Consider the following 57,671-nt stretch of genomic DNA (forward strand, 5'->3'; position numbering starts at 1 on the left):
TGAGCAAAAACGCAAGCAACTGTTTATCAGCAAAGCCTTATTCCACGCGGTCGACAATCAACAACTCTATTTGCATTTTCAGCCTAAGTTTGATTTAAATCAGCGCAAAATTACCAGCTGTGAAGTGTTACTTCGCTGGGAACATCCACAATTAGGCAATATTTCCCCTGTGGTGTTTATTCCGATAGCAGAGCGAGAAGGGCAAATTATAGAGCTAGGTTATTGGGTCATTCATGCTGCGTGCATGGCAATATCAAATTGGACCCAAAAAGGTATCAAACTCGATAAAGTCGCAATAAATATATCGGGGAAACAGCTATCCCATGCCGATTTTATTCCCAGAGTGGAAGCATTATTAGCAGGATTTGATATTGATATGTCGACTCTGGAATTTGAACTTACCGAGTCATGGTTAGTTGATAATATTGAAGAAAGTGCAGAAAAATTAACTCGATTAAAAAATGCCGGTATCAGTATTGCCATTGATGATTTTGGTACTGGTTACTCATCCTTATCTTATCTTTCAAAACTGCCTATTGATGTGTTGAAAATTGATCGGTCGCTAATTATTGATATCTCAGACAATTTAAATACTCAAAGCATGGTCGGTAATATCACTCGAATGGCCCACGACTTAGGCATGAAAGTTGTTGTGGAGGGGGTAGAGCACATTGAGCAAATGTTGATCCTTGAAAAACTTAACTGTGATGTCATTCAAGGCTACTTTATTGCTCGTCCTCAAGATGAAGACAGTTTTACTCGGTTGATTGCCAATGCCGACGCATCAATTGCTGCGGTAATGGGGGGAATATGAAAAAATTATCTGTGCTGTTCATCGATGATGATATGTTTATGCTTAAAGCACTGCAACGCACCGCTCGACGAGCTAAGCCAAACTGGGACTTTTATATTTGTGAAGATGCCCTAAGTTGGCAAGATGCATTACCTCATGGCGTGTTGCCCGATGCAATATTTTGCGATTACCTTATGCCTGAAAAAAATGGCGATGAGCTTCTTGAAGAAATAGCTGCGATTATTCCCTCATCAGTAAGGGTATTACTCACTGGCGATACCGCCGAAGATGTGGTCTCAAAAGTTAGTGAAGTGTCGCATTTTGTACTAAAAAAACCCTTTGCAGCAGCTGATTTAGAAGATGTGTTCTTTTGTTTGGAACGCCTCGATTCGCTTAATTTTAGTTTAGAAATGCGTAACAAATTAGGTCGAATTGGCTATTTTTTTCCGTTACCCGAAATCGCTGCGCAGTTAAGAACATTATTTGCCATTGATGATGTTGATATTGGACAAACTGCAGATCTTATTAAGCAAGAAGCGTTTATTGCGGCAAAAATTATTCAAATCGCAAATTCGGCTTTTTTAGGCTACCACAGTAAAACAGTTTCGTTAGAAGAGGCCATCAAAAGATTAGGTCTTAAAATGACAGAAACCATTGTAATATCTATGCTTGTCAATAATTGTATTGCGCCAAAATTACCCATAGAAATTCACAAAAAGGTTAATGAGTGGGCTTTTAATTATTCAAAACTTAGCCGCCAGTTAAGCCAGTCATTGGGCTTTAAAGCCGTTCAACTTGATAATGTGTTTATTGCTTCGTTACTCAGTGGCATTGGTCGTTTAGTGTTTATTGCTGAAGCAAATGAATTTATTAATATCGATGCCGATGATAATAAAATGATACTCGATGAAGCAACCTCGTTAACTGTGTATATATTGACGCTATGGGGCTACCCGCTGGAATTATGTCAAATCATTTTAATGCAAGACAAGCCTGACTTTGCCGCAAAAGGCTTAACAGACCAAAAGTTGGGGCTCATTATGTATGTAGTGAAAGTATTTTTGTCTGGTCAACTTGATGAATTTGCAAAAAGCAATCTAAAAACCCTGATAGAAGATGTCGATATTATTGAATGGATTGATAATTGTTAATAGTAAAATGTAATCAAGGATGATTACATTAATCTCACTCTTCGCTGGCTAATTTGTATCATAATTATTGTGCTGTTATTTATTAATACTTAACGATCCCACGTCTAGATAACATAGCCTAATTGTCTTTAGCTAAAGCCACTGATACTTCGCATTTACATAACCAGCTTTCGGATGCTCAGAAGCACCTTACACCGATAAAAGTGATGGCCTAAGCGCGTAAAATTCGACTCATTATTCTCATAATGTTTGATGTTAGTGGCCCAAGGGGCATGCCTGTGTAGCGATTAAGCTGCTCGACATAGTGGATAATATTATCGGTTTACTATGTTGAGCAGGATATGTCAGTCGGCTTATAGTTGCAGCTGTTTTTTTACCCATTATGGATTTCGATTAAGGTGTGATTCTTGTATTTGTTGCCGCAATAATCATTTTGTTTCTGAGCCATTTATTCGCTGGCTCTTTGTCGACATTAATATGCCAGTATAAATGCACCCCAATATCGGGTAATTCAACTGGCATGGGGTAAATGGCGATATCAAGCATTTGACCGTACATGGCTGCGGCCGTTTTCGGTAATGTCAGTAACATGTCGTTATTTAAGATCACTCTACACGCCGATAACGCATGCTGACACCGTAGGGATATTTTACGATGTAAACCGATACGTGACAGTTCAAAATCTTCCAAACTAGGCCCGGTTGAGCGAGATGACACCAATACATGCTCTAGGCGCAAATAAGTCTCTAAATCGAGTGCGTCTGTAATAGCAGGGTGATTTTTACGTGCAATAACAACCAGTTGATCTAACTCTAATTGCGTATGCATAATATTGTTGCTGACAGGGATTAAGGTATCAATGGCCAAATCGATGTCGCCACTGGCCAGTTTGTTTTCAAGTTCTGTGCGTCTTACTCGTTTATTACTGCTTAAATTGATTGCTGGCGACTCTAGCGATAAGTTTTGTTGCAATATTGGCAAATAGTAAGGTTCTAAAGAACCGTGTAAGGATAATGAAAAGCTTTTGCGTGAGGTTAATGGCTCAAACTGTCTAGATTGCACTAAACATACTTGTAATTGGTGCAAGGCTTCGCGCACATCATCTATTACATTCTTTGCCACCGGAGTCGGGCGCATTTCATTACCTTGCCTGATAAATAAAGCATCATCAAAATGAGTGCGTAATTTACCCAGCGAGTGACTCACCGCTGGCTGGGATAGATTCAATACCGATGCCGCTTTAGTGATATTACCTTCGCAATAGATTGCATCAAACACCACAAACAAATTCAAATCAATTTTCATATTTACTCCAGTGATCCCTTACTGTGCATTAACACCACCTAAGATGGGCTTACTATTTAAATTATAAATAGTAGGGTATTAGAACTATTCATTTGTTCAATTTAGATGTTGGCATTAGCATAGTCAAGTAGATTCGATATAGCGTTAAACGCATGCAAAATGAGCGTTATGACAATCAAATAAACGATGTGATACAGCAGATTAAACGGCTGCAATTACATTTAAGTTAGCAACGATTCATTGTTTACCTATTGAGTCATCATTCTTTTACTCAGTCAGAGACACGACATGGCAGCAATTTATTTGATTCGACACGGGCAAGCCTCATTTGGCAGCACTGATTACGATCAATTATCAAACAAAGGTAGCCAGCAGGCGAGGTTGTTGGGCGAGTATTGGCGTTCAAGAGGGGCCCCGAGTCAGTTTTATTGCGGCGACTTGCTGCGTCACGGCCAAACATTAACTCACTTTGTCAATGGATACCAAGGTGAGACCACGCCTATGGTTATCCACTCGGGTTTTAATGAGTTTGATCATGTCGAGATTTTGCAGCAATACAATCCCCAGTGGAATAACTTTGCCAAAATGAATGACGCGCTAAACCAACTGGATGAGCCCAATAAGGCACTGCAGCAAGAATTTTATCAAGCACTTAAACGCTGGATTTCAGGCGATAACCATCATGAGTATAAAGAGAGTTGGCCGCAGTTTCAGGCGCGCTGTATTCGTGCATTGCAAGATATTATTCAACAGCAATTGAGTCATAAACGCCAGTTACGTGCGGTGAACCATGAACCCAAACCGTCTAAAGATATTTTAGTGTTCACCTCAGGCGGTACCATTTCAGTGATCATCCAGCACATATTAAAATTAAACGATCAACAAACATTAGCAATTAATCAACAAACCAGAAATACCAGCGTGACCAAATTATTGTTTTCGGAAAATATGCTGAGCGTGGATTATTTTAATAACTATAGCCATCTAGAGCAGGCTGGTGATGAGTGGATCACCTATAAGTAAACTTAAGTGCCGTTACACGTTTAAAAATAAGCTTCAAATGGAGTAACGTAAACATTGACTGACGCTATCAACAACCGTTGTTTACTCGCTGAGTTCAGCGAGCAAAACCAATATAACAATTTAACCCGAATACAATTCATTCGAAGCTATTAACTCGAAAACGATTAACCCAAAATAATAAGGAAATAACATGAACAAGGGCGATTTATTTGATTTAACAGGGAAAGTTGCTTTAGTCACCGGAGCCAGTCGTGGTATTGGCGAAAGTGTTGCTAAAGTATTAGCCCAGTATGGTGCTCATGTGATTGTATCAAGCCGAAAACTGGAAGCCTGCCAAACCGTGGTAGATGAAATTGTTGCCGCAGGCGGCAGTGCACAAGCCATTGCTTGTCATATTGGCGAATTAGATCAAATTGACTCAATCTTTGCTGCAATCAAACAGCAACATGGCAAGCTGGATATTTTAGTCAATAATGCGGCGGCAAATCCTTATTTTGGTCACATTATCGATACCGATTTAATTGCCTTTCAAAAGACGGTTGATGTGAATATTCGGGGGTATTTCTTTATGTCGACTAAGGGCGCGCAATTAATGAAAGACAGTGGCGGTGGCGCTATTGTCAATGTCGCGTCAGTTAATGGCGTGATCCCGGGCGATTACCAAGGTATCTACTCTATTACCAAAGCGGCAGTGATCTCAATGACGCAAGCTTTTGCTAAAGAGTGCGCCCAATTTAATATTCGCGTAAACGCATTATTACCCGGTGGTACCGACACTAAATTCGCTTCTGCTTTAGTTGATAACCCAGCCATTCTTAAACAAATGATGCATCACGTACCGATGAAGCGCGTGGCACAACCTGATGAAATGGCCGGCACTGTATTATATTTAGTCTCAAATGCATCAAGCTACACCACAGGTACAGCGATTAATGTTGATGGCGGTTATTTGATTGGTTAACGGCTTAACACTCAAGCTGACTCCAATGCCAAACGCTTAAGCCAACTGAACAAGACAAACAACATAAAAATAAAGCATCAATTAACGCTAGGAAGCAAATATGAATAGCGACAAAAACACCAGTGTAAATAGATTATTTGAACCCTTTGTCACAGCATCATTATCACTCAAAAATAAGACCGTGATGGCGCCAATGACTCGAGCATTTTCGCCTAATTATATCCCTAATGATGAAGTAGCAGCCTATTACCGTAGACGCGCCGAAGGCGATGTAGGCCTGATTATCACTGAAGGGACATTTATCTCCCATGAAGGGGCGAATGGATACGAGAATGTGCCAGCTATTTATGGTGACCAAGCCTTAGCAGGTTGGAAGCATGTTGTTGATGAAGTGCATGCTGTTGGCGGCAAAATTGCGCCCCAACTTTGGCATGTGGGTTCGGTAAGAAAGTCAGGTATAGGTCCATACAAAGAGGCACCAGCCTATAGTCCTTCTGGTTTGTATAAGCCTGGTGCTGCAAATGGCGTTGCCATGACCCAAGACGATATCGACGCCGTGGTTGCATCATTTGCTCAAGCCGCGCTTGATGCTAAAAACATCGGTTTTGATGCCATAGAGGTGCATGGCGCTCATGGCTACTTAGTCGATCAGTTTTTCTGGGAAGGGACCAATCAACGCACCGACAAATATGGTGGCTCATTAGAAAATCGCACCCGTTTTGGTGTTGAAATCGTGAATGCCATCCGCGCCGCTGTGGGTAATGACTTTACCATTATCTTCCGTTTTTCGCAGTGGAAACAACAAGATTACAACGCCAAGTTGTGCCAAACACCTGAAGAACTTGATACATTTTTAGGTTTATTAAGTGATGCTGGCGTTGATATTTTCCATGCCAGTACTCGTCGTTTTTGGGTTGCAGAATTTGCGGGTTCAGATCTTGGGCTTGCTGGTTGGACTAAAAAATTAACTAACAAGCCGGTGATCACAGTGGGTAATGTCGGCCTAGATGCTGATTTTATCGGTGAGGGCAATGCTGATTTGTCGGGTACTTCAAATCCAACCGGTATTGATGAGTTATTAGTGCGCTTAAACAATGATGAATTTGATTTAGTTGCCATTGGGCGGGCGCTATTAGTTGATCCTCAGTGGGTTAAAAAAATCAAGCACAACGCCATTGATGAAATTAAACCGTTTAATAAGAAGTCATTAATGTCGTTGAGTTAATCGCTTAAGTCAGTGGGCGAGGCTCATTAACACAGCGATTAACGCCGTTATTACCGGGTAAAAGGATACAGTAATGAATTTTGAATACAGCGAAAAAGTTCAAGGATTAATCAAGCGAGTCAACGACTTTATGGATTTACATGTATTTCCTGTCGAAGAAGAAATGCATAAGCAAGTTGAGCTCGAACCATGGTCAACGCCGCCGTTAATGGAACAACTTAAAGCCAAAGCCAAAGCTGAAGGTTTATGGAATTTGTTTCTACCGGTTGCCTACGGTAAATACAGTGCTGGATTAACTAATTTAGAATATGCCCCGTTAGCTGAAATTATGGGCAAGGTTATGTGGGCGCCAGAAGTGTTTAACTGCGCGGCACCAGACACCGGCAACATGGAAGTACTGGCCAAATACGGTAATGAAGCACAAAAGAAACAATGGTTAGAGCCTTTACTGGACGGAAAAATACGCTCTGCTTTTGCAATGACAGAACCTGAAGTCGCCTCAAGCGATGCCACCAATATTGAACTGAGCATAGTGCGTGATGGCAATGAATACGTGATTAATGGCCGCAAATTTTACATTAGCGGCGCATGTCGCAAACAGTGTGAAATCATGATTGTGATGGGTAAAACCGATGCTGAAAATAGCAACCGTTATATTCAGCAATCTCAAGTGCTTGTACCGATGAATACCCCTGGTGTCACCATGGTAAGACCGATGAAAGTGTTCGGCTATGATGATTCACCTGAAGGCCATGCTGAGGTAACGTTTACTAATGTGCGTGTGCCGCTGGATAACATTATTGCTGGCGAAGGCAAAGGTTTTGAAATTGCCCAAGGACGTCTTGGCCCTGGGCGTATTCATCACTGCATGCGTTCAATCGGTATTGCTCAGCGCGCGCTCGATTTAATGTGTAAACGCGTTGGCGAGCGTATTGTATTTGGTCAACCTATGATCAAACAGCAGTCGGTTCGCGAAGATATAGCCAAATCAGCCTGCCAAATTGAACAAGCACGTTTGATGACCTTAAAAGCAGCCCAGAAAATGGACACAGAAGGCAATAAAGCGGCTAAAGAATTGATCGCTATGATTAAAATTGTTGCCCCAAGTATGTCTCTTGATGTGATCGACCGCGCGATTCAATGCCATGGCGCTGTGGGTGTCAGTCAAGATACTTTCTTAGCGCATGCCTGGGCTGGCCAGAGAACTTTGCGTTTAGCTGATGGCCCAGATCAAGTGCATATGATGCAGTTGGGTCGTGATTTAGTAAAAAAGATAGTTGGGTAAGTAAATGCTTAGGGTGAAACGCAACAAGCATTTCACCCCGTAATCGTACTTTTTCTCAGCCAAGCTAAATCCATCAAACAACGAGAGTATTGCTAAATGTCACAAGTATTCCCCATTGATAATGAACAACTTAGCGCTTATTTAGAGCAGCATGTCGCCGACTTTACAGGGCCGATCACCTTAGAAAAGTTCTCAGGTGGTCAATCCAATCCCACTTACAAAGTGACCTCGCCAACGGGTGTGTATGTGTTGCGTCGTCAACCGCCGGGCAAATTATTGAAATCAGCCCATGCAGTCGATCGTGAATATCGGGTATTAGATGCACTAAAAGACAGTGATGTACCAGTGGCAAAAGTATTTCACCTGTGTGAAGACTGCAGCGTTATTGGTTCAATGTTTTATCTGATGGAGTTTTGCGATGGCACTGTGTATTGGAGTGCATCATTAGCCGAAATAGACAGTAATGATCGACGCTCAGCTATGTATGACGCGATGAATAAAGTCTTGGTCGCGCTGCACAGTGTCGATGTTGATACCGTCGGTTTAGCTGATTATGGTAAAGCGGGCAATTACTTTGCACGTCAACTCGGTCGCTGGACATCACAATATCGCGCCACAGAATTACACAAAATTGCTGCCATGGATGCCTTAATTAACTGGCTTGAAGATAATCTACCCAGTGATGATGGTCGTGTTTGCTTAGTACATGGTGACTTTCGCTTAGACAACATGATGTTTGCCAAAGATTCACCAGAGGTTATTGCTTTACTGGATTGGGAATTATCGACCTTAGGCCATCCCTTTGCTGATTTAGCATACCAATGTATGCAACTGCGGATGCCAGCAGGCATGGGCAGCATTGATGGTTTAAAAGATATCGACCGCGCCAGCTTAGGGATTCCGTCTGAAGAAGAATATGTCGCTCGATATTGCCAACGCATGGGTATTGAGCAGATTGAGCACTGGGGCTTTTATTTGGCATTCAGTTTCTTCCGCTTAGCAGCGATTGCACAAGGTGTCGCCAAACGAGCAACAGAAGGTAATGCCTCCAATGAACACGCTAATAAAGTGGGATCATTTGTTGAGCCTCTGGCCAAAATGGCCTTAGACGTCATTGCTTGCGAAACTAAAAAATAACATCAGATCAGCCGTATGATAAAACAACATCAAAAAGACCATCAATTACAGGAGTAACTCGCATGGATCCATTATTAGACTTTACCGGTAAGGTTGCTGTTATCACTGGCGCGGCTCAAGGCTTTGGTCAGTTACTGGCACAAGAATTAGCCAAACGCGGTGCTAAGTTAGTAATTAGTGACATTAATGAAGCTGGTGTTCGTAAGGTGGCGGATGATATTGCCTCTCGTGGCGCTGAGGTTATCGCGATGAAATGTGATGTGTCAAAAGATGCCTCGTGTAAAGCTATGGTTGATACTGCGATTGAGCATTTTGGTCGAGTGGATATTGGGGTAAACAATGCCGGTGTCGCCCATGAATTTATGCCGCTTCATCTTATAGATGAAGCGATTATGGACAGTCAATTTGCGATCAATGTTAAAGGCGTGCAGTTTGGTATGCGTTATCAAATACAGCAAATGCTCAAACAAGGTGAGGGCGCGATCCTCAACGTGAGTTCTATGGCTGGGTTAGTCGGCGCCGCCAGAGGCAGTGCTTATTCTATGGCGAAACATGCAGTAATTGGCTTAACCAAAACCGGCGCGGTTGAGTACGGCCGTAATAATATTCGCATCAATGCGATATGCCCATTTTTTACCCTGACACCTATGGTGACCAATTTTGCTGATGCAGAAAAGCAACAGAAAATGGCCGTTGGCGCGCCAATGAATCGTTTAGGTGAGCCTAAAGAAATTGTCGCGGTGATGCTGATGATGTTATCTCCTGCCAATACCTATATGACAGGCCAATGTATTGCGGTCGACGGTGGCGTATCAGCCTATTAAGTTGCGCTTTGCAGTCAGTGTTATTGACACGCCAGCTCGTGCCGTTAGCGTAAACACTTGCTGAGTCGTTCGCTACGTCATTTCCACGTTATAGAAGAAAACACAATAAGAAGAGAATATTATGCCTGCGACGTTAATGAATCAACGTGACCTAGAATTTATGCTGTATGAACTGTTTGATAGTGAAGCATTAACCAGCAGAGATCGCTATCAAGATCACGATCGCCAAACGTTTAATGAGGTGGTCAATACTGCCAAAATAATTGCAGAAAAATATTTTCTTCCTATTCGTCAAAAGCTCGATACCCATCAGCCAACTTTTGACGGCAAAAAAGTACACATTATCCCAGAACTTAAAACCGCTATCGACGCAGTAAACGAGTCGGGTATTGGCGCTGCAACAGCAGATTATGAGTTAGGTGGCATGCAACTGCCACCAATCATTGCTAGTGCAGCAGGGGCGTATCTCAGTGTTGCCGGTGGTGTTGGCATGGGGTACAACATGTTGACCACGGCAAATGCCAATTTACTGCAAGCCCATGGCAATACTGAGTTGATTGAAACCTGGGTTAAACCTATGCGTGAAGGGCGATTTATGGGCACTATGGCCATGACAGAGCCCGGTAGCGGATCTGCTTTAGGTGATTTAATTACCAAAGCGGTAAAAGCCGATGATGGTACATATCGGATTACGGGCAATAAAATCTATATTTCCGGTGGCGATCACGATTTAAGCGACAACATCGTTCATTTAGTATTGGCTCGAATTCAAGGTGCACCTAAAGGTGTTAAAGGCATTTCGTTATTTGTGGTACCTAAGTTTTTACTTAATGATGATGGCAGCATTGGCGCAGACAATGACGTCGCTCTGGCTGGTTTGTTTCATAAAATGGGTGGTCGCGCGCAAACGTCAACGGCATTGAGTTTCGGTGAAAAACAGGGCTCCATTGGCTATTTAGTCGGTGAAGAACATTGTGGCTTGAAGTATATGTTTCACATGATGAACGAAGCCCGCATTATGGTCGGCACCAGTGGCGCAGTTTTGGCGGTAGCGGGATATCAATATTCAGTCGATTATGCCAAAAATCGCCCCCAAGGTCGATTACCCTCGTGTAAAGATCCACAATCACCTATGGTGAATATCATTGAGCATGCTGATGTAAAACGCATGTTGTTAGCCCAAAAAGCCTATGCGGAAGGGGCAATGGCGTTAGTGCTATATGGTACTCAATTAAGTGATGATGAACGTACTGCCGTCACAGTCGAGCTACGCCAACATGCCCATATACTGTTGGATTTCTTAACCCCCATTATTAAAACGTGGCCGTCAGAATATGGCCCCAAAGCCAATTCACTGGCGATTCAAGTGATGGGCGGTCACGGTTATATTAACGAGCATCCGGTAGAAATGTTCTATCGTGATAATCGCTTAAACCCGATCCATGAAGGTACTACTGGGATTCAATCATTAGATTTGCTCACCCGCAAAGTACCGATGAATAACTTACAAGGCTATAAAGCGACCTTAGCTGAAATGGTCATCACCATTGATGAGGCAAAACACTATCCGAGTTTACATGAGTTTTCTAGTCAATTAACCCAAGCAGTTGCGACCTTAAGTACCACAACCGAGGCCGTGTTAGCGGCAATGTCGACTAAGAATATTGATCTCGCTTTGGCCAATTCGGTTAAATATTTAGAGTTGTTTGGTCATGTGATTATTGCCTGGTTGTGGCTCAAGCAAAGTATTGTCGCCACTAAAGCGATAGCTGAACAACCGCATCAAGCTGATATGGATTTTTATCAAGGTAAATTGCTGGCGTGTCAGTATTTTTATCGCTTTGAATTACCTGAAATTAACGTCTGGTCAAACCTACTCGTTACCACTGACAGCACCAGCTTTGATATGCAGCCTGATTGGTTCTAATGTGAATTAACCCGACTTAAGGCGCTGTTAGGCTGATTGGTTTTGCCTAGCTTTAGGTGAGCGTTATAAAATCCAATCTAATGAAAACATTACCGCCCAGTGCAGTAATGTTTTTTGTTGTTAAAGCTCTCAAGATATTTGTTTCTGTTAGCTGCCTTCCAAACGCCAAGCTATTCATATTGTGAATAACTTAGTATCAAAACTATTCATTTGTTTAATTTACCTAGCGCAACTAGCATGAGATATCGCTTAAATTTCATTCATGGATAGTACCGCGAAAGTATCAGAGGAAAGGGAATAATGCCGACAAAAATTAATCGCAATGATATTGCTAACTATATTGGCTACCAAGCAGCCGCTACAGACTGGTTCCAAATCACCCAAGATCAAATTAATCAATTTGCCGATTGCACTCTCGACCATCAATTTATTCACGTCGATGAAGAAAAAGCGAAAGCCACTCCTTTTGGTTCCACCATTGCCCACGGTTTTTTATCGTTATCTATGTTGTCTCATTTTGCTGAAGAATTTAGCCTGCTTATTGATGGCTTCTATATGGGGCTCAATGCCGGTTTCGATAAAATCAGATTTTTGCAACCCGTTAGCGTCAATAGCCGCATTAGGGCACATGCGAAAATCCTTTCTATTGAAGAAAAAAAGCCGGGGCAATTTCGCTTATCGACCGAAGTGACCATTGAAATTGAAAGCGTTGATACACCGGCATTAGTTGCTGAGTGGATATCAGTACAAATGGTTAACTAATATTGGTTAAGTGATGATCGTTAATTCATCATGCTGGCACAGAAAAAGATAATAACAAATAAAAATAAACAGTTAAGGTAATAACATGACTATCAGTTTTGCAGGAAAAGTGGCTATTGTTACTGGGGCAGGTAACGGATTAGGCCGTTCACACGCGTTGGAATTAGCCAGACGTGGCGCCAAAGTCGTTGTTAATGATTTAGGCGGCGCACGTGATGGCAGCGGTGCATCTTCTGCAGCGTCACAAGAGGTGGTGCAGTTGATTGAAGCAATGGGCGGTGAAGCGATTAGCCATGGCGCTAACGTTGCCCATTTTGATCAAGTACAAGACATGGTGCAACAAACCATGGATAAATGGGGACGTGTAGATATTTTAATCAATAACGCCGGTATTTTACGTGATAAGTCGTTTTCAAAGATGACCTTAGATGACTTTAAACTGGTCATGGACGTGCATGTGATGGGCTCGGTTAACTGCACTAAAGCTGTATGGGACATCATGAAGCAGCAAAATTACGGTCGAATCGTGATGACGACGTCATCGAGTGGTATGTACGGTAACTTTGGTCAAGCCAATTATGGCGCGGCTAAAATGGCGCTGATTGGCCTAATGAATACCTTAGTGCTGGAAGGTGCGAAAAATAATATCCATATTAATGCGCTAGCACCAACGGCTGGCACACGTATGACCGAAGATTTAATGCCTGAAGAAATCGTTAAAGCCTTTGCACCAGAAGCGGTCACCGCAGGCATGCTGACTTTGTGTGACGATGACGCGCCCAATCGATTCATTTTATGTGCTGGCGCAGGCGGTTATTCAAGCGCGAGTATCTTTGAAACCGATGGCTGCTTTATTCCTAGCGCGAAACAAAGCCCAGAAACTGTGCGTGAACACTGGGATCAACTCACCGATCAACACAATCAAAAAGCCTTAGTGTCGGGTTCGCAACAAGGCGAGAAGTTTGTGATGAAAGCCATGGCGTTTATGAAATCTCAGGCTCTAGGGTGAATTGATTAGCAGCACACATTATTAAAAAAAGGATTTGTCATGAGAGAAGCCGTCATTGTTTCAGCCGCAAGAACACCAATTGGTAAAGCCTATCGCGGCGCCTTTAACGATTTATCTGCCCCCACGTTAGCCGCTATTGCGGTTAATGCCGCAGTAGAAAGAGCCGGAATCGATCCAAATGAAATTGAAGACTGTATTTTTGGCGCCGCGTTAACTCAAGGTAACCAAGGCATGAATTTTGGTCGCCAAGTGGCCATGGCGGCGCAATTACCTGTGTCGGTGCCGGGCATGACGGTTGATCGCCAATGTTCATCAGGACTTATGTCTATTGCTATAGCTGCCAATCATATTGTTTGTGATGGTGCCCAAGTTGTGGTTGCCGGAGGTTGTGACTCTATCAGCTTGGTTCAAAACGATAAGATGAACATGCATCGCGCGGTAGATCCTAGCGTAAAAGCCTATCGTCCAGCGATTTATATGCCGATGCTCGATACGGCTGAAGTGGTGGCTAAGCGATATAATATTTCACGCGAGGCACAAGATGCCTATGCATTATCCTCTCAGCAACGCACCGCAATCGCACAGTCACAAGGCCGATTTGATGCTGAAATAGTCCCGGTCAGTTGCACTATGCTGATAATGGATAAAGTTAGCGGCGAAATCAGTAAACAGCAAGTGACCTTAACTCAAGATGAAGGCAATCGCCCATCGACAAATTTAGAAGGTCTAGCTGGCTTAAAAGCGGTTAAAGAAAATGGATCGATTACCGGTGGCAATGCATCACAACTATCAGACGGTGCAGCAGCGGTTGTGGTAATGGAACGTGAACTCGCCGAGCAACGAGGTTTAACACCATTAGGCGCGTATCGAGGCATGGTGGTGAGTGGATGTGAGCCAGATGAAATGGGCATAGGACCTATTTATGCAATTCCGAAACTGCTTGAGCGAAATGGCCTTAGCATTGACGACATAGGTTTATGGGAAATCAATGAAGCGTTTGCGGTTCAGGTAATTTATTGTGCTGAATATCTCGGCATTCCCGCCGATCGTTTAAATGTCGACGGCGGCGCAATCTCAATCGGTCACCCTTATGGTATGAGCGGCACACGTATGGTGATGCACGCCTTAATTGAAGGTAAACGCCGCAGCATTAAATATGTGGTTGTCAGTATGTGTATTGGCGGTGGTCAAGGCGCGGCTGGATTATTTGAAGTGTTATAAAATGACGCTTAAAAGATCAACAGTCATTGTTAATGGTTCGTTAAGTTTAAATTTAAGATTGGTGTGTAGATTTAAGGTTAGTGCTCAGTTTAATGACGCTGATGACATGATGCAAAATAATAATAAACAAAGATAGCGGCTCGGGTATTAGGTTCTGTTGCGTATTTGAGATGGACTTTGCAGCTGCTAATAACATTACATTTTGGGGACAATATTATGGAAAAAATTTGGCTTGAAAAGAGTTATCCGCCCGGGGTTGAGTTTGAAATCGATCCTGATAAATATAATTCTTTGGCAGATTTATTTTTAAAATATACCAAGTTATACGCCGATAATACTGCATTTATTAATATGGATGTCAGTATTACTTATCAGCAACTGGCTCAGCAAGCGACTGATTTTGCTGCCTACTTACAGCAAGATTTGCGGTTAGTCAAAGGCGACAAATTTGCCATCATGATCCCCAATACACTGCAATATCCTATCGCGCTATTTGGTGCGCTGATTGCCGGACTGACCATTGTAAACGTTAATCCATTGTATACCGCCCGCGAATTAGAACATCAATTAAAAGACTCTGGTGCCAAAGGGATCCTTATCCTCGAAAATTTTGCTCATGTATTGCAAGCCGTGATCAATAAAACTGATATTAAGCACGTGATCACCACAGGTGTCGGTGACCGATTAGGGCTCATAAAAGGTGCATTAGTTAACGGCGCCATTAAGCATGTTAAAAAACTGATCCCTGCGTTTGATTTGCCCAATGCGGTTAAATTTAATGATGCTATGTCTAAAGGCAGCAAACTGAATTTTGTCGCCGTTTCCGTTGTCGGTTCAGATTTGGCCTTTTTACAATATACAGGTGGTACTACAGGTCCATCAAAAGGGGCAATGCTGACTCATCGCAACATGGTTGCTAATCTTGAACAGTCTAATGCTGTGACTAAAAATATCTTTGAAGTGGGTAAAGAGATCATTGTCACCGCATTACCGCTTTATCATATTTATGCGCTGACCTCTAATTGCTTAGCCTTTTTGCCATTTGGTGGCATCAATCTATTAATTACCAATCCACGTGACATGGCAGGATTTGTTAAAGAGTTGGCTAAATATCGCTTTACCATTATTACTGGCGTCAACACGCTATTTAACGGATTGTTACATACTCCTGGCTTTGACAAGCTTGATTTCAGCGCTTTAAAAATGGGCTTTGGCGGCGGCATGTCAGTGCAACGTCCTGTGGCTGAACATTGGGAAAAAGTCACTAAAAGTCGTCTTTTAGAAGGCTACGGCTTAACTGAATGTGCGCCTTTAGTGACTATGAGTCCTTATAATCAAAAAAGTTACAATGGATCGATTGGTTTGCCTGCTTCATCAACTGATATTCGCCTGGTTGGGGCAGATGGTGAAGAAGTGGCATTAGGTGAGCCAGGGGAAATGTGGGTTAAAGGCCCTCAAGTGATGAAAGGTTACTACAATCGCCAAAAAGCAACGGATGAAGTGCTCATTGATGGCTGGTTAGCCACCGGTGATATTGCCACCATGGATGAAAATGGTTTCTTTAAAATTGTTGATCGTAAAAAAGACATGATCAATGTGTCTGGCTTCAATGTGTTTCCAAATGAGATTGAAGAAGTACTCGTGATGCATGAAGGAATACTTGAAGCCGCTGCGGTAGGGACCTCATGTGATATTACCGGCGAGCGAGTCAAAGTGTACATAGTGCGTAAAGATCCTAACCTTACCGAGCAAGATGTGTTTGATCATTGTAATAAAATGCTGACCAACTATAAGCGCCCTAAGGTGATTGAATTTATGAATGAATTACCGAAAAGTAACGTCGGTAAAGTGTTACGTAAAGACCTTCGTAACATGGCATAAGCTTGGTCGAAACGGATCACTCGTGGCTATAGCGTTATGCTTATAGCCTTGATCAAGCGTTAAATCTTTTTAATCCAGCATTAGTGCGAAGTGATATGCAGCAATAATTGGTCACAGTGTATTAGTCACTAAAATCACTGTCGGTATTGATTGCCGACAGGTTAACCATAAGAATGTTATGTTAGAAATTTATGCCGGTGAAACGGCTTTAACAACAATCCATCAAGATGGATTTTCTCCAGCGTTATTTAGCTCTTTTCTTGGTGCAAGTGGTGGGCCGAAATGGTTTACTTTACTGGGATTAGACAAGTATATCTTTGGTGAATTTTTTAATGGCAGACAACAGCCGTTAAATGTCATTGGCTCAAGTGCAGGAGCATTTCGCGCCGCATGTTTTGCGCAAAGAGATCCCGTCGCAGCAATAGAGCGATTAGCTAAACATTACAGTGAAACTGTGTATTCAGATGACACTAAGCCACAAGCTGACGAAATAACCGCTAAAGCGATAACGTTACTTGATGAGTTATTTGGCGATACGGGGGCAACTGAAATCATTAATAATAGTGTTTTTAAAGCCCATTTTATTGTGGCTAAATGTCATGGATTGGTGGCGTCTGAAAACAAACTAAAACAAGGTGCCGGGTTACTCAATAGCTTTCTGAGAAACGCGTTAAGTCGGCCATTACTCAAAAGCCAGTATGAGCGGTACATTTTTCAGCATCATCAAAGTGATTTAACCATTTTTGACCCTGACCATATCCCCACCACGTCAGTGCCACTAAGCCTACACAATATCAAAACGGCATTGTTGGCATCTGGCTCAATTCCGCTGGTGATGCAAGGGATAAACAACATTGCAGATTGTCCTCCTGGCATGTATCGTGATGGCGGCATCATTGATTATCATTTTGATTTTCAAATTAAAAATGAGGGGCTAATTCTTTATCCTCATTTCAGTTCCAGCTTAAAGGCGGGCTGGTTTGACAAAAACTTATCTCGAAAAGTCAGGCTAGAACATTACGACAACACAGTATTATTGTGTCCATCAGCTGAATTTATTGATTCATTGCCTTATCATAAAATCCCTGATCGCAAAGACTTTGTTGAAATGAAACCTGCTCAACGGATCCAATACTGGCGACAGGTTTTTGTTGAAAGTGAAAAACTTGCCCAGCACTTTAAACACTTCTATCAAACGCAAAATATCAACAGTATAAAAAGCATCAAGCAACTCATCAGGTGACAAGGTTAATCCATCATTTGCCATCATTTTTAGAGATCGATTATTGATATTCACTCACATATAAAGGGAATCAAATATGAGTACCTATACCGCCATTAACTTAGTCGCCCGTCCTCAAGGTGGCCCAATTGGCCCAGAATTATTTGAAATTGTCGAAAAGCCAATGCCGGCAGTGGCACAAGGGCAGTTTTTAGTTAAGCAACATCATATGTCACTTGATCCGGCCATGTTTGGTTGGATGAGCCCAGATAACGAAAGTTATATTCCTCCTGTCACCTTGGGCGAGGTTATGCGCAGCTCTGGCATAGGTGAAGTTGTCGAAAGTCACCACCCTGACTTTACGGTTGGCGACCGAGTGATGGGGATGATGGGTTGGCAAGAATATTTTCTAAGTAATGGTGCGGGTTTGCATAAAGTGACGGCGCCATTACCCGATGAAGCTATTTTATCGGTATTTGCTTTGCCTGGGTTAACGGCGACACAAGGACTGTTCAACGTAGGAAAGCCACAAAAAGGTGAAACCATTGTAGTCTCTGGTGCCGCGGGTTCTGTAGGATCGATTGTGGGTCAACTGGCTAAAGCTGATGGCTTAAGAGTCATTGGCGTAGTCGGCAGTGATGAAAAAGCGGATTGGATAATTAACGAGCTAGGTTTCGATGGTGCGATTAATTACAAGACCGATGATTTAGCAGCAAAACTGGCTGAATTAACCCCTGATGGTGTTGATGTGTATTTTGAAAACACTGGTGGGCCTATCCAGCATCATGTGTTTGCCAAAATGAATCCACATGGGCGTATTGTGGTGTGTGGCATGATTGCTGATTATCCCAAAGCGGTACCTGATTTAGGCCCAAGCTGGGTGCAGGTAATTAAAAAAAGGCTCATTATCCAAGGCTTTACTATGCCAGATCATTTTGGTGATGTACCGGCATTACTCGAAAAATTAACCCCTTATGTCATGAAAGGGCAGATTAAACATCGCGCCCATGTATTAATTGGACTTGAGTCGGCCATCACTGGCTTAAACTTGTTTTTCACTGGTCAAAACAAAGGCAAGCTCATCGTTAAATTATAAAATCATCCTTCAATTAATTCACCTTCACTCAACATGCATGGTGGCGGGTGCCATTACCACCATGCTGTCAAAGGGATTGACTATGAACAAGCGCAATAAACGTATTGTTATTAGCATTAGTTCGGTGCTGTTAACGGCTGCAGCGTTTTCGATTAACGCGGCAAACCAAGTCAGCAATATTGATGATAATAGCTTTAATTGCATCAGAGATATGACACCTGTTCGCCATTTTTATGTTGATAACCTGCTTGGTAATACTCAAGGTACTTTAGCTGTTGCTAATAATCCTGAAGGTGCAGTTTATCCTGAAGGTTCTGTGGTGCAGTTAGTGCCTACTGAAGTAATGGTTAAACGCGAAGCGGGCACTTTTCCTGCCACCGGTGACTGGGAGTTTTTTGAATTAGAAGTCGATGAACAAGGCTCAACTATCACTAAACGTGGATTCACTGATGTGAATAACCGTTTTGGCGGTAACTGTTTTACTTGCCATTTACCTGCAGCTGAAAAGTGGGATTTTGTTTGTGAATCAGGTCATGGTTGCGAGCCTATCCCGATAGATCGCAGTATGACAGGTGCATTGCAGCGTTCGGACCCGCGTTGCGGTGAACCAGAACTGCAAGATGGCGATACATTTGCCTTGTTTAAACTTAACGCTATGGTTGTGCTTGGCAGTGCCAAGAAATGGCTTGAAGATTTATTTTAATCTTTAAATAACCTTGTGTTCACCCATCCAAGTCAGGCGATATATATGAGCGAAATGAATACCCATTATAGAAATTGCAATATTTGTGAAGCCATGTGTGGCTTGGAAATTGTCCATCAAGATAAACAAATCATCTCGATTAAAGGTGACCAACTTGATCCCTTTAGCCAAGGTTATAATTGCCCTAAAGCACTTGCTTTAGAAGATTTCTATACTGATAAAGATCGCTTAAAAACGCCGATAAAACGAACCGCTTCTGGTTGGCAAGCTATTAGTTGGGATGACGCTTTTAGCGAGATAGTCGCTAGGTTTAAAAGCATTCAACAGCAACACGGGAAAAATTCGTTAGCCGTTTATCTCGGTAATCCCAATGCCCATAGTCTGGGGAATGCGCTATTCCTCAAGCCTTTTTTGAAGTCACTTGGCACAATAAATCGTTTTAGTTCAGCCTCTGCTGACCAATTGCCGCATCATGTCGCGGCTAACTTTATGTTCGGCGCTGGTATGTTAATCCCGGTCCCCGACATTGATAGAACTGACTTTATGTTGATCATAGGGGCTAATCCTGTGGTGTCCAATGGCAGTATGATGACAGCGCCCAATGTTATTGGCCGTATGAAGGCTATTCAACAGCGTGGCGGCAAAATTGTCGTGGTTGACCCTCGTAGAACCCGTACCGCTAAAATTGCCGACCAACATTTGTTTATTCGCCCAGAAAAAGATGCCTTATTACTGCTCGCTTTGATCCATTGTGTGTTTGAGCGTAACAAGGTTAATTTAGGCCATTTAGAACACTTAGTAGAGGGGCTTGATGATGTTGCTAAACTTGCCAAAACCTACTCACCCGATGTGGTTGCAAGCATAGTCGGCATTGATGCCAGTACCATTTGCACCTTAGCCGATGATATGTTGTTGGCAGATTCCGCTGTGTGTTACAGCCGCATGGGAGCATCTACGCAAACATTTGGTGGCTTATGTTTATGGCTTACCAATGTACTCAATATAATCACAGGCAATTTTGATCGCGCCGGTGGTGCCATGTTTCCACAACCGGCCTTTGATTTACTGCGTAACCATAAAGTCGGCCATCAAAGTTCGTTTGGTCAGCATCAAACCCGAGTGCGTAAGTTACCATTTTTTAATGGTGAGTTTCCGGTTGCTTCTTTGGCTGAAGAAATACAAACACCGGGAGAAGGGCAGATTAAAAGCTTGATAACCGTTGCTGGAAATCCGGTATTGTCTGCCCCCAGTGGTCATCAATTAGCCCAAGCCTTCGCAGGTTTAGATTATATGGTTTCGGTCGATATTTACCTCAATGAAACCACTAAATATGCCGACATTATTCTGCCGGGCACCACGGGCGTTGAGAATTCGCACTTTGATATTTTCTTTAACTCATTCTCGGTTAGAAACACAGTTAAATACTCAGCGCCATTGTTTGAAAAACAAGTCGATCAACGTAGCGACTGGCAAATACTCAAAGAAATTTCTGCGCGAATGCTTAATATTACAGCAGATGATCCAATGCAAAAAATCACTCCCGAAATCATTTTGGATATGGAACTCAAACAAGGCCCCTATGGCGAGCAAGGCATGAGTTTACAAAGGTTAATCGATAACCCTCACGGTATCGATATCGGCCCATTAATGCCGTGTTTAGCAGAACGAATTAAAACCGCTAACGGCAAAATCGATCTGTTTCCGCAAGTATTTAGTGATGATTTGCCCCGATTGCAAGCTGTGATGACAGCAGTTTCGCGCGATCTGGCTTATCCATTTGAATTAATTGGGCGTCGACTGGTTAAAAGCCATAACACCTGGACCCAAAATTCAGCACGGCTCATTAAAGGTAAAAATCCTTGTACTTTAGAAATGAATTCACAAGATGCGCACCAGATGGGTATTGAACAAGGCCAGCTAGTGACGGTCAGTTCTGCAGTGGGCCAAATTGATATTGAAGTGGTCCTCACCGATGATATTCAAGCGGGTGTGGTGACCATACCCCAAGGTTGGGGCCATAATCAGCAGGGCACAAACATGTCGGTTGCCGCCACTCAGCCAGGCGTGAGCATTAATGATTTAACAGATGCCAGTCGAGTTGATATGCTCACGGGGAATGCAGCATTTAATGGTACGCCAGTTGCTATCACTTTAGTGTTAAAAGAAGGGCGCTAAGTACAAAGTGTCCTAACTAAGCCAGCGGGCTTTTGTTACAATCGATAAAACTGATATCAATTAATATTTTGCTGCTGGTAAATGCTATTAGCGCCAAACGAAATCAATGAAAAGGTAGAGCATGTTTAAAAGTACACAGAATTATATTGCATCCAGCGACCTCACCATGGCGGTAAATGCGGCCATTTCATTAGAGAAACCATTATTAATCAAAGGCGAGCCTGGAACCGGTAAAACCCAGTTAGCCGAAGAGTTAGCTAAATCACTCAATTGCAAACTGTACCAATGGCACATTAAATCGACCACTAAAGCGCAACAAGGGCTTTACGAATACGATGCTGTATCGCGCTTACGCGACAGTCAGTTAGGTGATGTTCGCGTGCATGATATTGGCAACTATATCGTAAAAGGTAAGTTGTGGCAGGCGTTTGAGGAAGAGCAAAGACCGATATTGTTGATTGATGAAATCGATAAAGCCGATATTGAGTTTCCAAATGATTTACTGCAAGAACTCGATAAAATGGAGTTTTATGTCTATGAAACTCAACAAGTGATTAAGGCCAAACAAAGGCCCATCATTATCATCACCTCAAATAACGAAAAAGAGTTACCTGATGCTTTTTTAAGGCGCTGTTTTTTCCATTACATTAAGTTTCCTACTAAAGCTGAAATGGAAAAAATTATCGATGTGCATCATCCTGATGTTAAACAAGCTTTATTAACACAAGCACTAGAGGTGTTTTTTGATTTACGCGAAGTCAATGGCATTAAGAAAAAACCCTCAACATCAGAATTAATTGATTGGCTTAAGCTACTGATTTCCGACGACATCTCACAAGACATCTTACTGGATAATAAATCAGATATTATTCCCTTGTTTGGCGCGCTGTTAAAAAATGAGCAAGACGTTTCACTGATTGAAAAATTGGCCTTTATGAGTCGTAGAAACAGGTGATTTAACAGTGTTTATTGATTTTTTTCTTACCCTAAAAAAACACAAGGTGCCTTGTAGCTTACGCGAGCTATTAGATCTTATTGCCTTGCTCAAAAAAGGGCTGATTTTTGCCAACGTAAACGATTTTTATAACCTTGCCAAAATCGTCATGGTTAAAGATGAGATACACTACGACAGATATGACAAGGCTTTTGCTGAGTACTTTAACGGCATAGAGAGTATTGATATTTTCGATAAGATCTTGCCGGAAGACTGGCTCAGAAAAGAATTCGAAAAACACCTTAGCCAAGAAGAAAAGGATCAACTCAAATCACTTGGTGGCCTTGAAGCGTTAATGAAGGCGTTAAAAGAGCGTTTGGAAGAACAAAAAAAGCGTCATGCTGGCGGTAATAAATGGGTCGGAACAGGTGGTACATCACCCTTTGGGGCTTATGGTTATCATCCCGAAGGGATCAGAGTCGGCCAAGATAAAAATCGTAATAACAGTGCCGTGAAAGTATGGGACAAGCGCGAATTTAAAAATTTCGACCAAGATCGCGAATTAGGCACCCGTAATATCAAGTTAGCCCTTAAAAAGCTAAGAAAGTTTGCTCGTACCGGCGCCAGTGAAAAGCTCGACATCAATACTACGATTAGCTCAACCGCTAAAAATGGTGGCATGTTAGATGTGCATATGGAGCCAGAACGCCATAATGCCGTTAAAGTGCTGATGTTTTTCGATATTGGCGGCTCGATGGATGATTATATCCATACTTGCGAAGAGCTGTTCTCCGCGGCCCACAGCGAATTTAAACATTTAAAGTTTTTCTATTTTCATAACTGTGTTTACGATCAACTGTGGCAAGACAACAACCGCCGCTTTGATAAAACCATCGATCTTGAAGAAATTATCAGAACATTTTCATCTGACTATAAAGTGATTTTCGTCGGCGATGCCACCATGGGACCTTATGAGATTATTGCTAAAGGTGGCAGTGTTGAACACTGGAATGAAAAACCAGGTATTGAATACATGAATCGATTGCTAGGCCATTTCAATAAGGTCGCATGGTTAAACCCGCAACCTGAAAATCACTGGCAGATCCATCATTCTATTGCCATTATCCAGCAGCTTGTTGGCAATAAAATGTACCCACTCACTGTGGATGGTATTGGGCGGGCAATTAAAGACATTAGCTAACAATAAAAACAGCAGCCAATTAGGCTGCTGTTTTTATTAACGGATATGAATCACATGATGCTATGAGTCGATAGGCTCTATATACAGTTAAAGCACAGACTCGCTTAACTGTTCTTCATTGCTTTTATCATGTCTAAAGCGACGGCTTCGGCAATACTAATGCCATCGATACCCGCCGATAAAATCCCACCAGCGTAACCCGCACCTTCACCCGCTGGGTATAAGCCTTTGGTATTGATACTTTGGAAATCTGCGCCGCGTTTAATTTGCACTGGTGAAGAGGTGCGAGTTTCAACGCCCGTTAACATGGCATCTTTACTGTCAAAACCACGGATCTTTTTACCAAAGGCAGGAATGGCTTCACGGATAGCATCGATGGCAAATTTCGGTAATGCATCACTTAAATCAGTCATTTTGACATTAGGTTTGTAAGACGGCTCGACATTTTCGAACGGTAATCCTGATCCTGCTGCCAAAAAGTCGCCAACCATTTGTGCCGGAGCATCATAATTACTGCCGCCCATAACATATGCATGACGCTCTAGTTTACGTTGTAGTGCAATACCTTGTAGTGGATCGTTATCAAAATCACTAGGATCTATGCCCACTACAATGGCACTGTTGGCATTACGCTCACTGCGCGAGTATTGACTCATACCGTTGGTTACCACTGCGTGTTCTTCAGACGTTGCCGCCACAACAACACCACCTGGACACATACAGAAACTGTAAACACTGCGGCCGCTTTTACAATGATGGACTAATTTATAATCAGCCGCGCCCAAAATAGGGTTGCCGGCATTGATGCCAAAGCGATCTTTATCGATCATCTCTTGCTTGTGTTCAATACGAAACCCAATTGAAAATGACTGCGCCTGCATAAACACGCCTTGGTCATGTAACATTTGGAAGGTATCACGGGCGCTGTGGCCTACTGCCGCAATCACATGCTTAGAATGCAGTACTTCGCCATTATTAAGGGTGACACCAGTAACTTGGCGATCGCTAATATTGATTTTATCGACGCGGGTTTCAAAGCGAATTTCACCGCCTAAGCGAATGATCTCACGGCGCATTTTTTCTACCATGGTGACCAATTTAAAGGTACCAATGTGGGGTTTACTCACATAAATGATTTCAGCAGGTGCACCGGCGGCAACAAATTCTTGTTTTACTTTTAAGCCTTTAAAACCTGGGTCTTTCACTTGGCTGTACAACTTACCATCCGAAAACGTGCCAGCACCACCTTCACCAAATTGCACATTTGATTCGGTATTGAGCTCGCTGGTACGCCAAAAGCGGAAGGTATCTTTAGCGCGTTCATGCACTGATTTACCGCGTTCTAAAATAATAGGATTAAAGCCCATTTGCGCTAACATCAGCCCAACAAATAAACCACAAGGTCCCATGCCAATCACGATTGGACGTTCGGTTAACCCTTCAGGTGCACAAGCGACATATTTATAATCGGTATCAGGCGATACACGAATGTTATGATCATCAGCAACTGATGCTAATAACTGTGCTTCGTCTACATTGGTTAAGGTCACATCCAAGGTATAAATTAAGAAAATTAAGTTCTTTTTGCGTGCATCGTAGCCACGCTTAAATATATGGATGTCAACCAGCTGATCCGCTGAAATAGAGAGCCTTTGCAACACCACTTCTTGGAGTGCATCTTCATTATGGTCGAGAGGCAATTTTACTTGGTTTAAACGGATCATGATTTACCTAAAAAAGAGACTTAAAAAACAGCGCGTAGTTTACGTGATCTAACCTTAAAATGAAATTATCTATTGATGTCATATGCCATACAGGCAGGTTCTATTAATGATATAGAGTAAATCATGGCCTTAGCTGAGTTTGTTTGCCTTTGTAATGTTCCGTCTAGACCCTTTATTTAGTGTTAATCTATAAACCATTTGATGATTTTTACCATTTTGTCATTAAATCTTTAGGTGTTGGTCAGCTATCGAAAATTTAATCAAACTAGTTACGGTATTCCATTAGCAAAATGAATGGTTTAGTTTACTGCGGTATCTGTCGTTGGTTGAGTAAAAGGGAGACGTAATGTTACATCAAGGAATTTCTATCATGCTGGCCCCAGTATTAGTGTTTCAGGGACTTAAGGTTCGCCGTACTACGCCAAGGTTGCCTGAACCCGAGGGTGAACGAGTTGGGCAAACTGGATCGAATCCTGCGTTAAGCTTGCTTATTTTAGGTGACTCAGCTGCTGCAGGCGTTGGAGTGACTAATCAACAACACGCTTTATTGGGACAGATTATTGAGCAATTAAGCCCTCAACTCGAATTTAGTTATGCATTGTTTGCTAAGACAGGGTCGACGACAGCCACCACGTTACAAGCCTTACATGAACGCATTGATACAGCCCATCCAATCCTCGGCCAAAAGCACTATGATGTTATTGTTACATCACTGGGTGTCAATGACATTACTTCATCAATCAGTTGCGATAAGTGGCTGCAGCAACAAAAACAGTTGTTAGAGCTCATTACTCAGCGGTACAAACCCAAATTGATACTAGTGACGGCGTTACCGCCACTGGGGTTATTTCCTGTTTTGCCTAATCCACTTCGGTGGAGCTTAGGCCAGCGCGCCAATCAATTTAATCGTAAATTACAGCAATTATTAATTAAACTTGATCTGCAAGGCGCTATGCCTATAAATCAACATATCGATCCCACTACAGCCTTTAGATTAATTAAACTGCCGTTAGACAACCCACAACCCGATATCACCATGCTTGAATTTATGCGCCAAGTCATGGCCACAGATGGGTTTCATCCAGGAGCACCGATTTATAATGCATGGGCAAATTTAGTGGTGGAGCAGATAGTTGGTGGCATTAAATCTGCTGCTATTTAATGAAATAGATGTATGACATGCGTTTCTGCCTACTATGAGTCGGATATATGGCCGTAGGCCATAAGTATAAAATACAAAATATAAGACAAACACCTGGATCCCGGCTAAAAAACATTACCGGGACGACGTGAGAGTTGGGACGACGAGAAGGCTGTTAGCAATCATCTGTCCATAAATGAGTAGATTCCTTCGCTTATAAATATCCAAGAGGGAGTTTGATAGCGATCAAACTGTATTCCAGTCGTACAGCTAAAGCATAACGCATAGCTTTTACTACTTGGTATAACTAATTCGATACACGGCATTGGCAAAGTCATCTGATACCAAGATCGAGCCATCTGCCAGAGTCATCACATCTACTGGGCGTCCCCAGCTTTGTTCACCATTGAGCCAGCCTGTAGCAAAAGGTGAATAGTCGCTCACCGTATTACCATTTAGCACCACTTTCATGATGCGATAGCCGACTTTATTGCTGCGATTCCACGACCCGTGCTGCGCGATTAAGATGGTATTTTTATATTCAGCAGGAAATTGCTGGCCCTGATAAAACTCCATGCCTAATGCCGCGACATGAGCGCCAAGGGTTAATGCTGGCGGTGTATTCAGTTTGGCAATCTCTGGATTGGTAAATTCGGGATCCGCGATATTGTTATTGTGAACATAAGGGAAACCAAAGTGTTGGCCGGTTTGGCTGACGCGGTTTAGCTCATCATCGGGTAGGTCATCGCCCATCATGTCACGGCCATTATCGGTAAACCATAATTCGCCAGTGACAGGGTGAAAATCAAAGCCAACACTGTTACGTACACCTTGCGCGACTATGGTGGTTTGCATAGAGTCTTGTTGTGTAGAGCCTGCTTTCTGGGTCTGTGTTTGTTGACTACCTGTTAGTTGGTTATCTGTAAGTTGAGAGTCTGGGTCCAATTTTAGAATACTGGCAAAAGGCAATTCACTTTCGCACACATTACATGGCGCACCTACAGGAACGTACAATTTACCGTCGGGGCCAAAGGCGATAAATTTCCAACCATGGTGTGATTTATTCGGCAGTTTATCAAACACTAATTCTGCTTTAGGGATGGTGGGTAATGACTTTTCAATATCAGGGTAACGCCAGATTTTATCTACTTCTGCGACATATAAACTGCCTTGATGAAACGCTATCCCTGAGGGCATAAATAAATCGGTCGCAACTATGATTTTTTTGTCCGCTTTAAAATCATGATTAGTGTCAATAAGTGCGTAGACATTACCCGCTTTACGGCTGCCAACAAATACAGTGCCGTTATCGCCTAGTGCCATTTGACGAGCATTTTCAATATTTTCAGCGTAGATATCGATGCTAAAGCCTTGGGGTAATTGAATTCTATCTAAAGGTAATGCTTGTGATGGGCAAGAGAGACTCATCCCCAACGTTAAAGCAGTTAATAAGGTAATTGGCTTAATCATATTGAGGGTCCCTTTATGCAATAGCATTGTTAATCAACAAGGTAATCTTAGTACTTTTATCAATGTTTTTACGACAATCACTATGAAGTTCATTCACAAGTTTATCGACATTGATTTTTATCAACCATGTTATCGATAATCGACTATTATCAACATCTTAAAATTATCAATAGACTAACATTATCAATGGCCTACGCTTACCAATCCTTAATAATATTTTTGATCATCGCAGCAGTATTTTCTGGCTGCTCTAGCGGGAACATGTGGCCGCCGTTAGGTAGCGTCATTAATTCGATGTCGTTAAGTTTGGCAAATCGAACAAAATGTTTAATCGGGAAGATGGTCGTCTTTTCACCATAAATCAGTTTTGCGGGCACCTTTAGTTTGTTTTTATATGTCACTAAGTTAGTCGGTAAGTGCCTAAAGATATCTGCTTCGACAGCCGGTGAGAAGGTTAATTCTAAACGCTTGTTACGTGAAACTGCGCCAGAATGCACATAGTCTTGCAAGCAACGAGAGTCGAAGTTTTTGAATAATGACTTATGTGAAAAATAATCAACCAAGTTTGTTTTTTCTGGCCAGTGATTTTGGCGAGTTTTGGCTTTACCAGCAGGAGATAGCCTATCAATATACGGTGTACGTTTGATAAAACTCAGTAAATGTGACAATGCGCCAGTCACCACAGGTGGATCTAACATCACTAAACCGCGAAACAATTCCGGATGCTGGCAAGCTGCGATAAAAGAAATGACTCCGCCAAAAGAATGGCCGACACAAATGACTTTTTCATCCTGCTTTCTTATAAATTCAACGAGTTCTGTAACTAGATGTTGCCAGTTGCTGTGTATCGGATAGAGGATGTTATGCCCAAACTGATCATGGGCTACGGTGCGATAATCGCGAGTAAATTCTGCTAATAATGTTTTATAGCTTCCCGCTGGAAAGCCATTAGCATGAACTAGGTTTATCAGTGGTTTTGTCATAATGTCTCTGATAGATGTTTGGGCTATTTGCGGTGTGATTTGATTCAAATAAATTCACTCTACATTTTATTTAAGCGCAAATAGCACAGTATTCCCCAATATTTAGAATATTTTAATCGGATCAATGGGCGTTAGCTCGGCAAACTCTGGCGCACGATTTTGGGCTTTAGCTGTGAATATTTCCATCATATCGTTTTGTGGTTGGAACATGCCGCTTTGCCAGACCGACATATATTGTAAGCTGTCTTGAACACTATGATCGCGGGCATAATTAATCATCTCTTTACAGCCTGTTACCGCTAAAGGCGAGCGGGCGGCGATCTCGGCTGCTATGGCTAATACTGCGGTGATCATCGTTTGTTGGTCGTCATACACTTGATTGACCAAACCGGCTTGTTTAGCTTCTTCTGCTGGCATTCTGCGACCCGTATAAGCTAGCTCTTTCACTAGACCGATTGAAATCAACTTAGGCAAACGCTGTAACGTACCAACATCAGCAGTCATGCCGAGTTTGGTTTCTTCAATACTGAAAAACGCATCTTGTGTGCAGTAGCGGCAATCGGCGGCGGTAACCATATCAACCGCGCCGCCAATACAGCCGCCTTGAATCGCCACTAATACAGGCATGCGAGCCTTTTCTAACACACTAAAACAGTCTTGTAGCTTTAGCACTAATCGACGTAGTTGGTCGTGTTTTCGGCCTAACTCGATATTGTCGTTTGGGCCATTGGCACTGAATACGGCCAAATCCATACCAGCACTAAAGTGTTTACCTGTTGATGAAATAACAATCGCCCGAGCTGCTGATTTATTATTAATATCATCAATAACCCTTGGGAACTCATGCCAAAAATCGACGTTCATTGAATTCAACGAGTCAGGTCTGTTTAGGACGATATGGGCCACTTTATGGCTAATATTGACGGTTAGCGTGTTGTACTCTTGCTCTGAAGTCATGACTATATCCTTATAGATTCAATGTGATTTGCTTATCCAGCTCGATTGCATCACTGAGTGACGCGAGTATTGTTTGGCGCTCTTTTAGTTTAGTACCATGATGAGCTTTCATATTGAGCGTCTGCATGTGTTTAGCAACGCTCATTGCTGTGCTCATGAGAACGTCTGCTTGCACCACTTGGTCAAGAAATCCTGCAAGCACAGCAGATTCAGGAGCAAAAAGCTCAGCATTGATCACTGCACGGCTGAGGTAGTTTTGTGGAATGCGATTTCGGGCAATTTCAATTCCAGCTTGGTGCATTGTCATGCCAATAGCGACTTCGTTTAAGCCAATTTTAAAGTCACCGGTACAACCAATACGATAATCACAACTGAGTAATAAAAATGCCCCTTTGGCGATTGCATGACCAGTACACACGCCGATGATCGGAGTAGGGAACGCCAACATTCTGTATGCCAAGCCGGAGCCCGCAGTCACAAGGGCAATGGCAGAATCTGAACTTTGCTTCATTGTTTTTAAGTCATAGCCGCCTGAGAATATTCCTGCTTGGCCAGTTATCACCACCACAGCAGCTTGCTGTTCAGCATCGTCTAGGGCGGCATGAATCTGTGCTATCACCTCTGGTGAGATTGCATTTACCTTGCCATTGTTCAAACTGATGATATGGACATTGTCTTCAATTGTGACGTTAATTAATTGCATTTTTCACCTGGAATATGGTTGCTAATTGTTTATTAAACAATAATTTAGTTTAATGGGCTAGGCAAGGGTAATCGGTATATTTGCCCCTAAGGCCTTTAATTGTTGTTTGTTTATACCTAGCCTTGCTATCAATATGTTATGCCCAACATAGCAACTAAAAACCTGCCAGTAAATAGCATGGTCATTGCCTAAGGCGTTGGCATAAATGATATTTTCTACTTTGCCCGCAGCATTAGTGTCTAGATTACGGCATGTGACTCATTCGTTATCCATATTGAATAATAACGATGGCTTGATACTCGCTATTTTGAGTCTTCAGTCATGTAAGTGCTCATGCAAGTGACTCATAGGTAAACTTGGTTGATTGACGAATGCATGAATGGCGCGATTCACTTCAGCGGGTCTTTCATGTTGCAGCCAGTGACTGGTATTTGCAAAACGTTTAATTGTGCAATCTGCAACATAGCGCTCAATGTCATTGAGGGTTTCGTTAACGAACGCTAAATCTTGTTCACCCCAAAGCACTAACGTTGGCTGATTAATTCGAATATTGGGGATCCTTATGTCAGCCGTCTTTTTGATTTGCCTTGTGATGATTGACGTCTCATCAGCTAATGCTTTTTCAATGCCATCATCTGTGTCGTTGGGTGCTAATTGTGGCATAGCTCGATAGTATTGCAGCATGCCATTAATGGCTCCGTATTGGCCCCACACTTTTTTGTAACGTGCGAGAACCTGTTCAGTAAAAATTGCCTCTTGTGAGCTAACCATTATTTTTTCAGTTAAATAGCGATAATCATCCTCGATTAATAATGTTTCAGCTGATGGACTAATCAACTGATGAATATAAGCACTCTTTTGTCGTTGAATAGGGTTATTGATCATCTCTCGGGTAAAGGTACTCGGATGAGCGGCATTAAGAATAATCAGTTTGCTTATTAAGTGAGGATAAAAAGCGGCTAATGGCCAGGCTATAGCGCCGCCCCAATCATGAGCAACCAAAATGACAGGCTCTGTAGGGCTTATGGCTGCAATAAACTGAGCGATAAACGCGATTAAATTGGGGACAGTATAAAAGTCTAAATCACTGGGTTTATCACTTAGGTTATATCCGGGTAAGTCAGGCGCAATAACATGATAGTGAGCTGAAAAATAGTCTAACTGTTTTTGCCATGAGCCCCAATATTCAGGAAAACCATGTAAAAATACCATGGTCGATAAGGGTTTTGTTTCGGACATATGGCCAGTTTCAACATAATGTATATTGACCTTATCCACTGCAATATACTGATGCATTAGCTTCATATTCAATCTCAGCACAAATTAAGGCCTATTGAGGCCTAGTTAAACGGTACAGATGATGCTTTATTGGAAGAATGTAACTGAATTCTCAAGCAACTCACGGTCTGTTCTGGTGTTATTTACCGCAGCGCTGTCATCGGCATAACCAAAAGACATGCCAAACAAAATTCCGCGTTCATCTGGCAGGTTAAGTATTTCTCTAACAGGATCAGGAAATTGTCCTAGCGCGCCTTGCATGCAATTTGATATGCCATGTTCTGCCATGACAAGCGATAACGTTTGTGCATAAATACCTAAGTCGACAGCCCCCATAATGTCTAAGTATTTATCCATGGTAAAAAACACCGCATGTGGCGCATCAAAAAATTGCCAATTACGTAACATGGCCATTTGACGGGCTTTTTTGTCTTCGCGTGCGACCCCAATTGCACTGTATAACGCATTAGCTGAACCAAATTGACGCTCACGATGAATGCCTTGATATTGCGGTAACCAATTAAAATCAGGGTTTGGTGATGCGCCGCTCATCAAAGTTTCTATCAATCGTTGTTTCAGTTTATCTTTAGTTGCCCCAGATACCACACAAGCTTGCCATGGTTGCACATTACAATTGGACGGGGAAAGTTGCGCACTGGCGAAAATTTTCTGTAATGTGTCATCTGCCACAGGTTGGTCAACAAAGGCTCTTACTGAAGTTCGCTGTTGTAATATCGATTCTATAGACATGTTTGATACTCTCATTGGTTGGATTTTGAATTGTTTTAAAATGTATATTTTAATCCAGGCACAAGCTTGTTGATTCATTGAGGGAAAATGGTATTGCTCCACGATTAAGCATTGTTATTGATAATCTCAACGATCATTTTCGTAGAACAGTATGAGTCAATAACCACAGGGAAGAACATTAAGATTGATCCCAGTCTTGCCCACTCTTTACTCAAATAAAACCCTACGACTATGCTAATTTAGCTCCAAACGATGCTAGATGCTGTATTAAAATTAAACCAATCGATTATTTTAATAATGAACTATTCGCATAATGAATAGTGCACTGTTATAGGCTAATAAAGCTGCTATATATGTGCAAGTCGCGCCACAAAGGCACAGTAGACAAGTAAACTATCGGGCAAGTGATCAAGATTAATGCGCAATATTGTGCCATTGGCTTGTTAAGCTAGAGGTACTATTAGCAAGGTGAATGTGTAGCTATAATTAATATGCATTTGGATAATACATCTTGTTACTTTAGCATCAGTAATATGACGGGTTATTTATATGGAAAATCATTTAAATAATCACTTAATCGCAGAGGTTGTTGTTTTTTTTGAGATAAATTTTGCAGACGTTACCGGCAATGATAGTTAAGGCGGAGCTTGTTAGATGTCTTCATCTATCTACATAAGCGACTCTTCACACCGGTATCTGGGAGTGGCTAATCGAGAGGGTTTATTTTTATATAAATCAGGTTTTCATAAGGTATTACTTATTTAGAGACTTTCTGTCTAACATTTGTTCTATATGCTTAAATAAACCATTAGCCGTCTGTGTTAAATAAAATTTAGCCACAAAAGATTAACAGCCCCTAACACTTATAGATAATAGTTGGAGAGCAACAATGCCTGAATACAAAGCCCCCATTCGTGATGTTAAGTTTGTGATGCAAGAATTGCTCGGCTGTGAAGGCCACTATGAGCATTTAGGCTATCAAGATGCGACTATTGATATGGTTGATGCCATTATCAATGAAGCTGCAAAACTAACAGAAGAGGTTGTTGCGCCATTAAATCAAATTGGCGATCAGCAGGGTTGTACATGGAAAGACGGCGCGGTCACCACACCTGATGGCTTTAAAGAGGCGTATGCCCAGTATGTAGAAGGCGGTTGGCCAACATTATCTCAGTCTGAAGAATTTGGTGGTCAAGGTTTACCACATTCGCTAAATATTAGTATCGCTGAGCTATTTTCCAGTGCGAATCATAGTTTTGCCATGTACCCAGGACTCAGTCATGGTGCATTAGCCACCATTGAAGCCCACGGCACTGAATCACAAAAGCAACAGTTTATGCCCAAACTTGTTGAAGGTAAGTGGACTGGCACCATGTGCTTAACTGAGCCGCACTGTGGCACAGATTTAGGTATGTTGCGCACCAAGGCTGAACGTCAAGATGACGGCAGCTATTCGTTAACGGGCACTAAAATCTTTATTTCGGCGGGTGAACACGATCTGTCAGACAACATAGTGCATATTGTTATTGCTCGTATTCCTGGCGCCCCAGAAGGCAATAAAGGCATATCTTTATTCATTGTGCCTAAATTTAATGTCAATATTGACGGCACCATTTCAGATAGAAATGGCGTCAATTGTGGCTCAATAGAGCACAAAATGGGTATTAATGGTAACGCGACTTGTGTGATTAACTTTGATGGCGCTACAGGCCATTTAATTGGCGAACCTAATCGCGGCCTTAAATGCATGTTTACCTTCATGAATGCAGCCCGTATCGGTGTGGCGAGTGAAGGTGTTGCCGCAGCAGAAGCTTCTTTCCAAGGTGCGCTAGCTTACGCCAAAGATCGATTACAGATGCGTTCTATTAGCGGGGTTAAAAACCCTAATGGCCCTGCAGATCCGATTATTGTTCATCCAGATGTACGTAGAATGTTGCTAACTCAAAAGTCTATTGCCGAAGGTGGCCGTGCATTAATTTCATATTTGGCTCAGTTAGTGGATATCGGCCATGCTGAGAAAGATGAGGCAATTAAAGCGGATGCTGAGACCAAATTGGCATTATTAACCCCAATTGCAAAAGCCTTTCTCACTGAACTTGGTTTTGAATGTACCAGCCTTGGCGTTCAGGTGTTCGGTGGCCATGGCTTTATCAAAGAGTGGGGCATGGAACAGTTAATGCGTGATACCAAAATCAGTTGTATATATGAAGGCACAACCGGTATTCAAGCCTTAGATTTACTGGCACGTAAAATTATTGGCAGCCAAGGCGAAGTGTTAAAACCTTTTTCTCAAGATGTGACCGCATTCTGCCAACAGAACATGGACAACCCTGCGATGGCAGAGTTTATTAAACCCATTATGATTTATGCAAAAGAGTGGCATGAACTTACTGTATTGATCGGTGCTAAAGCGATGAAAAATCCTGATGAAATTGGTGGTGCTTCAGTTGATTACCTCATGTATGCCGGCTATGTAACTTTAGCGTTTTTCTGGGCAAAAATGGCAAAAGTCGCTCAAGATAAACTGGCTACTGATACAAGTGAAACAGCGTTCTATGAAGCAAAAATAAAAACCGCTCAGTTTTATATGCAACGTATGTTACCAAGAGCAAAAGGCCATGCAGCATGTATTCAAAATGGCGTTGACTCAATGATGGCACTGAGCAGCGATGATTTTGCTTTTTAAGTAAACGGTAAACGCTGATAACGTTCTGCTTAAACACCGCAACCTTATAGGTTGCGGTGTTTTTATTTGTAACCAGACAATAATACCGAAGATATTGATACCATAAATACAAAGTAATATATTGATAATTAACGCTTATAATCTAATACTGCTTAAGGTGATAACTTAACTGATGGCATGTCGCGTCGTGGTTTAATTCGGCTATAATGGTTAACTTCAGAATAAAAATAACAAGGGATTAAACAGATGTCAGGTAAAATATTTACTTCAGTGATTCCACTGCTCGCTTTATTTCCATTGACGTCATCAGCCAACTCTTGGGTTGATGTCAGTAATCAATACACAAACAAACAAATACAGATAACCAGTCAATTTCAGCCAGAAATGGCCAGTTCAATAGGGATTACTGAAGCCGATAGTCTGTGTAGTAATATCACTAAGGCACAGCAAGATAAATATATAGAGACGCTTGAAACCAGTAAGAAAACCTTGCTACAAGCGGTGAAAACTGAAAAATCATTGCCAGTTCGTCAAGACCTTAACATTATTATCGACAATATTGATCAGACCATTGCCGCGGGTAATTTAGACGATAAATACATGCTGCCTTGGGTTGATGTCCCCCTGATTATATTCAGAGGTGTGTCGGCATTATTAGATGATCAAATGTCAGATACTCGCAAACAAGCGGCTAATACCCGTCTTGCGTGTTATGTCGGCAAAACAGGGCAAGCAGCCTTAACGGATCAAGCCAAAACCTTATTTGAAGCGGCGTTAGCCAACAAAAAGTTAATTGGGCCGACAAAAGAAGAAGTTAACCAAGCCCTAGCGAGAACAGACACTTTATTACAAGGTTTACAGCAGTTATTTGAACAAAATGAATTCATAAAAGCCGATGAGAATATGTTGCTATTAAAGCAGCAAATTGAAGACTATCGCCAATGGGCTGAAAAAACGGTTATTCCGAACACACGAGATGACTTTAGATTACCCGAAGAAATTTATGCCTTAAAACTCAAAACCGTTGGCATCGATATCGACCCTGAGTTGTTAATTGAACGCGCTAAAGCAAGTTACATGATAACCAAAGCGAATATGCAGGCGTTAGCGCCATTGGTTGCACAAAAATTTAATATGCCATCAAGTGATTATCGTGACGTGATTAAAGCACTTAAAAAAGAATCATTAACCAAGGATAAAATTGAAAATTATTATCGTGAAACCAATAAAAAACTTGAGGCCTTGATCAGTAAACATCATGTGGTTGATTTACCTAAACGCGATATGATCATGCGACTTGCAAGTGATGCCGAAGCGGCAGGTAGTCCTGCGCCGCATATGTTGCCGCCACCGTTTATTGGCAATACTGGTGAGCAAGGCCAATTTGTTCTGACAACCGGTAACCCTGCATTAACGGGTGATGCTGCATACGATGACTTTAATTTTAATGCGGTTGCTTATACATTAAGTGCCCATGAAGGCAGACCTGGGCATGAATTACAATTTGCGGTCATGTTGGAGCAGGGCGTTTCACTGGCACGAGTATATTATGCTTTTAACAGCGTTAACGTAGAAGGTTGGGCATTGTATGCCGAAGCGGAAATGTTGCCGTACCTGCCTATTGAAGCACAGCTTATTGCCCTGCAACATAGGTTATTGCGTAATGCTCGCGCGATGTTAGACCCGATGTTGAACTTAGGTCTGACAACAAAAGAAAACGCATATTCATTGTTACGCAACGATGTGGTGTTTTCAGAAGCGGCTGTAAAACAAGAAGTTGATCGATACACTATGAGAATGCCTGGCCAGGCTGGCAGTTATTTTTATGGCTTATCACGATTATTGGAGATCCGCGCCGGAGTTGAAATAGCCCTAGGCGACAAGTTCGATCGTTTAGCGTTTAATAATTTTGTGTTGAGCCAAGGCTTGATCCCACCAAAATTAATGGCGGAAGCGGTTAACCAACAATTTTTAGCTCAGTAAAAATGTACCGGTTTATTTAATGGATCCCATTTAAATCGTTACCGATTTGAATGGGATTTTTTATGCCATGCAATGATTGAATAATGTAAGCAGCATGTTAGCCAATATGCTGCTTACATTGCTTTTAATCTACGATTTACGGTTTGATTAGCATATTGTTTATTGCTGACTAAAGGCTATTTTACCTTGGCGGAATGCATAGCTGAATCACTTTTTAGCATAGGGTAAACGCATAAGTTTATTGCTAGTGTGGTAACTATCTAATCCTGTAATCGCCACTGTGTCTATTGCTTGCAAGTCTAAAAAGCCATCACTTTGAAGTGCTGCTTCATCAACATACACATCGATAATTTCACCAATCACCAGCTCAGTACCATTAACGGCTAAATGTTGATGCTCAATAAATTTTACCGAATATTTTAAACGACTTTCTTTTACAAATGGCGCGGTAAAATTATTTAAGTATTCAGGTGTTAGTCCCGTTACCGCAAACTCCGACTCGTCTTTATCATAACGGGCTGATGTTTGATGAGCCTGCTTATAAATTGATTGATTAACTTGGTTAATTGTATAGCAACCCGTTTGTAAAATATTTTCAAATGTATGACGAGGTACTGTATGTGGGCGCACTATCATCCCCACCAGCGGCGGATTTGCGCCTAGGTGTATCACCGAGCTGACAATAGATAAGTTAGTCAAGCCTTGTGAGTCTTGAGTGCCAATTAAATTAGCGCTTTTAAAACCAGAGAGTGAATTAATTAAATGGGTACGGGTGTGTTTATCAAGCGCGTCTATGCGCTCTTGGGTAAAATGCATTTGAAGTCCTTAACAGTAAAATAGTGTCACCCTATCAATCTTAATGGGCTGATTAACTTTTTAGATATCAATTTTTCTGAGTGTGCATTTTTGGCTACATGCAACACGTTTGTGTTTATCGTTTGTCAGATTTTAGTTTCCTATGACACTGGCCGTTAGAACAGCTTGAATTGGGCATTAAAAATTTACTAATAGAATGCCTATACTTTGCAAAAAAGCGATATCCAAGGTCGGCAAATAAGCGAATGATGGGTAAGCGGATAAGTTTTAACCAGCGATGTTTTCCAACAATCTCCCACGCCTGACAAGTCACATCAAGGCCGTAAATCATCTCACCCGATAGTGTTTGTGCTTGTAAATACGTCATTGCCTGATTGACATCAATACTTGGGTATCGAAGACTAAAATCGAGCGCATTAAGATCTTCAAGGATGATTTTTTGATGAATATCAGCATGTTTTAGTTGCTGCATTTCGATGCTGCATAGTGGGCAATTGCCATCGTAGAAAATGATCATATTACTGCTTTGAGATAATTCGAAAGAGCTAGTTTTTACGTTCAAGGATGACAAATAGATCCATTAAATAATGTTTGATCGCCCTGTGGCATCATACAAGGGCAAATGAGGCATAAATGAGCATTATGTTGCCATGCATGTTAACGTATATTTTCAGGATAAAAATCCAATATTCTGAAGCCAAGTATTTAAATCAAGCAGAAACTTCAGTCGTTAAAGCTGTTTTAACCACGTCATTAAAAAGGACAATCATTATGAGTAAGAAACAAGCATACGAAAAAAAATTGCAGGCGCAACTCGATGAGTGGAGTGCCCAAATTGATAGACTGAAAGCAAAAGCCGATGGTAAAGCTGCTGATGAGCAACTGGAATACTATCAAAGAATAGAGGAACTTGAGTCGATGAAACAATCTGCCAATAAAAAACTTAATGAGCTTAAAAAAGCCAGTGATGATGCTTGGGAAGACGTAAAAGTCGGCATTGATAGCGCCTGGGATTCGCTCAGTGCAGCATTTAAGTCAGCGAGTTCAAGGTTTAAGTAATCATGTTGCACTAAAGATATTTATATTATATCTATCCTCTATTAAGGTGACCAATGATTAATACGTTACAGATTGTTAAATGGGCTATTAATCTTGGTCGCCATAACAGCTATAAATCACGCCAGTCATTAATGACAGCTTCTCCATTGGACGACCTAAATAGCTTAGTTACAATTAATAGTGGAAGCTTACTATTACCAGCCAATAAAATAGTGCAAGTGGCTTCCGTGGTAAGGTCGAATTAGGCTAACTTGCGATAAACAACAATTGCCCTAACGATCATTTTTATTTTTGGAAAATAGAGTCTTAAACAACATAATGGAGATCCTAATCCTTGATAAGTGACTGCATTTTATTACTGTAACCCCTTCACAAACTCGAGTGTGTTACCCTTGAACGATTAACAGGGTAGGCAAGCAATACTAAGTGACCTCTTCAAGCTCCATTGGGTCTATCCATGTTTTCTGGTTATTTACAGTCAACTTAGTGTTCACTTGAGTTCATATGATGTTTTGCCATCTGTTCTCAATCTATAGTGACCTTATCTAGATCAAGCTTGTGCCGATAAGTGAGTGCAATTCCATCATAGGTAAATGTCATCAGCACTGTATTAGATGAATAACATAACCTCATTTATGCGTGCACATTAATAACGCAATGAGCCACCTTGGTCGATAAATTATTACAGGTCAAAAATATGAAAAAACTGTTCAATAAGATTTTTGCTGGAGTTCATCTGTTCGCAGCTGTCACTCTTATCATCTTATCTTTGATAATTATGCTGTGGTCTATTTACGAGGTCATTTCTGGCATAGAGTATGACTCTGGATTTATTCCATTAATGCTTCAATCTGTCGCCGCTATTATCATAGCTGCAGCGATTATCGATGTTGCACAGTACATGATGGAAGAAGAAGTGTTTAAGGATAAAGAGCTGCGAGATCCCAAAGAGGCAAGAAGAACAATTACAAAAATTATTGTCATTATTACCATCGCCGTCAGTATTGAAGGACTGGTGTTTATATTCAAAGCAGGAACGAAAGACCTTAGCCTTTTACTCTATCCGGCGTTACTTATTATGGTATCAGCGATTTTGATTGTTTCGCTTGGTGTATATCAAAAATTAAGCGCGACTATCGAAAAAAGAGAAGAGGAAAGTGAATAGTAAGCCTGTGAAAAATGATATTTAGCTATGGCTTAGATAAGTGTTGCGCCGCCATATGCGGCGATTCTCTTTAGTGAAAATGGTTATCTAAATAGAGCGAGTACTAACAGGCTATATTTCACCTTGTAGCTATATTTCAGGGATATCTTTCAGTAATGTTAAGATAGTTTGATTATTGTTTATATTTGCTAAATCAATTAGATAGCTTTTCTCAAGCTCTTGCATCGGTTCATTTGCTAATAAATCTTTTACCAACTGCTCTTCATCATTTGCGATAGCGGTTTTTAAGGCTGCAAAAGTAGCGATACTGTGCTTATGTTGATCAGTATTATGCGATCCCATTAGTTGCACTCCATTAATTGGTTGATATTGATGTCTAGCTGTTCACTCACACTAACAATATTAACGTGCATGTTGCAATCAAAGTGATGGTAAATATACCGAATCGTTGTCGAGGCCATCTAAGCCTGTTAAACAGGTTACGACTTGTCCTTAACTGTGGCTTGAGCGCTGATTTGCAAAGCATAGTGTTAATTCGGATCGAGTTTCAACGCTAATAGCGGCATACAAAGCCGTGTTGATAAAAAGATGGTATCGTATTATTACCAGTTTACTCTTTTGATTTTAAAGGGATCTGGCCACATTATGTGGTTGAAAAGCACACAGTAACGTTGCGGAGACAAGTTATGAGTTACGAAATAAAGGAAGAAAATCGTGATCATGCTCCATTAGAGCGTGGTTTTCTTAAGTTCTCATTGCCTGTTGAGTCATTTATCAATAGTCAGATCGTAGCTGGAATCGTATTACTTGTTTCAGCAATAGCAGCCATTCTTATGGTTAATTTAGGATGGCAACACAGTTATGAAGCCCTAAGTACACTTGAGCTCACTATTTCTCTTGGCGATTGGGCTATAAGTCATTCATTACATTACTGGATCAATGACGGTTTGATGGTGTTGTTCTTTTTCATTTTAGGGCTAGAAATTAAATATGAATGCTTGGTCGGAGCGCTAAGCGATTTAAAAGATGCTGGATTAGTTATTGTTATGGCACTGGGGGGCATGGTGCTTCCGGCACTGATATATTCAAGCATTATTTGGATTAGTGAGTCGTCCAACGCTTATCAAGGCTGGGGTGTGCCTATGGCCACAGACACGGCTTTTGCGATAGGTATTCTCACACTGTTAGGCGCTAAAGCCCCTCGAGCGGCTTACATTATTCTTACTGGATTAGCCATTGTAGATGACATGGGAGCAGTAGCTGTTATTGGTTTATTTTATACCGACCAAATTATTATTCAGTCACTTCTATGGGCGGGACTCACGCTATTAGTTCTGTTTTTTATAAACCTTCTTGGTATCAGGAAACCTGTCTTTTATTTAGTGGGCGGTTTTTTTCTTTGGTGGTTTATTCTTCAATCAGGCGTACATGCAACCACCGCAGGTCTGTTAGCCGCAATGATGGTGCCGACACGTCCTTATACCAACAAAATCTGGTTTCGCCGTAAAATGCAAAATGTCATCCATGATTTTAAGGACGTAGACAGTGAAGATACTCCTATCCTTGAAAATGAACAGCAACACGCACTGGCTGTAAAGGCAGAAGATATTGCCAAGCAAACGACAGCGCCAATATTACGCTGGGGATATACACTAGATAAACCTGTCAGTTTGATTATTCTACCTTTGTTCGCTTTTTTAAATGCAGGCGTAATGTTACCTACGGTCATTCCTGAATTTAAAGATACTGTGGTCACACTGGCGATAATACTCGCATTGGTTTTAGGAAAGGGGATTGGTATTAGCTTTTTTGCCTGGTTGGGATTAAAAGTAGGTGCGGTAAGATTGCCTGATGGTGTGACATTTTCTCATATCATTGGTATCGGTTTTTTGGCGGGTGTAGGCTTTACAATGTCATTATTTATATCAGTATTAGCATTTGAGGGACAACCCGCTTTAATTGAACAAGCAAAACTAGGTATCCTTTTCGGTTCATTAATTGCCGGTATAATAGGAGCTGCTATATTGTTTTCGGTTTCTATAGATGAGGTTAAATAGTTGGCCCAATTAGCGTATCGAGACGAATAGATAATAGTCAATTTCAATAATGTCAACGTATTGATAGGTACTGGAAATGGGCCGCAAAAGTGATGGCAAAGAACGCTTGCTACAAGCAATATTAGATTTAATGTGGCAGAACAGCTATGGCACTCTCACTATTGATGCTATATGTGAGCGAGCCGGCGTGAAGAAGGGCTGTTGCTAGTATTTTTCAAATCTAAATCACAATATGCTACTGAGGCCATCCGCGACGGATCGGAGGAAAAAAAGCCGAAAATCAACACCTTTGTTCGGTAACTAGACCACCTTTAGAATGACTTAAAGCCTACTTTTACGATATACAATAAACACAGGTCGAGGCTATCGAGAAACATGGCCGCGTGTTGGGCTGCCCACATTTCTGTATGGATGATGAAATAAGCAGTATTGAAACTGTTGATTTTCACGCTCGTTAGAATTTATTTAAAAACATAGATGCTTATTTATCTATATATCTATTTAAGAGTTATTATTAAGTTAATCTTATGTGGCTAATAACATACGCTGATTATTGTTAGGCCTTATCATCATTTCCATACTTAAACAAAACTTAATCTCAATCGTTAGTATTGTTAACTGAATGTACTCAATTACATCCTTTTAGTCTGAACTGTTTACAATTATTAAGATTTATTGGCCTAATTGGAAAGGCTAACATTGGTATGTTAGTGTAACTAAACAGTAAAATATAATTTGGTTTATTTAAAGCACAGCACTAACAGTGATTTTGATCAGCTTGTTTTAATATGGTTAGCTTCATGCTGAAAATATATTTAAATATTATCTCTAAATATAAATGTCTTAAATCATAGGTAATGAAGAGTTTTATATTTAAATATCGTATTGACATATCCAAGTGGTTACTTTAAGTAATTTACTCATTTAATTATAGTTGGCCATTTAGTAAAGAATAACAATGTAAACATCAAGTAAGTGAATATGATCAACGCATTTTATTCCATCTAGGCTATTACCATTATTGGCAAAATAGCGCTATTTACGATGTTGTTGCTAAGTCTTTTTGTAATGGCTGGGAGCGCAACCCCTTCCAGTATATTTGTCATCAGGTTTACCGGTATTCGAATACTAGACACAGAAAAATCGACGTATGTCAGCATAAGCGTACGCCTTCACATTTAATCAGAAGGAATCCTAATATGAAAAACTTTGACTTTCATAACCCCACAAAAATCCTCTTTGGCAAAGGCCGCATCGCAGACCTGAACGATCATGTTCCAGCAGATGCTAAAGTATTGATTATCTATGGCGGCGGCAGCGCAGAACGGACCGGCGTGTTAACACAAGTACGAACAGCACTAGCTGATCGCACATTAGTCGAGTTCGGCGGTATAGAGCCAAATCCTCGTTATGCCACTACCCTTAATGCCGTTAAAGCAATCGCTGATAACGACATCACCTTTTTGCTTGCCGTGGGTGGTGGATCTGTTATTGATGCGACTAAATTCATTGCCATGGCGGCGCTTTATGCCGGTGACCCCTGGGAAATTCTTACTGCTGGCAGTACAAAAGTGACCGAGGCTATGCCGTTTGGTACTGTGCTAACACTGCCAGCAACAGGATCAGAGATGAATAATGGTGGAGTGATCACTAACCCTGAGAAGGTCGCCAAGCTTCCTTTTAGAAGTCCACATTGCTACCCAATTTTTTCTGTTCTCGATCCTGAGCTTACCTATACGCTGCCTGCTCGTCAGATTGCCAATGGTGCAGTAGATGCCTTTGTTCATATCGTCGAGCAGTATCTGACTTACCCCAGCGGCGCACACGTACAGGATGGTTTTGCCGAGTCTCTACTGCGCACCATTATTGAGCTTGGCCCTAAAGCGCTAGAGACACCAGAAGATTATGACATCCGCGCAAGTTTGATGTTGACCGCCACGCTGGCCTTGAATGGATTAATCGGTGCCGGAGTGCCACAAGATTGGGCTTCTCACATGATCGGACATGAGATTACCGCGCTCAATGATACCGACCACGCCCGTACACTTGCAGTGATATTGCCGTCATTATTGAATGATCAGCGCGGCCACAAGCACGAAAAACTACTGCAATATGCTCGTAATGTTTGGGGGATCAACGAAGGTTCTGATGCCGTACGAATTGACGCTGCGATAGATGCTACGCGTGCATTCTTTGAGCAACTAGGCATTAAGACTCACTTAAGCGACTACGATATTGCCGCCCCAGAAATTGAACTTATCGTTAGTGCCTTGCAGGAACATGGGATGACGGCTCTTGGCGAACATAAAGACATCACCCCAACTGATGTGCGCCGGATTCTCGAAGCGTCACTTTAAAGGAGATAGAACATGACACAGACAAACACAACGAATCGACAATGGGTTCTTAGCCAACGTCCCTCAGGCGAGCCTACGGAAGACACGTTAACTTTGATTGAGACTGCCATCCCTGTTGCTGGCGACCAACAAATGCTACTGCGGACTGAGTTCCTTTCGCTTGATCCCTATATGCGGGGGCGGATGAGCGATGCACCATCTTATGCCGACCCAGTCGAGTTAGGCGAGGTGATGATAGGCGGCACAGTGTCTCAAGTTGTTGATTCCAATATCGATGGCTTTGCTCCAGGCGACTTTGTGCTTAGTTACAATGGTTGGCAGGACTATGCTGTGTCTGATGGCGTTGGGCTTACTAACCTCGGTAAGTCTTCGTCGCATCTTTCATGGGCGCTCGGTATTTTAGGCATGCCTGGGTTTACTGCTTGGGCTGGCCTGAAGCAGATTGGTGCACCTAAAGCAGGCGAGACCATTGTTGTGGCAGCTGCGACCGGTCCTGTCGGTGCCACTGTTGGTCAAATTGGCAAGCTACTTGGCTGCCATGTGGTTGGAATTGCGGGCGGTGCGGAAAAATGTGCCTATGCAGTAGACGAGTTGGGCTTTGACGCCTGCATCGACCACAAGGCTGCTGACTTTGCCGTCCAACTTGCTAAGGTGAGCTCAAAGGGCATTGATGTCTATTTTGAAAGTGTCGGTGGTAAGGTCCTTGATGCTGTTATTCCGCTATTGAATCCGAACGCCCGAATCCCACTTTGCGGGCTGGTATCGCAATACAATGCTACCAATTTGCCAGAGGGGCCAGACAGGATGAACTGGCTGATGGGGCAGATCCTGCGCAAGAAAATAAAACTGCAGGGTTTCATTATTTTTGATGATTTTGGCCATCTGTATCCTGATTTCGCGACAGAGATGACTGCTTGGGTTAAAAGCGGCAAGATTAAATATCGAGAAGAGATTATCACAGGGTTAGAAAATGCCCCAAATGCATTCATAGGTCTACTTAATGGTGAAAGCTTTGGTAAGCGTACGATCCACGTTGGTCAAAAGTAAATGGTCAGTACATTACCATCTTAAGCATACTGACTTTGCTCTCGGGTGATAGCTTTTCACAATAGCAGCTGCACATAAAGTAAAGAACATACTCATCTCTAGTTAAGTGGCACATAATTAGTGTGCCACTGCATACAGGGCCTAACTTATATCATTATTGGCAAAGTCTGCACTGCCATAAAATGAGCCTATGGCAGTTGATATTATTTATTCCGTGTATCCGAAGGGTACTCGCCGAAATACATAAAATAGTCATTGGAAAATCTTCCTGCATTAACTACCCCAAAATCGATAGCGATTCTACTAATACTTTTCTCTGGACTGCATTTTATTTCATGCTTAATAAGGTTTAGTCTTCTTTTTATAAGATAAGCCTTGGGTGAACATCCAAGGATAGACTTAAAGGAATATTCTAAAGTTCTTATACTACAAAAGCAGATATTAGATAATTCTACGATAGTTAAATTGGATTTAGGTTCTTTATGGATAGCAGCTAACGCCCGTTTAACAACAACGACTCTATGTTTTGAACTACAAATTACCTTTTTGCCACCAGATTCACCCAAAATTTCTAATATGTTTACTAAAATCGTATCCTGAGCGTCTACTGCGGCCAGATAATTCCATTGGCTTACTTGGTCAATAACACTTAACGTATAATTAATAAGCTGTTTTATTTTTAAATTCTCAATATTTGAAAATGTAGTTTTATTTCTCAGGTTTTTTAATGATGGTAAAGTATCAGTAAGGTTTTGGTATTTATAGTAATCTTGCAATACTGCCAAAGGGATTAAAAAATCCATTGTTTCAACAAGTTTAGGATGAAGAACCAATAGATCTTCGTCGGGTAAAACGGCTAAAATAGAGTCGCTACCGAAAACCTTGCCATCTATTATTTGTGATTCCCTTTCTATGGGGAAAGAGAGATAAATTTTATCCTGTGCTAAAGCTCCATGATATAAGATGCTGGTATTAATACGCCAATGGTTGATTTCAATCAGCGGGAGCTTAACATTTCTATTTGTGCTAAAAAAACGTCCACTACCAACCTGCGTTGCTTCTACGTCCAGTCCATTTAAATTATCAATATAGACATCAATACTATTACACTCAACGTACTTCATTTTGGATACAACGCACTAGAAACTAATATTTTCTAATTGAATGAATATAATATGCCAATAATCTACAGCAAATAAAGTTACTGTGGCATACAAATTACGCAATTATAACAGTTTGAGCTACACAAACCCTACAAACCATAATGTTAGTAATCATACAAAAATCGCAATATGAATTTTATCCCTTAAAAATAATAGTTTGGATGTTTTTTTGAGTGTATTGTTATAGTTAAGTTACTAACATAACTACTCTAAAAAAATGCAATGCCAATGATAAGGGGTTGTGTGTTTCCTTTATAAGTTTAGTCACTAAATTAGTTCATCAAGCCACTGAAAATTGGGTCTTTCCGCGTTTTCAAAAAGGAGCAGAATGGATATGAATTAGTTGTTACAACGTTATGGTGATCTACGGTATGAACCGGCAGGCAATGATGAGATGATCAGCTATATGGTTGTTTACATATGCAAATATCATGTGCGAAGTGACGACGCATCTTTAAGTTAAGAGTAACACTTTTCGCCAGGCCTAGCCGCTTAAAATAAGTTCTACAGCAATAATGGCAGCTAGTAATAAAGAATATTATCTTATAGCTAAATAATTGCGCGGCAAAGTTATACTGGTGAATGAATATTTTTTAACAGTTATAGGTGGCTGTAAATAATATAAAACAGCAGCAAAGATTGAGCTTATTTTTAAAGTCTTCGATCAGTTTTTCAATGTGCTGATTGTAAACATTAAATTTAATGAGGTTATTTCAATGGCTTATAAAATTAAAAGTGAAAAAAGCTCTGAATGTGTCTTAGCAAAAAAAAGAAATATGAAATATATAGTCGTTTTTTTGATCTTAGCACTTGCTTGTACGTTTTCTATATTTTTATTGTACACAAAGAGTGTAATCACCTTAAATAAGTCATTCAATAATTATAGTCGCGTCGCACAAGCAGTTAGTGACATAAGGAAACATACGCTTTTAAGTCAACTGTCACTAGTTGATTTAATATACATTCCTAACAAGCACGGACTGGAAAATATAGCTAGTCAAAATGACCATTATGATAATCAAGTTAATCGAGCATTTGACCTACTGGGTAAAGAATTTGTTGGAGATAAAAGTAGGGTAGATACGGTTAAACGTGTTTACTTAGATTGGCTCTCTGTCAGAGAACAAATTATTGCTAGAATTAGACTTAATGAAGAAAAGAGTTTATTACTTAACCAGCTACAACAAAATACGCAAAACATAAAAAAAATTAATAAGCAGTTAGAATTTTTGACAAATACGGCTGAAAGTAAAGCTAACAATATTACACAAACGTCTTATAACGGTTCATTAGAATATTTACGTATTGAATTACTCATTTTAGTCTTACTGGCATCATGTTTGTTAATAGTTTTTTATACATTTCAGAGGTATATAACAAATGAAAAACAAGCAGTATCGAGCCAACTTGCATGGTCAAACAAGCTTTTAGAATCATCTCCTGATGCAATGATAATTTCCGATAGAGACGGAGTTATCTCTCAAGTGAATAAGAGTGCAGAAGACCTTTTTGGTTACTCAAAAAGTGAATTTGTAAAATTAAACATTGCGACACTCATGCCGAAAAGGTTTGTTAATCATCACGAGAAAATAGCACTTTTTTTCAACCATTCGAGCGCGAGAATGATGGGGCTCGGAAAGACATTATATGCACTAAATAAGCAGGAAAAAGAATTTCCAGTTGAGATAAGTTTGAATCTAGCAGAGCTGAATAATCGCAAAGTGGCTATTACCGTTATTCGGGATATATCAGAGAAGAAACAAAATGAAGCGAAGTTAATACATCAAGCTAATTATGATTTACTGACCAACTTACCAAATAGGAAACTAATAAACGATAGACTGGACCAAGCTATTAGTCGGGCAAATCTAAGTAATAATAAATTTGGTGTGTTGTTTATCGACTTAGATCATTTCAAAAAGGCCAATGACCTCCACGGTCATGAATTCGGCGATAAGTTACTTATTTGTATTGCAAATGTACTTAGAGACTTATTACGAGTCGAAGATACAATTGGTCGACTTGGTGGCGATGAGTACCTGGTTATCATACCTGACATTATTCATAGTGAGTCACTGACCAATATAGTTGAAAAAATATTACTCGCAATTGAATGCATTGAGCCTATCGACGGAAAGAGTGTACAAATTGGCGCGAGTATTGGCATAAGCATTTATCCGGACTGTGGGCGTAATTGTGATCAATTAATTCGCAATGCTGATCTCGCTATGTATGATGCGAAAAAAAGTTTGGGTAAAAGCTCTTATTCGTATTTTGAGGATGCGATGTTTATTCAGACAGCTGAATACTACGCATTAGAAATAGCTTTGCAGCAAGCTTATGAAAATAATGAATTTTACCTTGTTTATCAACCAAAATTCGAAATCAAATCTCAAAATATAATTGGTTTTGAAGCATTGCTGCGATGGAACAATTTTCGCTTCAGTCATTTAGTTCCAGAAGATTACATTCCTATTCTCGAGAAAAAAAACCTTATAAATAAGGTCGGCGATTTTGTGTTAAAAACTTCCCTTGAAGCAATCAAGCACTGGCAGGATTTAACAGGAAAAGAGCTTCATGTTGCGGTAAACATATCTCCTTACCAGATGAAAGATCCGACATTCTCACGTTCCATTGAAAAACTTTTAGAAACGTATCAATTAGATGGACGTTGTTTAGAGATAGAGCTTACTGAGCAAACACTGATTGAGCCCTCACTAATGTTAGATCAAGCATTAGCGAATTTAAGGAAAATAGGCGTTGGTATAGCGTTAGATGACTTTGGCACGTGTTATTCATCACTACAGTATTTAGCTAATTATCCTATTACATCTATAAAAGTCGACAAGTCTTTCGTTAGCGGGATCAATAATAACAACTTCAATGAAATCAAAGTGGTTTTGGTTAATACCATTGTATCGCTGGGGAGTTCTTTAAATCTAATGGTAACGGCTGAAGGAATTGAACTCGAGGAACAAATCAAACATCTCCTCAATATTAACTGTGATTATGGTCAAGGCTACTACTTTAGTAAGCCACTCACATCTGAAAATATTATTTCACTGCTTGTAAAAGACGCCTGAAAGCATTGCCACAGTAAACATTTCACACAAACTAACTAATGAGTAACTTACATGAGTAAAGAACAAACTTTTTCGCCTAGCGAAATTCTCCTTTCTACAACAGATTTGAACAGTTACATAAAGTACGCCAACAAAAGTTTTTGTGATATCTCTGGGTTTTCTTTAGATGAAATGATGGGTAAGCCACATAACATGGTCAGGCACCCCGATATGCCTAAGGCGGCATTCAAAGACATGTGGAGCTATATTCAAGCTGGAAATTCCTGGATGGGACCCGTTAAAAATAAATGTGAAAATGGTGATTACTACTGGGTAAATGCTTTTGTAACACCAATAAAAGACAAAACGGGTAAAACGTTTGAATATCAATCTGTGCGTACTTATTTAGACAGTGATGTAAAACGTAGAGCAGATTCTGTATACGGAAAAATTGCAGCGGGTAAACCCTTTAAGCAAATTAGCTTCAGTAAAGACTCAACATTATGGGTGCAAATTATATTCATCATTCTTATGGCGCTATCCTTAAGTTCCTTATTTTTTGCAAACAGTTCATTGTGGTTTACTTTACCAAATTTAGCTGTATCACTCTGTGGAATAATTATTTTTTCCTCATGGAGGACTAAATATTCTCGCGTGGTTAAAACGGCAAAAGCTGTGTTTGATAATCCTCTAATGAGCTTCATATATTCAGGTAATAACGATGCAACCGGCATCATAGAATTAGCTTTAAAAATGCGTAAAGCAGAATTGAGTGCGGTAGTTGGTCGAGTATCTGACGATTCAGAAAAAGTGACAGCCTTGGCGCAGGACTCCTCTTATTGCGGCGAAGACGTTAAAAACATCTTAAATAGACAAACGAGTGAAACCAATCAAGTTGCGACAGCGGTTAATCAAATGTCTTCAACAATACAAGAAGTCGCTCGTATTGTAAGTAGAGCTGCGCAATCTTCCCAGCAAGGTTTAAATAGCAGTAATAAAGGGCAAGAAATTGTTACTCAAACGGTTGCCGCTATTGAGGAGTTATCAAAGCAACTTAGTAATGTAGACCATTCAATAGATCGTTTAGTTAAAGGTACTAAATCAATTGAAGCTGTTCTTAGTGAAATTAGCAGTATTGCTGATCAGACTAATTTACTAGCACTAAATGCGGCTATTGAAGCGGCAAGAGCGGGAGAACAAGGAAGAGGATTTGCGGTTGTAGCCGATGAAGTTAGGGCGCTAGCAATGCGTTCTCAACAATCAACCAATGAGATTGGTCAACTTTTAGGTGAGTTAAGGGGGGAGTCCATTCTAGCCATTAAAGCAATGAATTCAAGTAATGAACAATCGGAAAAATGTGTTGCTTTAGCTAATGCAACTGGTGATTCCTTCGAAAATATTACCAATGTAGTTTCGGCAATAGCTGGTTTAAATGCACAAATTTCAACAGCAATAGAAGAGCAATCGGTCGTTTCTGAACAAATAAGTCGAAGCGTTGTCGCCATTAGTGATATGGCAAAGCATAGTGAGCAACAAAGCATTAAATCTGTATCCATGAGTAAAGAGCTGCTTATCAGGTTAAGCGACCAATATAATCTTATTATCCAGTTTAAAGATTGAACGCTGGAGAATTTCATAGATGAGTTTACTTGTAGTCGCTCATGCTTGCTTAGACCGATTTTTGACTGTAGATAAATCATCTTAGTCAACAATCGGGGTTCTAAGTGTATAGACTCATGAGTATCAACGTTATTGAATGTCCATTAGCATACAAGACAAATAATTTGACTGTTTTTTGGCTGAACAGGATTAACTAACGGCCTAAGAATCAAAGCTGGGGGAGATGAGGATAGTATTAAAGGTTGTTTTCAAAACACCTTGTACAAACATATTTAGCTCGTTAGTGATTTGTGCCTTTTTTATATCTACATACTGCTAATTACCAATTTATAATGCAAGGAAACCCTATAAATCTGCAGATCAAAAAATACAAATTGTCACAAGGTTAATCAGATTTGGTAAAGGGTTGGTTAATTCTAGTAATATGACTGACTTGAAAAAGTCTTTTAAAACGAGGAGATAAAGCAAGAAATGGTACACCCGAGTGGACTCGAACCACCGACCCCTACCATGTCAAGGTAGTGCTCTAACCAGCTGAGCTACGGGTGTATTATATGATTTTCAATGTTTAGACTCTTTGAGAAGAGTGGTACACCCGAGTGGACTCGAACCACCGACCCCTACCATGTCAAGGTAGTGCTCTAACCAACTGAGCTACGGGTGTATTGTTTACTACAGTATCACTTCAAAACATTTCGCTTCAAAGCGGCCGCTATAGTAAGTTGGATAGCCTACTGCTTGCAAGCAAAAAAAACATATTTATGCCTAAATGGTGATTTGCTGTGCAACTTGCTTCAACGTTAAGCAAAATTACATGCTTAACGTTGATAATTTACAGTTATTACCCTATTTGGCTAAATACCAAGCCTTTCTTTTGAATGTACTTTAACCTAATTGCAAACAGAATTGCTGCTGATGTTAATCCTGCAATTAATCCAATCCAAAATCCATGAGCCCCCATTGATGGTCGAATCATATCGGTATAGCCCAATACATATCCGGTAGTCATACCAACACACCAATAGGAAAACAAGGTAATGTAAAATGCACTTCGAGTATCTTTATAACCTCTGAGTGCACCAGCTGCGACAACTTGGATTGAGTCTGAGATTTGATAAAATGCAGCTAACATCATTAGGCTACCCGCTAAAGCAACCACTTCAGGATTGTCATTGTATAACAAGGCTATTTCATGCCTAAACATCACTGTCAGTAGGGCGGTTAACACGGCTAATGATAAAGACAAACCTAATCCTACTTTGGCCACAAGAGCCGATATTTCAGGTTGTCCACGGCCAAGGTAGTAACCAATACGAATGGAGACCGCAATACCAATAGATAGTGGCAGCATAAATATGATTGAAGAGAAATTAAGCGCGATTTGGTGGCTTGCAACAACATTAGCGCCTAATGGGGCAAGAAATAACGCGATCACGGCAAATAGACTCACTTCAAAAAATAATGCCAAGGCAATTGGCATTCCCAGTTTAATCATCGACCACATGCTCGCCAAGTGCGGACGATAAAACTGTTGAAACGGTTTAAGTTCTTTAAAGGTTTTATCAACCAACATATAAATAATCATCGCCGCTAGCATTGCCCAAAACACCAGTGCGGTAGCGACGCCACAACCGGCACCACCCATTGCAGGAATACCAAAACCGCCATAGATAAACACATAATTGGCCGGTATATTGACGGCTAAACCAATAAATCCGATAACCATGGTTGGCATTGTATAAGAGATCCCCTCACTGCAACCACGAAGCACTTGATACAAGACAAACGGCATAGCTCCCCATAAAATAGCATCTATATATCCAACCGTTAATTCATGCAGTTTAGGTTCTAAATGCATTAAATCGAGTAAATAAGTAGAAGATGCAAGAAAGAACATCACACCAATACCGCCAATTATGGCAATATATCCTGCCTGAAACAGTATTTTGGGAATGGCTTGCTGATTATTCGCCCCATGATGTTGAGAAAAGACAGGCGTAAAAGACATTAATAAACCTTGAACGAATAAGATTGCCGGTAACCAAAGACTGGTTCCTACCGCAACAGCAGCCATATCGACGGCACTGACGCGACCAGCCATGACAGTATCAATAAAGCCCATCATGGTTTGTGTAACTTGTGCTATCAGCACTGGCAGCGCCAATTTGATTAAGCGTGATATTTGAAACCCTGTATTATTCATTAAAAAACCTATAACGGAACGAGAGAATTATGTTTACTGGTATAGTTCAAGCCACTTGTGAAGTGGTATCAATTAACAATGCGACCGGCCTTAAAACCTTTGAAGTCGCTATGACACCAGCGTTAACACAAGGATTAGTGACAGGTGCTAGCGTAGCCAATAATGGTGTTTGCCTTACGGTAACCAAGATACTAAATGATAAGGTTTTTTTTGATGTAATGGAAGAAACATTAGCCGTGACTAACTTAGGCAATACCCAGGTTGGTGACTCAGTGAATATAGAACGTTCGTTGACGTTTGGAACCGAAATAGGTGGACATATACTATCTGGTCATGTGCATACTTTGGCGACAGTTAAAGCGGTTAGCAATACCGCTGAACATTATAATATAGAACTCCAAGTTGATCCGCAGTGGATGAACTACATTTTCTATAAAGGTTTTGTGGGAATTAATGGTTGTAGTTTAACCGTAGGAAAGGTCAATGACAGTGGGTTTGTTTTGCACTTAATTCCTGAAACGTTAAAACTAACCAATCTAAATCAATACGGTGTTGGTGACACAATCAATATCGAAATTGACAGCCAAACTCAAGTGATCGTTGATACGGTCGAAAGAGTGCTCGCAAAAAAGCAACTTGCATAAGCTGTTAAAACGATATGGCTTGCTTCATTTTATGCAAGCCATCATCGATCAGTAAATTTGTTCATCGTCAGCGTCGATATGAAGTTCTATCATTTTACGATTATCATCAAGATGCATCCGAATATATATCGGATTGCAGCACATACGGCAATTATCGTAATATTCTTGATCACCAGAACTGGTATCTAAAGCAACATGTTGATGATGCCCGCAGTGGGGGCAACTGATGACACGCGAAAGTAATCTCATAGCGAGTACTCCTCACTGACTAACTCGTTTTAATAAGTATAGTGAGCATTTCAACATTTGGATCATCCATAAGATTGATTCTCATGGTTAAAAATTAATTCATTTAAAATAAAGTTAAGCTTACAATTTTATTTATAAAGTATTTTATTTCAAATATTTGTGTGGTGAATTTATATCATTCATTATAGCGGCTATAGACTATTATTTTTCTTATGCTTGGTGATATCCGTCAATAATCTTAAAAATGGTTTTTTTGATTAACCCTGCAATAGCTTGTATTAACCTTATTTTCCTGCATAAAACCTGAATTTTATCACTAAATCACTATTGTGTGGTTGCGTGCTAAAGCGCTTATCGCATAAAATAAACGATTACGTTTTTGGGTAACTAAGACTCCTGTACTGTCTTGATTTCATTAACGTGTTTCTCGTTCAAATAGAACATACTTAATTACCATGTGGCCCTACGTGTGGGTCACCACTGGAAAAGGAAATTTAATGCCTATTATTACACTGCCTGATGGTAGCCAACGTGAGTTTGCTACGCCTGTCTCGACTCTTGATGTTGCATTAGACATCGGCCCTGGTTTAGCAAAAGCGTGTATTGCTGGCCGCGTTAACGGTGAACTGAAAGATGCAACTGACTTAATTACTGCAGATTCTGAATTAGCTATTATTACGGCTAAAGACGAAGAAGGTGTTGAAATCCTTCGCCATTCTTGTGCGCATTTACTTGGTCACGCGATCAAACAAATGTGGCCTGAAACTAAAATGGCGATTGGTCCCACAATCGACAACGGGTTTTATTACGATATCGATTTAGACCATAAACTGACCCATGAAGACATTGAAGCCTTAGAAAAACGCATGCTTAGTCTTGCAAAAACTAACTACGATGTGGTCAAAAACGTTGTCTCTTGGCAAGAAGCTCGTGATGCATTTACCGCTCGCGGTGAAGAGTATAAAATTGCGATTCTTGATGACAACATCAGTAAAGATGCAACACCAGCGCTTTATCACCATGAAGAATACATCGACATGTGTCGTGGCCCTCATGTACCAAACATGCGTTTTTGCCAAAACTTTAAGTTAATGAGCGTGGCAGGTGCATATTGGCGTGGTAATTCTGACAATAAAATGTTGCAACGTATATACGGTACAGCATGGGCAGACAAAAAAGCGCTCAAAACACATTTAGTCCGTCTAGAAGAAGCGGCTAAGCGCGATCACCGTAAAATTGGTAAACAATTAGATTTGTACCATATGCAAGAAGAAGCGCCAGGAATGGTGTTTTGGCATAACGATGGTTGGAGCATATTTTTAGAACTCGAGAAGTTCATTCGTCAAAAGTTAGGCCAATACACTTATCAAGAAGTGAAAGGTCCACTTATGATGGATCGAGTGTTATGGGAACGTTCTGGCCACTGGGATAAATACGCCGAAGCCATGTTCACCACTAACAGTGAAAACCGTGAATACGCAATCAAGCCAATGAACTGTCCTGGTCATGTGCAGATTTTTAACCAAGGGTTAAAATCTTATCGTGACTTACCGTTACGTATGGCTGAGTTTGGTTGTTGTCATCGTAATGAGCCATCGGGTTCTCTTCATGGTTTAATGCGCGTACGCGGCTTTACACAAGATGATGCACATGTTTTCTGTACTGACGACCAAGTTCAAGCAGAAGTTAGTGCATGTATTCAAATGGTATATGACACATACGCGACATTTGGTTTTGAAAATATCGTGGTTAAATTGTCTACGCGTCCTGAAAAACGGATTGGCGATGACGATATGTGGGACCGAGCAGAAGATGCTTTAAAGCAAGCGCTTGCCAATAATAATATTAAATATGAAATATTACCGGGCGAAGGTGCATTTTATGGCCCGAAAATCGAATTTACTTTGCATGACTGTTTAGATCGTGCATGGCAATGTGGTACAGTACAACTCGATTATGCATTACCGACTCGTTTAGGTGCTACTTATGTCGCAGAAGACAACAGTCGCCAGACGCCAGTAATGATCCATCGTGCTATTTTAGGCTCTTTAGAACGTTTCATAGGTATATTGATAGAAGAATACGCCGGCAAATTCCCAACATGGCTTGCTCCAATGCAAGTTGTTGTAATGAATATTACCGACAAACAAGCTGATTATGTTGAAGAAATCGTTAAATTCTTTAAAGAACAGGGTATTCGAGCATCTTTTGACTTGAGGAATGAGAAAATAGGCTTTAAAATACGCGAACACACACTTAGACGTGTGCCTTATTTATTGGTCGTTGGTGATCAAGAAATGGAAAATAAGGAAGTAGCGGTGCGTACACGTGACGGTATCGATATAGGCAAGTTAAAACTAGAAGATTTCGCCGCGATGATACGTCAACAGATTTCGCTCCGTAGTCTCAAATTGTTGGAGGAATAGGTCATAAAGATCAAAAGAACAGCAGGGCGACAGCCAGCCCCTAATAGAATCAATGATGAAATCACTGGTGTACCTGAAGTCCGTTTATCAGGTTTAGATGGTGAGCCAATTGGTATATTAACTATAAAAGAAGCTCAGATCGTTGCAGATGAAGCCGGAGTTGATCTAGTAGAGATCAGTCCCAATGCTGAGCCTCCTGTCTGTCGTATAATGGACTACGGTAAGTTCCTTTTTGATAAAGCGAAAGCTCAAAAGGAACAAAAAAAGAAGCAAAAACAGGTCCAGGTTAAGGA

At 41.0% G+C, this 57,671-nt stretch carries 47 protein-coding genes and 2 tRNA genes (2 of these 49 cut by a window edge); 33 read left to right on the top strand and 16 right to left on the bottom strand.

Translation table 11 applies throughout. The features are described from left to right. Both GW828_RS09350 and GW828_RS09355 read left to right on the top strand, forming a co-directional pair. Window positions 1-814: the 3' portion of a putative bifunctional diguanylate cyclase/phosphodiesterase gene (locus GW828_RS09350; protein WP_273058093.1), read on the top strand. The gene continues 398 nt to the left of window position 1, outside the view; the window shows 814 of its 1,212 coding nt (coding positions 399-1,212); its start codon lies beyond the left edge, outside the window; it ends in the stop codon at window positions 812-814. Beyond that, window positions 811-1,944, top strand: a complete 1,134-nt coding sequence (locus GW828_RS09355; protein ID WP_124014818.1) for an HDOD domain-containing protein — start codon at window positions 811-813, stop codon at window positions 1,942-1,944. Before GW828_RS09350 ends, GW828_RS09355 begins: the two co-directional genes overlap by 4 nt. A 393-nt stretch (window positions 1,945-2,337) precedes the next feature. Here the strand turns inward: GW828_RS09355 and GW828_RS09360 are convergent, their stop codons facing one another. Beyond that, entirely contained in the window at window positions 2,338-3,249 is a 912-nt protein-coding gene (locus GW828_RS09360; protein ID WP_182756316.1) for a LysR family transcriptional regulator, read from the bottom strand. A 288-nt stretch (window positions 3,250-3,537) separates the two neighbouring features. Here GW828_RS09360 and GW828_RS09365 point away from each other — a divergent pair, with 288 nt between their 5' ends. The 17 genes from GW828_RS09365 (at window position 3,538) to GW828_RS09445 (ending at window position 23,835) form a co-directional block, all read left to right on the top strand. Beyond that, window positions 3,538-4,272: a histidine phosphatase family protein gene (locus tag GW828_RS09365; protein ID WP_124014820.1), complete on the top strand. Its 735-nt coding sequence runs from the start codon at window positions 3,538-3,540 to the stop codon at window positions 4,270-4,272. Window positions 4,273-4,462: 190 nt separating this feature from the next. Further along, window positions 4,463-5,233 (top strand): SDR family oxidoreductase, encoded by a 771-nt coding sequence (locus tag GW828_RS09370; protein WP_124014821.1) that lies wholly within the window; start codon window positions 4,463-4,465, stop codon window positions 5,231-5,233. 100 nt (window positions 5,234-5,333) lie between these two features. Continuing rightward, on the top strand, window positions 5,334-6,458 hold the full coding sequence (locus GW828_RS09375) for an NADH:flavin oxidoreductase (RefSeq protein ID WP_273058092.1): 1,125 nt from the start codon (window positions 5,334-5,336) through the stop codon (window positions 6,456-6,458). 73 nt (window positions 6,459-6,531) lie between these two features. Then, entirely contained in the window at window positions 6,532-7,743 is a 1,212-nt protein-coding gene (locus GW828_RS09380; protein WP_124014823.1) for an acyl-CoA dehydrogenase family protein, read from the top strand. 96 nt (window positions 7,744-7,839) lie between these two features. Next, entirely contained in the window at window positions 7,840-8,880 is a 1,041-nt protein-coding gene (locus GW828_RS09385) for a phosphotransferase family protein (RefSeq protein WP_273058091.1), read from the top strand. A gap of 62 nt (window positions 8,881-8,942) precedes the next feature. Further along, complete coding sequence (locus GW828_RS09390) at window positions 8,943-9,704, top strand: SDR family NAD(P)-dependent oxidoreductase (RefSeq protein ID WP_182722899.1); 762 nt, start codon at window positions 8,943-8,945, stop codon at window positions 9,702-9,704. Between the two features lie 121 nt (window positions 9,705-9,825). Further along, window positions 9,826-11,631, top strand: a complete 1,806-nt coding sequence (locus GW828_RS09395; protein WP_182722900.1) for an acyl-CoA dehydrogenase — start codon at window positions 9,826-9,828, stop codon at window positions 11,629-11,631. A gap of 300 nt (window positions 11,632-11,931) precedes the next feature. Further along, complete coding sequence (locus tag GW828_RS09400; RefSeq protein WP_124014827.1) at window positions 11,932-12,393, top strand: MaoC family dehydratase; 462 nt, start codon at window positions 11,932-11,934, stop codon at window positions 12,391-12,393. A gap of 85 nt (window positions 12,394-12,478) precedes the next feature. Beyond that, window positions 12,479-13,402 carry an SDR family NAD(P)-dependent oxidoreductase gene (locus tag GW828_RS09405; protein WP_124014828.1) on the top strand — a complete coding sequence of 308 codons (924 nt, stop codon included), beginning with the start codon at window positions 12,479-12,481 and terminating at the stop codon, window positions 13,400-13,402. Between the two features lie 39 nt (window positions 13,403-13,441). Beyond that, window positions 13,442-14,623 (top strand): acetyl-CoA C-acyltransferase, encoded by a 1,182-nt coding sequence (locus tag GW828_RS09410; RefSeq protein ID WP_124014829.1) that lies wholly within the window; start codon window positions 13,442-13,444, stop codon window positions 14,621-14,623. Between the two features lie 216 nt (window positions 14,624-14,839). Next, on the top strand, window positions 14,840-16,504 hold the full coding sequence (locus GW828_RS09415) for an AMP-binding protein (protein ID WP_273058090.1): 1,665 nt from the start codon (window positions 14,840-14,842) through the stop codon (window positions 16,502-16,504). 178 nt (window positions 16,505-16,682) lie between these two features. Beyond that, window positions 16,683-17,747 carry a patatin-like phospholipase domain-containing protein gene (locus GW828_RS09420; protein WP_273058089.1) on the top strand — a complete coding sequence of 355 codons (1,065 nt, stop codon included), beginning with the start codon at window positions 16,683-16,685 and terminating at the stop codon, window positions 17,745-17,747. Between the two features lie 76 nt (window positions 17,748-17,823). Next, entirely contained in the window at window positions 17,824-18,822 is a 999-nt protein-coding gene (locus GW828_RS09425; RefSeq protein WP_273058088.1) for an NADP-dependent oxidoreductase, read from the top strand. A gap of 82 nt (window positions 18,823-18,904) precedes the next feature. After that, the gene (locus GW828_RS09430) at window positions 18,905-19,525 is read left to right on the top strand and encodes a cytochrome P460 family protein (RefSeq protein WP_273058087.1); all 621 of its coding nucleotides are present in this window, start codon (window positions 18,905-18,907) and stop codon (window positions 19,523-19,525) included. Window positions 19,526-19,570: 45 nt separating this feature from the next. Further along, window positions 19,571-21,700, top strand: a complete 2,130-nt coding sequence (locus GW828_RS09435) for a molybdopterin-dependent oxidoreductase (RefSeq protein ID WP_273058086.1) — start codon at window positions 19,571-19,573, stop codon at window positions 21,698-21,700. A 121-nt stretch (window positions 21,701-21,821) separates the two neighbouring features. Continuing rightward, the gene (locus GW828_RS09440) at window positions 21,822-22,655 is read left to right on the top strand and encodes an AAA family ATPase (protein ID WP_124014835.1); all 834 of its coding nucleotides are present in this window, start codon (window positions 21,822-21,824) and stop codon (window positions 22,653-22,655) included. A gap of 7 nt (window positions 22,656-22,662) precedes the next feature. Further along, entirely contained in the window at window positions 22,663-23,835 is a 1,173-nt protein-coding gene (locus tag GW828_RS09445) for a vWA domain-containing protein (protein WP_273058085.1), read from the top strand. Between the two features lie 104 nt (window positions 23,836-23,939). Here GW828_RS09445 and GW828_RS09450 read toward each other — a convergent pair whose 3' ends face one another. Continuing rightward, window positions 23,940-25,559: an NAD(P)/FAD-dependent oxidoreductase gene (locus GW828_RS09450; RefSeq protein ID WP_182697334.1), complete on the bottom strand. Its 1,620-nt coding sequence runs from the start codon at window positions 25,557-25,559 to the stop codon at window positions 23,940-23,942. A 346-nt stretch (window positions 25,560-25,905) separates the two neighbouring features. Between GW828_RS09450 and GW828_RS09455 the strand changes: the two genes are divergently transcribed. Further along, entirely contained in the window at window positions 25,906-26,721 is an 816-nt protein-coding gene (locus GW828_RS09455) for an SGNH/GDSL hydrolase family protein (RefSeq protein ID WP_273058084.1), read from the top strand. A gap of 273 nt (window positions 26,722-26,994) precedes the next feature. On the opposite strand, the gene GW828_RS09460 is transcribed toward GW828_RS09455, so the two are convergent. From GW828_RS09460 to GW828_RS09485, 6 genes are all read right to left on the bottom strand, one after another. Further along, window positions 26,995-28,170: a PQQ-dependent sugar dehydrogenase gene (locus GW828_RS09460; protein WP_273058083.1), complete on the bottom strand. Its 1,176-nt coding sequence runs from the start codon at window positions 28,168-28,170 to the stop codon at window positions 26,995-26,997. A 197-nt stretch (window positions 28,171-28,367) separates the two neighbouring features. Continuing rightward, entirely contained in the window at window positions 28,368-29,153 is a 786-nt protein-coding gene (locus tag GW828_RS09465) for an alpha/beta fold hydrolase (protein WP_124014840.1), read from the bottom strand. Window positions 29,154-29,255: 102 nt separating this feature from the next. Then, window positions 29,256-30,110, bottom strand: a complete 855-nt coding sequence (locus tag GW828_RS09470) for a crotonase/enoyl-CoA hydratase family protein (RefSeq protein WP_273058082.1) — start codon at window positions 30,108-30,110, stop codon at window positions 29,256-29,258. 10 nt (window positions 30,111-30,120) lie between these two features. Continuing rightward, complete coding sequence (locus GW828_RS09475) at window positions 30,121-30,813, bottom strand: crotonase/enoyl-CoA hydratase family protein (protein WP_124014842.1); 693 nt, start codon at window positions 30,811-30,813, stop codon at window positions 30,121-30,123. A 315-nt stretch (window positions 30,814-31,128) separates the two neighbouring features. Then, window positions 31,129-32,118 carry an alpha/beta fold hydrolase gene (locus GW828_RS09480; RefSeq protein ID WP_273058081.1) on the bottom strand — a complete coding sequence of 330 codons (990 nt, stop codon included), beginning with the start codon at window positions 32,116-32,118 and terminating at the stop codon, window positions 31,129-31,131. A 60-nt stretch (window positions 32,119-32,178) separates the two neighbouring features. After that, window positions 32,179-32,841 carry a nitroreductase gene (locus GW828_RS09485; protein WP_182741927.1) on the bottom strand — a complete coding sequence of 221 codons (663 nt, stop codon included), beginning with the start codon at window positions 32,839-32,841 and terminating at the stop codon, window positions 32,179-32,181. An 889-nt stretch (window positions 32,842-33,730) separates the two neighbouring features. On the opposite strand from GW828_RS09485, the gene GW828_RS09490 reads away from it, so the two are divergent. Continuing rightward, window positions 33,731-35,527 (top strand): acyl-CoA dehydrogenase C-terminal domain-containing protein, encoded by a 1,797-nt coding sequence (locus GW828_RS09490; RefSeq protein ID WP_124014845.1) that lies wholly within the window; start codon window positions 33,731-33,733, stop codon window positions 35,525-35,527. Between the two features lie 246 nt (window positions 35,528-35,773). After that, the gene (locus GW828_RS09495) at window positions 35,774-37,510 is read left to right on the top strand and encodes a DUF885 domain-containing protein (RefSeq protein WP_182722914.1); all 1,737 of its coding nucleotides are present in this window, start codon (window positions 35,774-35,776) and stop codon (window positions 37,508-37,510) included. Between the two features lie 207 nt (window positions 37,511-37,717). Here the strand turns inward: GW828_RS09495 and GW828_RS09500 are convergent, their stop codons facing one another. After that, window positions 37,718-38,326 (bottom strand): flavin reductase family protein, encoded by a 609-nt coding sequence (locus tag GW828_RS09500; RefSeq protein WP_182697341.1) that lies wholly within the window; start codon window positions 38,324-38,326, stop codon window positions 37,718-37,720. Between the two features lie 115 nt (window positions 38,327-38,441). Next, on the bottom strand, window positions 38,442-38,843 hold the full coding sequence (locus tag GW828_RS09505; protein WP_182697342.1) for a thiol-disulfide oxidoreductase DCC family protein: 402 nt from the start codon (window positions 38,841-38,843) through the stop codon (window positions 38,442-38,444). 254 nt (window positions 38,844-39,097) lie between these two features. Here GW828_RS09505 and GW828_RS09510 point away from each other — a divergent pair, with 254 nt between their 5' ends. Further along, on the top strand, window positions 39,098-39,385 hold the full coding sequence (locus tag GW828_RS09510; protein ID WP_182722916.1) for a sll1863 family stress response protein: 288 nt from the start codon (window positions 39,098-39,100) through the stop codon (window positions 39,383-39,385). Window positions 39,386-40,082: 697 nt separating this feature from the next. Next, window positions 40,083-40,550, top strand: a complete 468-nt coding sequence (locus tag GW828_RS09515; RefSeq protein ID WP_124014849.1) for a hypothetical protein — start codon at window positions 40,083-40,085, stop codon at window positions 40,548-40,550. 129 nt (window positions 40,551-40,679) lie between these two features. Here GW828_RS09515 and GW828_RS09520 read toward each other — a convergent pair whose 3' ends face one another. Beyond that, window positions 40,680-40,892, bottom strand: a complete 213-nt coding sequence (locus tag GW828_RS09520) for a hypothetical protein (protein ID WP_182697345.1) — start codon at window positions 40,890-40,892, stop codon at window positions 40,680-40,682. Window positions 40,893-41,236: 344 nt separating this feature from the next. Here GW828_RS09520 and nhaA point away from each other — a divergent pair, with 344 nt between their 5' ends. From nhaA to GW828_RS09535, 4 genes are all read left to right on the top strand, one after another. After that, window positions 41,237-42,607, top strand: a complete 1,371-nt coding sequence (gene nhaA, locus GW828_RS09525) for a Na+/H+ antiporter NhaA (protein ID WP_273058080.1) — start codon at window positions 41,237-41,239, stop codon at window positions 42,605-42,607. Window positions 42,608-42,683: 76 nt separating this feature from the next. Next, window positions 42,684-42,815 (top strand): TetR/AcrR family transcriptional regulator, encoded by a 132-nt coding sequence (locus GW828_RS19270; protein WP_353681932.1) that lies wholly within the window; start codon window positions 42,684-42,686, stop codon window positions 42,813-42,815. A gap of 991 nt (window positions 42,816-43,806) precedes the next feature. Next, window positions 43,807-44,964 carry an iron-containing alcohol dehydrogenase gene (locus GW828_RS09530; protein ID WP_273058079.1) on the top strand — a complete coding sequence of 386 codons (1,158 nt, stop codon included), beginning with the start codon at window positions 43,807-43,809 and terminating at the stop codon, window positions 44,962-44,964. A gap of 12 nt (window positions 44,965-44,976) precedes the next feature. Beyond that, entirely contained in the window at window positions 44,977-46,011 is a 1,035-nt protein-coding gene (locus GW828_RS09535) for an NADP-dependent oxidoreductase (RefSeq protein WP_273058078.1), read from the top strand. A gap of 203 nt (window positions 46,012-46,214) precedes the next feature. Here the strand turns inward: GW828_RS09535 and GW828_RS09540 are convergent, their stop codons facing one another. Beyond that, complete coding sequence (locus tag GW828_RS09540; RefSeq protein ID WP_273058077.1) at window positions 46,215-47,135, bottom strand: helix-turn-helix domain-containing protein; 921 nt, start codon at window positions 47,133-47,135, stop codon at window positions 46,215-46,217. A 755-nt stretch (window positions 47,136-47,890) separates the two neighbouring features. Between GW828_RS09540 and GW828_RS09545 the strand changes: the two genes are divergently transcribed. After that, window positions 47,891-50,257 carry a sensor domain-containing protein gene (locus tag GW828_RS09545; RefSeq protein WP_182756366.1) on the top strand — a complete coding sequence of 789 codons (2,367 nt, stop codon included), beginning with the start codon at window positions 47,891-47,893 and terminating at the stop codon, window positions 50,255-50,257. A 51-nt stretch (window positions 50,258-50,308) separates the two neighbouring features. Beyond that, complete coding sequence (locus tag GW828_RS09550; RefSeq protein WP_273058076.1) at window positions 50,309-51,856, top strand: methyl-accepting chemotaxis protein; 1,548 nt, start codon at window positions 50,309-50,311, stop codon at window positions 51,854-51,856. A 472-nt stretch (window positions 51,857-52,328) separates the two neighbouring features. Here GW828_RS09550 and GW828_RS09555 read toward each other — a convergent pair. The 3 genes from GW828_RS09555 to GW828_RS09565 form a co-directional block, all read right to left on the bottom strand. Continuing rightward, window positions 52,329-52,405, bottom strand: a tRNA-Val gene (locus GW828_RS09555). A gap of 38 nt (window positions 52,406-52,443) precedes the next feature. Next, window positions 52,444-52,520, bottom strand: a tRNA-Val gene (locus tag GW828_RS09560). 177 nt (window positions 52,521-52,697) lie between these two features. After that, window positions 52,698-54,059, bottom strand: a complete 1,362-nt coding sequence (locus GW828_RS09565) for an MATE family efflux transporter (protein WP_124014857.1) — start codon at window positions 54,057-54,059, stop codon at window positions 52,698-52,700. Between the two features lie 29 nt (window positions 54,060-54,088). Here GW828_RS09565 and GW828_RS09570 point away from each other — a divergent pair, with 29 nt between their 5' ends. Beyond that, window positions 54,089-54,703 (top strand): riboflavin synthase subunit alpha, encoded by a 615-nt coding sequence (locus GW828_RS09570; RefSeq protein WP_124014858.1) that lies wholly within the window; start codon window positions 54,089-54,091, stop codon window positions 54,701-54,703. Between the two features lie 48 nt (window positions 54,704-54,751). On the opposite strand, the gene GW828_RS09575 is transcribed toward GW828_RS09570, so the two are convergent. After that, entirely contained in the window at window positions 54,752-54,952 is a 201-nt protein-coding gene (locus GW828_RS09575; protein ID WP_124014859.1) for a CPXCG motif-containing cysteine-rich protein, read from the bottom strand. A 497-nt stretch (window positions 54,953-55,449) separates the two neighbouring features. Here GW828_RS09575 and thrS point away from each other — a divergent pair, with 497 nt between their 5' ends. After that, window positions 55,450-57,378 (top strand): threonine--tRNA ligase, encoded by a 1,929-nt coding sequence (thrS, locus tag GW828_RS09580; protein WP_124014860.1) that lies wholly within the window; start codon window positions 55,450-55,452, stop codon window positions 57,376-57,378. A gap of 3 nt (window positions 57,379-57,381) precedes the next feature. After that, window positions 57,382-57,671, top strand: partial view of a translation initiation factor IF-3 gene (infC, locus tag GW828_RS09585; RefSeq protein ID WP_124014861.1) — the 5' portion only. The gene runs 253 nt beyond the window's last position; only the first 290 of its 543 coding nucleotides appear in the window; its start codon is at window positions 57,382-57,384; the stop codon falls past the right edge of the window.

This window comes from Shewanella vesiculosa, from assembly GCF_009994065.1.
Classification (GTDB): domain Bacteria; phylum Pseudomonadota; class Gammaproteobacteria; order Enterobacterales; family Shewanellaceae; genus Shewanella; species Shewanella vesiculosa.

Coding starts and splice junctions, on each gene's coding strand:
- GW828_RS09465 (WP_124014840.1), bottom strand. CDS start 29,153: ATGACAAAACCACTGATAAACCTAGTTCATGCTAATGGCTTTCCAGCG.
- GW828_RS09365 (WP_124014820.1), top strand. CDS start 3,538: ATGGCAGCAATTTATTTGATTCGACACGGGCAAGCCTCATTTGGCAGC.
- GW828_RS19270 (WP_353681932.1), top strand. CDS start 42,684: ATGGGCCGCAAAAGTGATGGCAAAGAACGCTTGCTACAAGCAATATTA.
- nhaA (WP_273058080.1), top strand. CDS start 41,237: ATGAGTTACGAAATAAAGGAAGAAAATCGTGATCATGCTCCATTAGAG.
- GW828_RS09435 (WP_273058086.1), top strand. CDS start 19,571: ATGAGCGAAATGAATACCCATTATAGAAATTGCAATATTTGTGAAGCC.
- GW828_RS09505 (WP_182697342.1), bottom strand. CDS start 38,843: ATGATCATTTTCTACGATGGCAATTGCCCACTATGCAGCATCGAAATG.
- GW828_RS09410 (WP_124014829.1), top strand. CDS start 13,442: ATGAGAGAAGCCGTCATTGTTTCAGCCGCAAGAACACCAATTGGTAAA.
- GW828_RS09360 (WP_182756316.1), bottom strand. CDS start 3,249: ATGAAAATTGATTTGAATTTGTTTGTGGTGTTTGATGCAATCTATTGC.
- GW828_RS09550 (WP_273058076.1), top strand. CDS start 50,309: ATGAGTAAAGAACAAACTTTTTCGCCTAGCGAAATTCTCCTTTCTACA.
- GW828_RS09530 (WP_273058079.1), top strand. CDS start 43,807: ATGAAAAACTTTGACTTTCATAACCCCACAAAAATCCTCTTTGGCAAA.
- GW828_RS09480 (WP_273058081.1), bottom strand. CDS start 32,118: ATGAAGCTAATGCATCAGTATATTGCAGTGGATAAGGTCAATATACAT.
- GW828_RS09385 (WP_273058091.1), top strand. CDS start 7,840: ATGTCACAAGTATTCCCCATTGATAATGAACAACTTAGCGCTTATTTA.
- GW828_RS09430 (WP_273058087.1), top strand. CDS start 18,905: ATGAACAAGCGCAATAAACGTATTGTTATTAGCATTAGTTCGGTGCTG.
- GW828_RS09485 (WP_182741927.1), bottom strand. CDS start 32,841: ATGTCTATAGAATCGATATTACAACAGCGAACTTCAGTAAGAGCCTTT.
- GW828_RS09355 (WP_124014818.1), top strand. CDS start 811: ATGAAAAAATTATCTGTGCTGTTCATCGATGATGATATGTTTATGCTT.
- GW828_RS09495 (WP_182722914.1), top strand. CDS start 35,774: ATGTCAGGTAAAATATTTACTTCAGTGATTCCACTGCTCGCTTTATTT.
- GW828_RS09415 (WP_273058090.1), top strand. CDS start 14,840: ATGGAAAAAATTTGGCTTGAAAAGAGTTATCCGCCCGGGGTTGAGTTT.
- GW828_RS09420 (WP_273058089.1), top strand. CDS start 16,683: ATGTTAGAAATTTATGCCGGTGAAACGGCTTTAACAACAATCCATCAA.
- GW828_RS09425 (WP_273058088.1), top strand. CDS start 17,824: ATGAGTACCTATACCGCCATTAACTTAGTCGCCCGTCCTCAAGGTGGC.
- GW828_RS09500 (WP_182697341.1), bottom strand. CDS start 38,326: ATGCATTTTACCCAAGAGCGCATAGACGCGCTTGATAAACACACCCGT.
- GW828_RS09475 (WP_124014842.1), bottom strand. CDS start 30,813: ATGCAATTAATTAACGTCACAATTGAAGACAATGTCCATATCATCAGT.
- GW828_RS09455 (WP_273058084.1), top strand. CDS start 25,906: ATGTTACATCAAGGAATTTCTATCATGCTGGCCCCAGTATTAGTGTTT.
- GW828_RS09370 (WP_124014821.1), top strand. CDS start 4,463: ATGAACAAGGGCGATTTATTTGATTTAACAGGGAAAGTTGCTTTAGTC.
- GW828_RS09380 (WP_124014823.1), top strand. CDS start 6,532: ATGAATTTTGAATACAGCGAAAAAGTTCAAGGATTAATCAAGCGAGTC.
- GW828_RS09520 (WP_182697345.1), bottom strand. CDS start 40,892: ATGGGATCGCATAATACTGATCAACATAAGCACAGTATCGCTACTTTT.
- GW828_RS09515 (WP_124014849.1), top strand. CDS start 40,083: ATGAAAAAACTGTTCAATAAGATTTTTGCTGGAGTTCATCTGTTCGCA.
- GW828_RS09545 (WP_182756366.1), top strand. CDS start 47,891: ATGGCTTATAAAATTAAAAGTGAAAAAAGCTCTGAATGTGTCTTAGCA.
- GW828_RS09540 (WP_273058077.1), bottom strand. CDS start 47,135: ATGAAGTACGTTGAGTGTAATAGTATTGATGTCTATATTGATAATTTA.
- GW828_RS09565 (WP_124014857.1), bottom strand. CDS start 54,059: ATGAATAATACAGGGTTTCAAATATCACGCTTAATCAAATTGGCGCTG.
- GW828_RS09440 (WP_124014835.1), top strand. CDS start 21,822: ATGTTTAAAAGTACACAGAATTATATTGCATCCAGCGACCTCACCATG.
- GW828_RS09450 (WP_182697334.1), bottom strand. CDS start 25,559: ATGATCCGTTTAAACCAAGTAAAATTGCCTCTCGACCATAATGAAGAT.
- GW828_RS09510 (WP_182722916.1), top strand. CDS start 39,098: ATGAGTAAGAAACAAGCATACGAAAAAAAATTGCAGGCGCAACTCGAT.
- thrS (WP_124014860.1), top strand. CDS start 55,450: ATGCCTATTATTACACTGCCTGATGGTAGCCAACGTGAGTTTGCTACG.
- GW828_RS09390 (WP_182722899.1), top strand. CDS start 8,943: ATGGATCCATTATTAGACTTTACCGGTAAGGTTGCTGTTATCACTGGC.
- GW828_RS09575 (WP_124014859.1), bottom strand. CDS start 54,952: ATGAGATTACTTTCGCGTGTCATCAGTTGCCCCCACTGCGGGCATCAT.
- GW828_RS09375 (WP_273058092.1), top strand. CDS start 5,334: ATGAATAGCGACAAAAACACCAGTGTAAATAGATTATTTGAACCCTTT.
- GW828_RS09395 (WP_182722900.1), top strand. CDS start 9,826: ATGCCTGCGACGTTAATGAATCAACGTGACCTAGAATTTATGCTGTAT.
- GW828_RS09460 (WP_273058083.1), bottom strand. CDS start 28,170: ATGATTAAGCCAATTACCTTATTAACTGCTTTAACGTTGGGGATGAGT.
- GW828_RS09400 (WP_124014827.1), top strand. CDS start 11,932: ATGCCGACAAAAATTAATCGCAATGATATTGCTAACTATATTGGCTAC.
- GW828_RS09405 (WP_124014828.1), top strand. CDS start 12,479: ATGACTATCAGTTTTGCAGGAAAAGTGGCTATTGTTACTGGGGCAGGT.
- GW828_RS09490 (WP_124014845.1), top strand. CDS start 33,731: ATGCCTGAATACAAAGCCCCCATTCGTGATGTTAAGTTTGTGATGCAA.
- GW828_RS09535 (WP_273058078.1), top strand. CDS start 44,977: ATGACACAGACAAACACAACGAATCGACAATGGGTTCTTAGCCAACGT.
- GW828_RS09570 (WP_124014858.1), top strand. CDS start 54,089: ATGTTTACTGGTATAGTTCAAGCCACTTGTGAAGTGGTATCAATTAAC.
- GW828_RS09470 (WP_273058082.1), bottom strand. CDS start 30,110: ATGACTTCAGAGCAAGAGTACAACACGCTAACCGTCAATATTAGCCAT.